37 protein-coding genes are annotated in these 50,938 nt (G+C 45.7%); 19 read left to right on the top strand and 18 right to left on the bottom strand.

What is annotated here, in order from left to right; all coding sequences use genetic code 11:
* Window positions 1-207: 207 nt before the first annotated feature.
* From R7E51_RS12665 to R7E51_RS12620, 10 genes are all read left to right on the top strand, one after another.
* Entirely contained in the window at window positions 208-1,890 is a 1,683-nt protein-coding gene (locus R7E51_RS12665) for an ABC transporter substrate-binding protein (RefSeq protein ID WP_005380037.1), read from the top strand.
* A gap of 169 nt (window positions 1,891-2,059) precedes the next feature.
* Window positions 2,060-3,046 carry an ABC transporter permease gene (locus tag R7E51_RS12660; protein WP_005380038.1) on the top strand — a complete coding sequence of 329 codons (987 nt, stop codon included), beginning with the start codon at window positions 2,060-2,062 and terminating at the stop codon, window positions 3,044-3,046.
* A gap of 2 nt (window positions 3,047-3,048) precedes the next feature.
* Window positions 3,049-4,074, top strand: coding sequence for an ABC transporter permease (locus tag R7E51_RS12655; protein WP_017820411.1), 1,026 nt, complete (start codon window positions 3,049-3,051; stop codon window positions 4,072-4,074).
* 2 nt (window positions 4,075-4,076) lie between these two features.
* Window positions 4,077-5,060, top strand: a complete 984-nt coding sequence (locus R7E51_RS12650; RefSeq protein ID WP_005380040.1) for an ABC transporter ATP-binding protein — start codon at window positions 4,077-4,079, stop codon at window positions 5,058-5,060.
* A 47-nt stretch (window positions 5,061-5,107) separates the two neighbouring features.
* Window positions 5,108-6,103, top strand: coding sequence for an ABC transporter ATP-binding protein (locus tag R7E51_RS12645; RefSeq protein ID WP_005380041.1), 996 nt, complete (start codon window positions 5,108-5,110; stop codon window positions 6,101-6,103).
* A 63-nt stretch (window positions 6,104-6,166) separates the two neighbouring features.
* On the top strand, window positions 6,167-7,906 hold the full coding sequence (locus R7E51_RS12640; protein ID WP_017820410.1) for a glycoside hydrolase family 9 protein: 1,740 nt from the start codon (window positions 6,167-6,169) through the stop codon (window positions 7,904-7,906).
* Window positions 7,907-7,908: 2 nt separating this feature from the next.
* Window positions 7,909-8,799, top strand: coding sequence for an N-acetylglucosamine kinase (locus R7E51_RS12635; protein ID WP_017820409.1), 891 nt, complete (start codon window positions 7,909-7,911; stop codon window positions 8,797-8,799).
* An 8-nt stretch (window positions 8,800-8,807) separates the two neighbouring features.
* On the top strand, window positions 8,808-10,727 hold the full coding sequence (locus R7E51_RS12630; protein WP_017820408.1) for a beta-N-acetylhexosaminidase: 1,920 nt from the start codon (window positions 8,808-8,810) through the stop codon (window positions 10,725-10,727).
* 84 nt (window positions 10,728-10,811) lie between these two features.
* Complete coding sequence (locus tag R7E51_RS12625; protein ID WP_017820407.1) at window positions 10,812-13,220, top strand: GH36-type glycosyl hydrolase domain-containing protein; 2,409 nt, start codon at window positions 10,812-10,814, stop codon at window positions 13,218-13,220.
* A 125-nt stretch (window positions 13,221-13,345) separates the two neighbouring features.
* Window positions 13,346-14,758, top strand: coding sequence for a phosphoglucomutase/phosphomannomutase family protein (locus R7E51_RS12620; protein ID WP_017820406.1), 1,413 nt, complete (start codon window positions 13,346-13,348; stop codon window positions 14,756-14,758).
* Between the two features lie 157 nt (window positions 14,759-14,915).
* Here the strand turns inward: R7E51_RS12620 and R7E51_RS12615 are convergent, their stop codons facing one another.
* The 10 genes from R7E51_RS12615 to hrpB all read right to left on the bottom strand — a co-directional run bounded on the left by R7E51_RS12615 (window position 14,916) and on the right by hrpB (window position 31,242).
* Window positions 14,916-15,947, bottom strand: coding sequence for an ABC transporter ATP-binding protein (locus R7E51_RS12615; RefSeq protein WP_206957700.1), 1,032 nt, complete (start codon window positions 15,945-15,947; stop codon window positions 14,916-14,918).
* Window positions 15,947-17,572, bottom strand: a complete 1,626-nt coding sequence (locus tag R7E51_RS12610) for an ABC transporter permease (RefSeq protein WP_017820404.1) — start codon at window positions 17,570-17,572, stop codon at window positions 15,947-15,949. The genes R7E51_RS12615 and R7E51_RS12610 overlap by 1 nt, the downstream gene beginning before the upstream one ends.
* A gap of 99 nt (window positions 17,573-17,671) precedes the next feature.
* Entirely contained in the window at window positions 17,672-18,685 is a 1,014-nt protein-coding gene (locus R7E51_RS12605) for a Fe(3+) ABC transporter substrate-binding protein (protein WP_005386566.1), read from the bottom strand.
* A gap of 152 nt (window positions 18,686-18,837) precedes the next feature.
* On the bottom strand, window positions 18,838-20,067 hold the full coding sequence (locus R7E51_RS12600) for an ammonium transporter (RefSeq protein ID WP_005386568.1): 1,230 nt from the start codon (window positions 20,065-20,067) through the stop codon (window positions 18,838-18,840).
* A 27-nt stretch (window positions 20,068-20,094) separates the two neighbouring features.
* Entirely contained in the window at window positions 20,095-20,433 is a 339-nt protein-coding gene (locus tag R7E51_RS12595) for a P-II family nitrogen regulator (protein WP_005386570.1), read from the bottom strand.
* 188 nt (window positions 20,434-20,621) lie between these two features.
* The gene (locus tag R7E51_RS12590; protein WP_017820403.1) at window positions 20,622-20,990 is read right to left on the bottom strand and encodes a YacL family protein; all 369 of its coding nucleotides are present in this window, start codon (window positions 20,988-20,990) and stop codon (window positions 20,622-20,624) included.
* A gap of 99 nt (window positions 20,991-21,089) precedes the next feature.
* Window positions 21,090-23,687 (bottom strand): bifunctional aconitate hydratase 2/2-methylisocitrate dehydratase, encoded by a 2,598-nt coding sequence (gene acnB / locus R7E51_RS12585; protein ID WP_005380009.1) that lies wholly within the window; start codon window positions 23,685-23,687, stop codon window positions 21,090-21,092.
* Between the two features lie 268 nt (window positions 23,688-23,955).
* A complete protein-coding gene (locus R7E51_RS12580) occupies window positions 23,956-26,286 on the bottom strand; it encodes a patatin-like phospholipase family protein (RefSeq protein ID WP_005380018.1) in 2,331 nt (776 codons plus the stop codon).
* A gap of 122 nt (window positions 26,287-26,408) precedes the next feature.
* Window positions 26,409-28,781: a penicillin-binding protein 1B gene (gene mrcB, locus R7E51_RS12575; RefSeq protein WP_005380020.1), complete on the bottom strand. Its 2,373-nt coding sequence runs from the start codon at window positions 28,779-28,781 to the stop codon at window positions 26,409-26,411.
* Complete coding sequence (gene hrpB, locus R7E51_RS12570; protein WP_206957701.1) at window positions 28,774-31,242, bottom strand: ATP-dependent helicase HrpB; 2,469 nt, start codon at window positions 31,240-31,242, stop codon at window positions 28,774-28,776. Before hrpB ends, mrcB begins: the two co-directional genes overlap by 8 nt.
* Before the next feature lie 66 nt (window positions 31,243-31,308).
* On the opposite strand from hrpB, the gene sfsA reads away from it, so the two are divergent.
* The 7 genes from sfsA (at window position 31,309) to panC (ending at window position 37,255) form a co-directional block, all read left to right on the top strand.
* Window positions 31,309-32,025 (top strand): DNA/RNA nuclease SfsA, encoded by a 717-nt coding sequence (sfsA, locus tag R7E51_RS12565; protein WP_017635909.1) that lies wholly within the window; start codon window positions 31,309-31,311, stop codon window positions 32,023-32,025.
* Window positions 32,026-32,161: 136 nt separating this feature from the next.
* Entirely contained in the window at window positions 32,162-32,608 is a 447-nt protein-coding gene (gene dksA, locus R7E51_RS12560; RefSeq protein ID WP_005386584.1) for an RNA polymerase-binding protein DksA, read from the top strand.
* A 95-nt stretch (window positions 32,609-32,703) separates the two neighbouring features.
* Window positions 32,704-33,567 carry a tRNA glutamyl-Q(34) synthetase GluQRS gene (gluQRS, locus tag R7E51_RS12555; protein WP_042521350.1) on the top strand — a complete coding sequence of 288 codons (864 nt, stop codon included), beginning with the start codon at window positions 32,704-32,706 and terminating at the stop codon, window positions 33,565-33,567.
* Window positions 33,568-33,669: 102 nt separating this feature from the next.
* Complete coding sequence (pcnB, locus tag R7E51_RS12550) at window positions 33,670-35,037, top strand: polynucleotide adenylyltransferase PcnB (RefSeq protein WP_042521348.1); 1,368 nt, start codon at window positions 33,670-33,672, stop codon at window positions 35,035-35,037.
* Window positions 35,034-35,519, top strand: a complete 486-nt coding sequence (folK, locus tag R7E51_RS12545; RefSeq protein WP_005380007.1) for a 2-amino-4-hydroxy-6-hydroxymethyldihydropteridine diphosphokinase — start codon at window positions 35,034-35,036, stop codon at window positions 35,517-35,519. Before pcnB ends, folK begins: the two co-directional genes overlap by 4 nt.
* A 24-nt stretch (window positions 35,520-35,543) precedes the next feature.
* A complete protein-coding gene (gene panB / locus R7E51_RS12540; RefSeq protein WP_005386592.1) occupies window positions 35,544-36,338 on the top strand; it encodes a 3-methyl-2-oxobutanoate hydroxymethyltransferase in 795 nt (264 codons plus the stop codon).
* An 11-nt stretch (window positions 36,339-36,349) separates the two neighbouring features.
* Entirely contained in the window at window positions 36,350-37,255 is a 906-nt protein-coding gene (gene panC / locus R7E51_RS12535) for a pantoate--beta-alanine ligase (protein WP_005380005.1), read from the top strand.
* Window positions 37,256-37,308: 53 nt separating this feature from the next.
* Here panC and R7E51_RS12530 read toward each other — a convergent pair whose 3' ends face one another.
* The 4 genes from R7E51_RS12530 to R7E51_RS12515 form a co-directional block, all read right to left on the bottom strand.
* A complete protein-coding gene (locus R7E51_RS12530) occupies window positions 37,309-38,238 on the bottom strand; it encodes a Kdo(2)-lipid IV(A) acyltransferase (RefSeq protein ID WP_137282350.1) in 930 nt (309 codons plus the stop codon).
* A 127-nt stretch (window positions 38,239-38,365) separates the two neighbouring features.
* Entirely contained in the window at window positions 38,366-39,136 is a 771-nt protein-coding gene (locus R7E51_RS12525; protein ID WP_005386598.1) for an ABC transporter permease, read from the bottom strand.
* Window positions 39,137-40,054 carry an ABC transporter ATP-binding protein gene (locus R7E51_RS12520; RefSeq protein WP_151515106.1) on the bottom strand — a complete coding sequence of 306 codons (918 nt, stop codon included), beginning with the start codon at window positions 40,052-40,054 and terminating at the stop codon, window positions 39,137-39,139. It abuts the gene before it with no gap.
* Between the two features lie 250 nt (window positions 40,055-40,304).
* Window positions 40,305-41,975: a SulP family inorganic anion transporter gene (locus R7E51_RS12515; RefSeq protein ID WP_206957703.1), complete on the bottom strand. Its 1,671-nt coding sequence runs from the start codon at window positions 41,973-41,975 to the stop codon at window positions 40,305-40,307.
* 281 nt (window positions 41,976-42,256) lie between these two features.
* Here R7E51_RS12515 and can point away from each other — a divergent pair, with 281 nt between their 5' ends.
* Complete coding sequence (gene can, locus R7E51_RS12510) at window positions 42,257-42,925, top strand: carbonate dehydratase (RefSeq protein WP_005379996.1); 669 nt, start codon at window positions 42,257-42,259, stop codon at window positions 42,923-42,925.
* Between the two features lie 77 nt (window positions 42,926-43,002).
* Here can and hpt read toward each other — a convergent pair whose 3' ends face one another.
* Window positions 43,003-43,533, bottom strand: coding sequence for a hypoxanthine phosphoribosyltransferase (gene hpt / locus R7E51_RS12505; protein ID WP_005379995.1), 531 nt, complete (start codon window positions 43,531-43,533; stop codon window positions 43,003-43,005).
* A gap of 319 nt (window positions 43,534-43,852) precedes the next feature.
* Between hpt and opaR the strand changes: the two genes are divergently transcribed.
* Window positions 43,853-44,467 carry a transcriptional regulator OpaR gene (gene opaR, locus R7E51_RS12500; RefSeq protein WP_005379994.1) on the top strand — a complete coding sequence of 205 codons (615 nt, stop codon included), beginning with the start codon at window positions 43,853-43,855 and terminating at the stop codon, window positions 44,465-44,467.
* A gap of 145 nt (window positions 44,468-44,612) precedes the next feature.
* Here the strand turns inward: opaR and lpdA are convergent, their stop codons facing one another.
* The 3 genes from lpdA to aceE all read right to left on the bottom strand — a co-directional run bounded on the left by lpdA (window position 44,613) and on the right by aceE (window position 50,894).
* The gene (lpdA, locus tag R7E51_RS12495) at window positions 44,613-46,040 is read right to left on the bottom strand and encodes a dihydrolipoyl dehydrogenase (protein WP_005379993.1); all 1,428 of its coding nucleotides are present in this window, start codon (window positions 46,038-46,040) and stop codon (window positions 44,613-44,615) included.
* Between the two features lie 266 nt (window positions 46,041-46,306).
* A complete protein-coding gene (aceF, locus tag R7E51_RS12490) occupies window positions 46,307-48,211 on the bottom strand; it encodes a pyruvate dehydrogenase complex dihydrolipoyllysine-residue acetyltransferase (protein ID WP_206957705.1) in 1,905 nt (634 codons plus the stop codon).
* Between the two features lie 19 nt (window positions 48,212-48,230).
* The gene (gene aceE, locus R7E51_RS12485; RefSeq protein WP_005386612.1) at window positions 48,231-50,894 is read right to left on the bottom strand and encodes a pyruvate dehydrogenase (acetyl-transferring), homodimeric type; all 2,664 of its coding nucleotides are present in this window, start codon (window positions 50,892-50,894) and stop codon (window positions 48,231-48,233) included.
* Window positions 50,895-50,938 lie beyond the last annotated feature (44 nt).

Below are 50,938 nucleotides of genomic sequence, written 5' to 3'. Positions count from 1 at the left end.
TTTTAACGTTTTTAACGGGAATCAAGTTTGATTATTTTATGGATAAGGTGTTTTCTTACTCCTGCCTAAGGCCTACAGGCCACTCTTGGCGAAACTCAATGTTGTAATGAGTAAGGCATGTACAAGAGGTAGGTCTTAGAGAGTGTTTATCAATTGATGACATTCAATTCCATTTAGTGAAATGAAAGCAAATAGTAAGGAACAGCTATGCTTGCCAATATTAAAAAAACAGCACTAGCAACAGCAATTATTGCAACGGCTACTACAGGTTTTGCATCGGTAGCTACTGCGGCTGAACGCAGTGAACTGACTATCCACCCTAAAGAGTTTACAACTTTCGTTCGTAACTTTAACCCTTTCTTGGGTGCAACTAACCTGCACACAACAACCGACTTTATTTACGAGCCGCTCGTTGTTTTTAACGAAATGCACGGTAACACGCCTGTATTTCGTCTAGCAGAAAACTTTACCATGGCTGATGACCTGATGAGCGTAACCTTCGATATCCGTAAGGGCGTAAAATGGTCTGATGGCAAAGCGTTTACCGCTGATGATGTTGTTTACTCTTTCAACCTAGTTAAAGAGAAGCCAGAGCTAGACCAATCTGGTATCAACTCTTGGGTGACTGGCGTAGAAAAAGTTAACGACTACCAAGTTAAATTCCGTCTAAGCGAAGCAAACTCAAACGTTCCTTACGAAATTGCGAAAGTACCCGTCGTACCTAAGCACGTATGGAGCAAAGTAAAAGATCCAGCAACATTCACAAACGAAAATCCAGTAGGCAGTGGTCCATTTACCGAAATCGACACTTTCACACCGCAGCTATATATCCAGTGTGAGAATCCGAATTATTGGGATGCAGACAACCTAGATGTAGACTGTCTGCGTGTGCCGCAAATCGCGAACAACGACCAATTCTTGGGCAAAATCGTTAACGGCGAAATGGACTGGACGTCTTCATTCGTACCAGACATCGACCGTACGTACGCTGCAGCAAGTCCGAATCACCACTACTGGTACCCACCAGCGGGTACTCAAGCATTTGTAGTGAACTTCAAAAACCCAGACGCTGCGAAAAACGAAGCGCTAACTAACGTTGACTTCCGTCGTGCGTTCTCTATGGCGCTAGACCGTCAAACTATTATTGATATCGCTTTCTACGGCGGCGGTACAGTGAACGACTTCGCATCTGGCCTTGGCTACGCATTCGAAGCTTGGTCTGATGAAGAGACGCACAACAAGTACAAAGGCTACAACACATACAACGCGGAAGGTGCGAAAAAGCTTCTAGCTAAAGCTGGCTTCAAAGATGTAAACAAAGATGGCTTTGTGGATACACCATCTGGCAAGTCTTTCGAGCTTCTAATTCAATCACCAAACGGTTGGACTGACTTCAACAACACAGTACAACTAGCCGTTGAGCAACTAGCAGAAGTGGGCATTAAAGCTCGTGCTCGTACACCGGACTTCTCGGTATACAACCAAGCAATGCTAGAAGGTACTTACGACGTTGCTTACACCAACTACTTCCACGGTGCAGATCCACACTTGTACTGGGATAGTGGCTACAACTCGAAGCTACAAGCTGGTGACGGCATGCCTCGCTTTGCAATGCACTTCTACAAGAACGATAAGCTAGACGGTCTTCTTAACAGCTTCTACAAGACAGCAGATAAGCAAGAACAGCTAGAGATCGCTCATGGCATTCAGAAGATCATTGCTCAGGACCAAGTAACTATTCCTGTGCTATCTGGCGCGTACATGTACCAATACAACACAACTCGCTTCACTGGTTGGTGGAACGAAGAAAACCCTAAGGGCCGTCCAAACATTTGGGCAGGTATCCCAGAGCGTCTACTTCACGTACTGGACCTAAAACCAGTTAAATAAGTAGAAGTTCATTTCAAGCGGCATACATCCCGTGTGCCGCCTATAAAAATCCCTTGTTAACGAAACCAATATGTGGCGCTCGTCGTCAGGGGATTTTTCGCTCTAAATTTCGCTAGGAGCGACCTGAAACCAGAAACAGGGAAAAATCTGGGTGAGTAAGGTGTGAGTTATGGGTTATTTTTTAAGACGTTTGTCGTTCTATCTTGTCGCGCTCTTAGTTGCAGCGACGTTAAACTTTATTATTCCGCGAGCAATGCCTGGTGACCCAGTTACCATGATGTTTGCTAATGCTTCAGTACAGGTGACTCCAGAACGAATCGCAGCAATGAAAGAACTGCTCGGTTTCGTTGATGGGCCAATTTACATTCAGTACTTCTCGTACATTAAAAACATTCTAAGTTGGGAATTGGGCACCTCAATCCAGTTCTACCCACTTTCAGTTAATTCTTTACTAGGTAGTGCATTTGGCTGGTCACTATTTCTAGCTGGTACTGCGGTTGTACTTTCTTTCTCCATCGCTTCTGTCCTTGGTATTTTTGCCGCCTGGAAGCGCGGTAGTAAGTACGATGCATTCGTAACGCCTGGCACATTGATCATTCAAGCTATTCCACAAATGGTTATCGCAATGTTAGCGCTGTTTACCTTTGCGATTGGCCTGAAATGGTTCCCATCTGGCTATGCTTACACGCCAGGTACTATTCCTGATTGGACAAGCTGGGAGTTCATCAAGAACGTGGGTTACCACGCTGTACTACCTCTATTCTGTGCAACCATCGTTCAAATTGGTGGCTTCCTAGTTAACATGCGTAACAACATGATCAACCTTCTCGCCGAAGACTATATCACGATGGCTAAAGGTAAAGGGCTGAGTGAAAACCGCGTCGTCTTTAATTACGCCGCACGTAACGCACTACTTCCAAGTGTTACCGCACTGTCTATGTCTTTAGGTATGGCCATTGGAGGTCAATTAATCATCGAGATGATTTTCAACTACCCAGGCCTAGGTACTGTTCTATTGAACGCAATTCACGCTCGTGACTACCAAGTACTTCAAGGTCAGTTAATTATCATGACGATGTTCATGCTGTGCTTCAACTTAATGGCTGACATGCTGTACATGATTCTAGACCCTCGCCTACGTACGGGAGGCAAATAATCATGAAAGAACTATTCAAACTTATTTTAGGTAACGCATTTGCTCGCATTGGTCTTGGCATTGTTACGCTGTTCGTGTTCGTTGCGATTGCCGCTCCTTTACTTACAAAGCATGCGCCAGACAAGCGAACCGGTAACCCACACGAATACCCAAGCTTTGTTGTAAAACAGGCACAAAACAACCCTGATGGTTGGGTCGCTAAAAACCTAGCAGACGATCGTCGTACACTGCTTATATCTAAAAAGGCCGACCACGTATTAGGTACTAGCCGAATGGGTCGCGATATCTGGTCGCAGGTGGCTTACGGTGCACGAGTATCACTGGGTGTAGGCTTTGGTGCTGGCATCATCGTGTGTTTCTTAGCAACAGTCATTGGTATATCGGCAGGTTACTTCGGCGGTAAAGTGGATGACATATTGAGTGCCGCAATGAACATCATGTTAGTAATTCCGCAGTATCCATTGCTATTCGTGCTGGCGGCCTTTATCGGTGAAGCAGGCCCACTCACCATTGCCTTGATTATCGCTGGTACTTCTTGGGCATGGGGTGCACGTGTTGTCCGCTCTCAAACTATGGCACTACGCGAGAAAGAGTTCGTTAAAGCTGCCGAAGTATTGGGAGAGTCTTCATTCCGTATCATCTTCGTTGAGATTTTACCAAACCTTATCCCGATTGTCGGTGCGAGCTTCATTGGCTCAGTAATGCTGGCGATCAACACTGAAGCGGTCATTTCGTTCCTAGGTTTGGGTGATGCCAACACGATCAGTTGGGGCATCATGCTTTACAACGTGCAAACCTCATCAGCCATGCTGATTGGCGCATGGTGGGAAGTCCTAGCACCGTGTATTGCCCTAACACTACTGGTTACTGGTCTTGCTCTGTTGAACTTTGCCGTTGACGAAATTGCGAACCCTCAACTTCGTTCTCACAAAGGCATGAAACGCTGGAAAAAACTAGCAGCAAAAGACAAGAAAGAACGTGAGCCTGAACTGGCACCACAAAATGCACTATGGAGCGGAGATAAATAATCATGACTGCACCACTAATTTCCATCCGTAACCTATGCGTAGACTACATCACAGACGCGGGCGATGTCCGCGCCTGTAACAATGTGAGCTTCGACATTGCACCAGGTGAAGTATTCGGTCTGGCTGGTGAATCTGGCTGTGGCAAATCCACTGTTGCCTTCTCACTAATGCGCCTTCATAAGCCGCCCGCGTTTATCACAGGTGGTGAGGTGATCTTCAACGGTGAAGATATCCTTCAGTACAGCGATGATCGCATGCAAGCGTTCCGCTGGAGTGAAATGTCGATGGTATTCCAGAGTGCGATGAACGCTTTGAACCCTGTTCTAACCATGGAAGAGCAGTTCTGTGACGTCATCATGCGTCATACCAATATGACTCGCGCTCAAGCAAAAACACGCGCTGAAGGTCTGCTGGAAATCGTTGATATCCACCCTAGCCGATTGAGTGATTACCCGCACCAGTTCTCTGGTGGTATGCGTCAACGTCTAGTAATCGCAATCGCTTTGGCTCTGAACCCAAAAATGATCATCATGGACGAACCGACTACCGCATTGGATGTAGTGGTTCAACGTGAAATTCTACAAAAAATTTACGCGCTTAAAGAAGAGTTTGGTTTCTCAATTCTGTTCATCACACATGACTTGTCATTGATGGTCGAGTTCTCGGATCGTATCGGCATCATGTACTCAGGTGAGTTGATTGAAGTCGCGCCTTCTAAGCAAATTCTGGAAAGTCCTTACCACCCTTACACCAAAGGTTTGGGTAGCTCTTTCCCTCCACTAACTGGACCAAAGACCAAATTGACTGGTATTCCAGGTAACCCGTTGAACTTGCTAGAAGTACCACGGGGCTGCCGCTTCCAAGCTCGTTGCGATCGCGTACATGAAGCATGTACACGTGTACCAACCCAATTACGTCAAATTGAACCAGGTCGCCTCTCAAATTGCCATTTGTACGGCGACACCATTGCTCAAGCTAAGGTTTAACAACAAAAAAACGCTAGCTAAGAACAAAAATTACACTGGAGAGAATTATGAGCAAACAATTCGGCGAACTGCTGATTGAGGGTAAAAATGTCGTTAAGGACTTCCCTTTAAACAGTAACTCAATCAAACAATCTAAGATGCGCGCAATCAACGACGTCTCTTTCAAAATGTACAAGAGCCGCGGCTTGTCAGTGGTAGGTGAATCTGGTTCAGGTAAGTCTACTACTGCAAAAATGATTGCAAAAATGTACGCACCAACCGATGGCATCATTGAATACAAAGGTCGTGATATCCAAGACATCACCTCTCGTCACGATTTAATGACCTACCGTGAAGGTGTACAAATGGTGTGGCAAGACCCGTTTGGCTCGCTAAACCCAACGCACAATATCTTCCACCATATTGCGCGCCCGCTGCTGATTCATAAGAAAGTAGCACCGGGCAACAAGAAAGAACTGGAAGAGCGTGTGTACGACCTACTTGAACAAGTTGGTCTTATTCCACCAAAAGAAACGGCGCAAAAGTTCCCGCACCAGCTATCTGGCGGTCAGCGTCAACGTGTAAACCTAGCTCGTAACATCGCAGTTGGTGCTGAAGTGGTATTGGCGGATGAGCCAACATCGATGCTCGATGTATCAATCCGTGCCGGTGTTCTGAACTTGATGGAAGAGATGAAGTTCGAGAAACAAATGTCTCTGCTCTACATCACTCACGACATCGCAACAGCGCGTTACATTGCTGAAGATCTTGCGGTCATGTACGTAGGTCACATGGTTGAATGGGGCGATACTGAAGAAATCATTCACGACCCTCAACACCCATATACGCAACTGTTGGTATCTGCGGTTCCAGATCCATCGAAGTCTATTCACGAGAAACTGAAAGGCAACAAAGGGGAAATCCCACTTTGGACACCAGAATCTGTCGGCTGTCCATTTGCTGGACGTTGTGTACACGCTACCGACAAATGTCGCGAACGACTACCGGGCGTCACTCAACTGTCCGACAACCACTTTGTCCGCTGTTACTTATTTGAAGATTAATCATAACGAGGGTCAGGTTCAGCCTGGCCCATTCCTGTTTTTATCGTTTCCCGGAGACATTGAATGCTGCTACTGACTAACCACATTGGTTATGAACGTCTGGGCCCAAAGAAAGCCATTATCCAGACCGAACAACCACACTTGTCTTCTTACACTGCTCAATTGATTTGTGCCACTAGCGAGCAAACCGTGGCAACTTTTGCGGTTGAAGAACAAGGTAAAGTGGCGAACTGGCATCAGGGCTATTTCTACCTCATCGACTTTTCCTCTTTCACAGCGTCAGGCGACTATTTCTTGCAAGTAGAAGATACGCGATCTTCCTCTTTCATCGTTGGCGAACACATTCTGTTGGATCAAACTTTGTCAGATGTGATCCACTACTTCAAATCGCAACGTTGCGGTGGGATCTTCGATCAACAAGATCGACAACTTCCAGTGCTAAACTCCAATAAAAAGGTTGATGTACACGGCGGCTGGTACGACGCATCAGGAGATGTTAGCAAGTATTTAAGTCACCTTTCATACGCGAATTATTTGAACCCTCAACAAACCCCAATGGTGGTTTGGAACATCCTAAAAGGGGTTTCATTGCTTGAAGGAAGCGAAGACATTGCAGCTTTCACACGTACACGTCTGATTGAAGAAGCCCTGTTCGGTGCAGACTTTCTTGTGCGTATGCAAAACGAAAAAGGCTTTTTCTACATGACAGTCTTTGACAAGTGGAGCAAAGATACTGCGCAACGCGAGATTTGCGCGTACGAAACTCAACTTGGTCACAAATTTGACGACTATCAAGCAGGCTTTCGACAAGGTGGCGGTGTCGCCATTGCAGCGCTAGCGGCAGCGTCGCGTTTAAGTGTTCACGGTGAATACGATCAACAAAAATACCGCAACGCTGCCGAAAATGGTTACTGGCACTTAAAAGAGCACAATACGCAGTACCTCAATGATGGGGAAGAAAACATTATCGACGAATACTGTGCGCTACTGGCTTGTGTAGAACTGTTTAAAGCAACCAAAGAAACTCGCTACTTGGAAGAGAGCCGTTTGTGGGCGCAACGTTTAGTTGCACGCCAAATGAGCGACGAGCAGATTCAACACTTTTGGTCAGCAAACCAAGACGGCAGCCGTCCATATTTTCACGCAGCCGAAGCAGGTCTACCAGTTATTGCCCTATGCGAATATCTATCAATTGAAGACGACTCAGCACGAGCGGAATCGGTAAAACGTATCGTAAACCTAGCGTGTGAGTTTGAGATCACAATATCGAATAAAGTGATCAACCCATTCGGTTACCCTCGCCAATATGTTAAAGGCGTAAATGAGTCAAAACGCGAGGCATTTTTTGTCGCACACAACAATGAATCCGGCTATTGGTGGCAAGGCGAGAATGCTCGACTTGGCTCTCTCGCGACCATGGCGTACCTTGCTCAACCGCATATAGCGTCGCAAGAAGTACAGCAACAACTTTCTGTGTTTGCTCAAGATGCATTGAACTGGGTTGTAGGCTTAAACCCATACGACATGTGCATGCTAGATGGCCATGGTCGTAACAACCCTGATTACCTCCCTCAATATGGTTTCTTCAACGCAAAAGGTGGCGTGTGTAACGGAATCACTGGCGGCTTTGAAGACGAGGAAGACATTGCATTTAACCCACCTGCACAAAAAGAAGACGTGTTACAAAACTGGCGCTGGGGCGAACAATGGATCCCGCATGGCGCTTGGTACTTACTCGCGATAATGAGTCAAGCTCAGCATGTTTCTCAGTTGGCGACCTCTAAAAATATGAAGGAAGAATAATCATGGGAATGTATTTTGTTGGTATCGATGGTGGCGGCACTTCATGTCGAGCCAGGATTAAAGATTCACAAGGTAATTTTCTTGGCGAGGCCAAAAGCGGCAGTGCCAACATCATGCTAGGTGCTGAAATAGCAATGGCTTCGATTCTTGAATCCATCACTTCGGCTACCGAGCAAGGCGGTCTAACACAACAAGATTTCGCGTCGATGCACGTCGGCTTAGCCCTTGCTGGCGCAGAGCACAAAGCATCTTGGCAAGCCTTCATGTCTCTTCCTCATCCATTTGCCAGTATAACTCTGAATACCGATGCTTACGGTGCGTGCGTTGGTGCACACAATGGCGAAGATGGCGCAATCATGATTGCGGGAACCGGTTCTTGTGGCATCTACCTTAAAGGATTGGAGCAACACGTTGTCGGTGGTCGTGAGTTCCCAATTTCGGATCAAGGTGGCGGCGCAGTGATGGGGCTACGCCTAGTTCAGCAAGTTTTGTTAGCTGAAGATGGCATCAGAGAAAAAACGCCCCTAGCACAACACGTTATGACGCATTTCGAAAATGAGGTCGACAACGTGGTGGCGTGGTCAAAACAGGCGCTTCCTCGTGATTATGGGCAGTTTTCTCCGGCTATTTTCCAACATGCGGAACAAGGCGATGCACTGGCCATTGAAATGCTGAAGCAAACCGCAGCGGATATAGAAATGTTTCTCGTGGCATTAAACAAGCGCGGCGCAACACGTATTTGTTTAATGGGCAGCATAGCTGAACGCATTGTACGTTGGCTTTCACCACCAGTTCAGCAATGGATTGTTGAGCCACAGTTTGACGCGATTGAAGGCGCAATTATGTTTGCTGGCAAACCAGAACATAACCTTTACTCGCTCAGTGCGGCGTAGGAGTAGATATGGAATATCGTGTTGATCTCGTAGTCCTTTCTGAGCAGAAACAAAACTGCCGCTTTGGCCTCACCTTTCATAACTTGAGCGACCAAGACCTAAACAGCTGGAGCTTAACTTTCGCTTTCGATCGTTACATTCTTCCAGACAGCGTTTCAAATGGTCAACTGACTCAAATTGGTAGTTTTTGCACACTTAAACCAGAAGGGGTGGTACTGGCTGCCAACCATCACTATTACTGTGAATTCAGTATTGGTTCGAACCCATTCCGTTATTACTCGGATGGCTTTAACGAAGCGATGATCAACTTTGTCGTTGATGGAAACCCACAGCGCGCACAAGTGGATGTCACGCCTATCGTATTAGCTTCACCATACCGTGAACGCAGTGAGATTCCGGCAAGTTTAACCCATGCACAGCCCTTGCTGCCAAAACCAAACCATATTGAGGTCAGCGATCACTATTTTAGCTTTGATCATCATGCTGGCGTCGCGGTCTATTCAAGCCTGGCCAATTCAGCTAAAGAATGGCTACTTGAAGAGCTTAAGCGCATTCACCAATTTGAGTTCGCATCAGACAATGGCAGTCAGATCATCTTCAAAGGCAACCCAACCTTGGATGAAGGCGCTTACAAACTGAAAGTAGCCGAAGAGTCAATCCAAATTGAAGCAGGATCTTCGTCTGGTTTTACCCATGCTTGTGCAACGTTATTACAACTAATCAAAGTTGGCGATCAACCTAACTCAATGGAAGTAGTTTGTTGTTCAATCAAGGACAGGCCACGTTTTCGTTACCGCGGTATGATGCTGGATTGTGCTCGTCATTTTCACTCCGTTGAGCAAGTCAAACGCTTGATCAACCAACTGGCTCATTACAAGTTCAATACGTTCCATTGGCATCTTACCGACGATGAGGGTTGGCGAATTGAAATCAAATCACTGCCTCAACTGACCGATATTGGTGCTTGGCGCGGATTGGATGAGATCAATGAACCACAGTACACGCACTTTGATGAACGTTACGGCGGCTTCTACACGCAAGAAGACATCAAAGACGTTATCGAATTTGCATCGCAACGCGGCATCACCATCATTCCTGAAATTGATGTACCTGGTCATTGCCGAGCCGCCATCAAGTCGTTACCACACCTATTGGTAGAAGCGGAAGATACCACCGAATACCGCAGTATTCAGCATTACAACGACAACGTCATTAACCCTGCTCTGCCGGGGAGTTATGAATTTATCGACAAAGTGCTAGAAGAGGTCTCTGCGCTTTTTCCTGCGCCTTACGTTCATATTGGTGCCGACGAAGTACCTAACGGCGTATGGTCAAAAAGCCCAGCATGCCAAGCACTAATGGAACAACTGGGTTACAGCGACTACAAAGATTTGCAAGGACACTTCTTGCGTTATGCCGAAGACAAACTTCGTAAATTGGGCAAACGCATGCTGGGCTGGGAAGAAGCTCAACACGGCGACAAAGTCAGTAAAGATACGGTGATCTACTCATGGCTAAGCGAAGAAGCGGCATTGAACTGTGCTCGCCAAGGCTTTGATGTGGTGCTGCAACCAGCACAAACCACTTACCTAGATATGACCCAAGACTACGCACCTGAAGAACCGGGCGTGGACTGGGCAAACCCACTGCCACTAGAAAAAGCTTACAACTACGAGCCGCTCGCTGAAGTGCCTGCTGACGACCCAATACGTAAGCGCATTTGGGGCATTCAAACAGCATTATGGTGCGAAATTATCAATAACCAACCTCGCATGGACTACATGATCTTCCCTCGTTTAACTGCAATGGCAGAAGCATGTTGGACAGACAAACAACACCGAGATTGGACCGACTATTTATCACGCTTGAAAGGCCATCTACCTCTGCTTGATTTGCAGGGAGTGAATTACCGTAAACCGTGGAAGTAATACAAAACTGATGTCGAAACATCACGCTTGAAGAGTTTTTAAATTTTGGCTGCTGATGCAGCTTCGTAAAAAGGAAAGACACAAATGAAATACGGCTATTTCGATAACGAGAATCGCGAATACGTCATCACTCGCCCTGACGTACCAGCACCATGGACCAACTACCTAGGTACTGAGAAGTTCTGTACGGTTATCTCGCACAACGCGGGTGGCTACTCGTTCTACAACTCTCCAGAATACAACCGTGTTACTAAATTCCGTCCAAATGCGACATTCGATCGCCCAGGACACTACGTTTACTTGCGTGATGATGAGACAGGTGATTACTGGTCAATCTCTTGGCAACCAGTTGCGAAGAGCCTAGACGAAGCAAACTACGAAGTTCGTCACGGCTTGTCTTACTCTAAGTTCAAATGTGAATACAGCGGTATTACCGCAACAAAAACTCTGTTCGTGCCAAAAGGCGAAGACGCTGAAATCTGGGATGTAGTGATTAAAAACACCTCTGACAAACCACGTACGATCAGTGCATTCTCATTTGTTGAGTTCTCATTCAGCCACATTCAGTCTGATAACCAAAACCATCAGATGTCTCTGTACTCGGCAGGTACGGCTTACAACGAAGGCGTGATAGAGTACGACCTGTACTACAACACCAACGATTTCGAAGGCTTCTACTACCTAGCTTCAACATTTGACCCAGATTCATACGACGGCCAACGTGACAGCTTCCTAGGCCTATACCGTGACGAAGCAAACCCGTTAGCGGTAGAACAAGGTAAGTGTTTCAATACAGCGCAAACTTGTTACAACCATTGTGGCTCTCTGCACAAGCAATTCACTATCCAGCCGGGTGAAGAAGTTCGCTTTGCTTACATTCTAGGTATCGGTAAAGGCAATGGTGACCGTCTACGTGCTAAGTACCAAGACCTTGCAGAAGTCGACAATGCATTTGCGGGTATCAAAGCACACTGGGATGAGCGTTGTGGCAAGTTCCAAGTGAAATCACCAAACGAAGGTCTAGATACCATGATCAACGCTTGGACCCTATACCAAGCAGAAACGTGTGTGGTGTGGTCTCGTTTTGCTTCATTCATCGAAGTGGGTGGTCGTACAGGTCTTGGTTACCGCGATACAGCGCAAGATGCAATCTCAGTTCCTCACGCTAACCCAGCAATGACGCGCAAACGTATCGTTGACTTACTGCGCGGCCAAGTAAAAGCGGGCTACGGTCTACACCTATTCGATCCAGATTGGTTTGATCCAGAAAAAGCGGATGTTAAACCATCTAAATCTCCAACCGTAGTTCCAACACCTTCTGATGAAGACAAAATTCACGGCATCGAAGACACTTGTTCCGATGACCATCTATGGCTAGTTCCAACCATCTGTAAGTACGTGATGGAAACCGGTGAGCACAGCTTCTTCGACGAAGTGATCCCTTACGCCGACGGTGGCGATGCAACGGTTTATGACCACATGAAAGCCGCGCTAGACTTCTCGGCTGAATACGTAGGTCAAACCGGTATCTGTAAAGGTCTGCGTGCAGACTGGAACGACTGTCTGAACCTAGGTGGCGGCGAATCTTCAATGGTGTCGTTCCTACATTTCTGGGCACTGCAGGAGTTCATCGACCTAGCGAAATACCTAGGTAAGGAAGCCGACGTTGAAAAATACACCGAGATGGCAGCAAACGTTCGTGAAGCGTGTGAAACCCACCTTTGGGATGACGAAGGTGGTTGGTACATCCGTGGTCTGACGAAGAATGGCGACAAGATCGGTACTGCGCAACAAGCGGAAGGCCGAGTACACCTAGAGTCAAACACACTTGCGGTACTTTCTGGTGCGGTATCTCAAGAGCGTGGCGAAAAAGCGATGGACGCTGTCGATGAGAACCTGTTCTCTGAATACGGCCTTCACCTAAACTCACCATCTTTTGCAACACCGAATGATGATATCGGCTTCGTAACTCGTGTTTACCAAGGCGTAAAAGAGAACGGTGCGATATTCTCGCATCCAAACCCATGGGCTTGGGTAGCTGAAGCTAAACTGGGTCGTGGTGATCGTGCAATGAAGTTCTACGATGCGCTAAACCCATACAACCAGAACGACATCATCGAAAAACGTATTGCAGAACCATACTCATACGTACAGTTCATCATGGGTCGTGACCACCAAGACCACGGTCGTGCAAACCACCCATGGTTAACAGGTACGTCAGGCTGGGCTTACTTCGCTGTTACCAACTTTATCCTTGGTGTGCGTACAGGCTTCGATGGCCTAACTATCGATCCATGTATCCCAACGAACTGGCCTGGTTTCGAAGTGACTCGTCAATGGCTAGGTGCAACGTACAACATCAAAGTCGTTAACCCAGACTCAGTAAGCAAAGGCGTTAAGTCGATTACTGTGAACGGTGAAGCAGTGAATGGTGCCTCTGTCCCAGTTCAAGCGGAAGGTTCAGTAAACGAAGTTATCGTTACTCTAGGTTAATCATCTTTTAGGGGAGTCCTTCTCCCCTTTTGATTTATCCGGTGCATTTATGTTTTACAAGTGCATCGGTTCGCTAGCAAAGATTTAAGACGCGGTGGGATGCCGCTCTTATCGAGGATCGAATCATGATCAAATTTGGTACAGGCGGTTGGCGTGCATTTATCGGTGAGGAGTTCACTAAAGATAACGTACGCTTGGTTGCCCAAGCAGTTGCAAACATCACGAATAACGAATCGGTTGCTGATCGCGGTTTTGTGATTGGCTATGACCGTCGTTTTCTTTCCGATAAAGCAGGTCGTTGGTTCGCTGAAGTTCTAGCAGCAAACGGCATTGTGGTCAGCTTTATCGACAAATTTGTCCCAACACCTATCGTAATGTTTAAAGCGAAAGAAATGGGCTGCGCATACTCGGCATGTATTACCGCATCACACAACCCTGCCGATTACAACGGCATTAAAGTCTTCATTGAAGGCGGTCGTGACGCAGATGAAATCATCACCCAAAAAATCGAATCACAAATAGACGCGCTCACTGCGCAAGATGTAAAAAGCGTCGACTTTGAACAAGCGGTTGAAGATAAGCTGATTGAAATCATCAATCCGATGAACGAATTCGTTGACTCAATCATCGACTTTATCGACATCGGAGCGATCAAGAAGGCGAATTTACGTGTTTTGATCGACCCAATGTTTGGTGTCGCGAAAAACGCACTGCAAACCGTATTAATCAACGGCCGCTGTGACGTTGATGTGATTAACGATGGCAAAAACCCAGATTTCGGTGGGTTAATGCCTTCGCCAAGCGCTGCAACACTCTACCGTTTGATGCACCTAGTGAAAGAGCAAGGTTACGATATTGGCATCGGTACTGATGGCGATGCGGACCGTCTTGGTATTATCGACGAAAAAGGTAACTTCATTCATCCAAATGAAGTGCTACTGCTGCTTTACTACTACCTACTTGAATACAAAGGCTGGAAAGGCTCCGTGGTACGTAACATCGCAACCACCCACCTTCTCGATAAAGTCGCCGAAGATCATGGCGAGAAATGCTTTGAGGTTCCTGTAGGCTTTAAGCACATCAGCTCCCAAATGGAAGCGGATGACTCACTGATTGGCGGGGAAAGCTCAGGCGGCCTAACCATTCGCGGCCACATCAAAGGTAAAGACGGCGTATTCGCATCAAGCCTATTGGTAGAAATGATTTCAGCAACCGGCAAGAAGCTGTCTGAGTTGCTGGATGAAATCTACGGCAAGTACGGCTATGCCTACATGGCAGAAGGCGATTGTAAGTTCAAACCAGCGCAAAAAGACGTTCTGTTCAACAAGATTTATGTTGAAAAGCAGTTGCCTGAGTTTGAGTTTGAAATCGAAAAAGTCAGCTATGAAGATGGTGCGAAAGTCTACTTCAAAAACGGCGGTTGGATCATCGCCCGCTTCTCTGGCACTGAGCCACTGCTACGAATTTTTGCAGAGATGCAAGATAAGGACACTGCGGAACGTGTTCTTCAACAGTTTAAAGACTTCTTGTCTTTATAACTGAACCTTGTGCCCGCTTCGAGCACTATGATGAGAGTCGACGCTGTCTGAAAAGGCGCTCATCAACAGGAGAAGAGCACTTGCCCGGCTCCACTGCCGGGCTTTTTTATTGTATGTTGGAAAGTCGTAAACGAGATAGCAAAGATACTCAGGAGCGTTAAGCAAATGCCAGGACGCCTTGCGTTTCAATTTTCACCGCGACGGACTCACCTATATTTAATGCTTGCGAAGCTGTAGCTAACAAACGATCACCATTCGCGTTAATCACATAACGGCAGTGATCACCCATAAAATGCTGTTCCAATACGGTTACCGAACTATCTTCATCGGATTGAATTTGCACATGCTGCGGTCTTAGCAGTAAAGAGCACTCCGCCTGTACTGGAATATCTTGTTGAGCCGTGGCTTCAACCACGCCCAAGTGGGTTTCATATTCTGAATTCGAAACTCGTTTAGCAGCAAGGTAACTGCCACCACCTAAGAAATCAGCGACAAATTTACTTGAAGGTTGGTAGTAAAGCTCAGATGCTGTGCCATATTGCTCGATGACTCCATTGTTCATCACTGCCATTTTATCGGCGAAAGCAAAAGCCTCTTCACGGCTATGCGTAACAAAAATGGCAGTCACACCTTGGGCCTTAAAAATCTTACGGATCTCACTTATCAACTCATGGCGAACTTGCGTATCAATATTAGAAAACGGTTCATCCAGTAACAGTAAGTCTGGGCTGTAAGCTAATGAGCGAGCAATCGCAACACGTTGCTGCTGTCCACCAGACAATTGATGAGGATAACGATCGCCATAACCTTGAAGGTGCACGAGTTCTAACATTTCTTGAACTTTGGCATTTTTCTCTTTTGTCGAGCTCTGCTTTAAGCCAAAGGCAATGTTTTGCGCCACCGTCAAGTGAGGAAAAAGTGCGTAATCTTGGAAAATCATCCCTATGTTACGCTGTTCTGGCGGCAACCAGTTTTCCCCATCATCAATTGTGACGCAATTTAGACTCATTTCGCCTGACGTTAACGGCAATAATCCCGCAACGGCCTTTAATAGTGTTGTTTTCCCACAGCCACTAGCTCCTAGCAAACAGACAATCTGCCCTTGTTCTACCTCAAGAGACAATGATTCGAGTACAGTTTGATAATCATATTGGCACGTTAGGTTTTTAATTGATAATGCACAGCTCATCAGTGATTTTGCTCCAGTGAACGGTTAACAACAACAAGCGGGATCAACCCAACAAGAACCAACAGGACCGCTGGCAAAGCGGCCAATTCTAAATGCTCATCCGAGGCGAAGTTATAAACGTATGTGGCTAGTGTTTCAAAGTTAAACGGACGAAGTAACAAAGCCGCATTGAGCTCTTTCATTGACTCGATAAACACTAATAAAGCCGCAATCAGTGCACCGCGCTTAACCAGCGGAAAGTGCACGCGCCACAGCATGACATTGGGCTTACAACCCATAGTGCGCGATGCCATATCTAACGACGGAGAAATTTTATTTAAATTACTCTCGATACTACCAATCGCTACCGCGGAAAAGCGCACAACCATGGCAAATACTAGTGCGAACATGGAACCAGAAAAAATAAGTCCCGGTCTTCCCCACTCCATGGCTTTAGCAACGTCGTTGACACGATGATCCATAAACAGCACAGCGACCATCACACCGATGGCTAGTACCGTTCCTGGTACTGCATAACCCATAGAAGAAAGACGCATAAATGCCAAGCTTTCTCGTTTACCATTGACTCGATGGGTAAAGTTAACGATCAGTGCGACAGCGACACCAATAATCGCAGCAATAACAGACACAACTAAGCTATTCCATGCGTATTCACGAAACTCTGAGGTCCAACTCTGCGCAAAATAAGTGATCGCATAATCAATCAGCTGTAGTAGCGGCAAAATAAACGCGACCGAAACCAAGCCCCAGCACCAAACTAGTGCGGTCCACTTTTTCCAGCCCGTCAACTCGTAACGAAAATCTTCGTGACTGTTAAATTGGCTTTGAAAAAGCTTTTGTTTACGGCGGCTGTATCGTTCTGCACTAAGAAGCAGTACTACAATGACGAGCATCATGGCAGAAATCTTGGCTGCCGCATTAAGATTAGAGTACCCCAACCAAGTATCGTAGACCGCTGTGGTTAACGTACTCACCGCGAAGTAACTTACCGTACCAAAGTCGCCAATGGTCTCCATTGCGACCAATGATAAACCCACTGCGATAGAGGGTCTTACTAACGGCATCGAGATGCGCCAAAAGCTTTCCCATGGAGAGCACTTGAGCAAACGCGCGCTTTGCAATAAAGAGACATTTTGCTCCATAAACGCAGCCCGGCACAATAAATACACGTAAGGATACAACACCAAAGCCAACACAAAGGTCGCACCAGGCAACGTACGAATGTCAGGGAACCAATACTCGCCAGGTCCCCATCCGGTTACATCACGCAAAAAGATTTGAATTGGACCTGCAAAATCAAACCAATCAGTAAAAATATAACCAATGATATAACCTGGCATTGCAAGAGGTAGTACCAATGCCCACTGCAACCATTTTTCGGTCGGCAGTTTACACATGGCCATTATCCAAGCGCTTGGAATACCAAGAATTAAGGACAGCACCATTACGCCAACAGTTAGCGCAACCGTGTTAAAAATATAAGTCGGCATGACCGTTGCCATTAAATGAGCAAACAAATCATCCGTTTCACCAATCGCGGTGTAGAAGATCGCTAAGATCGGCAAAACCAGTAGCAGAGTTATTACCCCACTACTGGTTTTCCATAAAGATTGTTTATCTTTCATCGCCTAATTACTGCAAGGCTGTATGAAATACAAATGCTGTTGCAAATACATCTCATATCCTTTAATCAAATGGGGGTACTGTTATACCCCCACAAGGAATTAAAGGTCAAATTTCACTTCGTCTAATAGCTTAATTGCCGCTTCGTGGTTGGCTGCAATATCGTCTAGAGAAAGCTTGTCTGCTTTAAAGTCACCCCAAGATTCCACAAGCTCAGAACGCTTCACGCCTTCTTTAACTGGGTACTCATAGTTAACTTCTGCGTACATTTGCTGCGCTTTGTCACCCGTTAGGAATTCCATTAGCTTCACAGCATTGTCTTTGTTTGGAGAGTACTTCGCCATCGCCATACCAGAGATATTCACGTGAGTGCCTGTAGTCTCTTGATTAGGGAAGTTGATGTAAACTGCATCAGCCCAAGCTTTTTGCTCTTTGTCGTTAACCATTTTACCTAGGTAGTAGCTGTTACCTAGAGAAACATCACATAGGCCTTCTTTGATCGCTTTAACTTGTGCACGATCGTTGCCTTGTGGTTTGCGAGCAAGGTTTGCTTTCACACCTTCCAACCACTCTTTGGTTTCTGCTTCGCCATTGTGAGCAATCATTGCTGAAACTAGAGAAACGTTGTACGGGTGCTTACCGCTACGAGTACAAATTTTACCTTTGAACTCTGGCTTAGCTAAGTCTGCGTAGTTGAAATCTGCGCCTAGTTTACCTACGCGATCACGTGATGAATAAACGCTACGAGAACGTAGAGTTAGAGCAAACCACTCATTCTCTTTATCTTGGTATTGAGCAGGTACGTTTTCTTCAATGATTTTGCTATCGACTTTCTGAACTAAACCTTTGTTTGTCAGTTCAGCTAGACGGCTGATGTCTGTCGTAAGAATAACGTCAGCAGGGCTGTACTCACCTTCTTGAGCTAGCTTTTCTGCTAAGCCTTTTTTAGCAAATTTTACGTTTACTTTGATACCAGTTTCTTTAGTGAACTCATTGAACATAGGTTCAACTAGGAAAGGTTGACGGTAAGAGTAGACGTTCACTTCTTCAGCAGCCATTGCTGTTGGAGCTAGAGTAGCGCAAGTTAGTGCTGAAAGAGTTAGCAGTTTTTTCATTGTTTAATCCTTTACCATGCTAATGATAACGTTTATCAGTTGCGTTATTATATGTATGTTCAATAAGAAGACAATGACGAATATTAAAAAACCTGCTCATCGGAGCAGGTTTTATTGTGTTAAGTGTGTAACCATTTATTACAAGCTAATGATTATTTCACTGTAACAAACTCTGGGTAAGCACCAACACCACAATCATGCATGTCCATACCTTCCATTTCTTCATCTTCTGTAACGCGAATCCCAACGGTTGCTTTCAAGATTGCCCACACAACTAGGCTGGCACCAAATACCCAAGCAAAGATAACTACGGCACCTAAAAGCTGTGCACCAAACGTTGCATCACCGTTGCTCAGTGGCACTACCATTAGGCCGAAGAAACCACACACACCGTGAACTGAGATAGCACCTACTGGATCGTCAATTTTAAGTTTATCTAGAGCAATGATACTGAATACAACTAGTGCACCCGACACCGCACCAATCGCAACCGCGTACAGTGGTGATGGCGATAGAGGGTCTGCAGTGATGGCAACCAAGCCAGCTAGCGCGCCATTGAGAATCATCGTTAAATCGGCTTTACCCCAAGTAGTTTTACAAACGAATAGCGCCGCAATTGCACCGGCAGCCGCTGCTGCGTTAGTGTTTAGAAAGATCTGACCTACCGCTGTAGCATTCTCAAAATCTGAAACCATCAACTGAGAACCACCGTTAAATCCAAACCAGCCAAACCAAAGGATAAAAGTACCCAACGTTGCCAAAGGCATGTTAGAACCTGGAATCGGATAGATTTCACCATTTTTACCGTACTTACCCTTACGCGCGCCAAGCAGTAACACACCAGCAAGAGCAGCAGAAGCACCTGCCATATGTACGATACCAGAACCCGCAAAGTCACTAAATCCAGCTTCTGCTAGGAAGCCTCCACCCCATGTCCAGTAACCTTCCATTGGATAGATAAACGCAGTTAAAATCGCAGAGAAAATCAAGAAAGACCAAAGCTTCATGCGCTCAGCTACCGCACCAGAAACGACGGACATGGCAGTTGCAACGAAGACAACTTGGAAGAAGAAGTCAGACTCTAAAGAGTGGTCGGCCCCTTCACCTTGAGTACCAATTAAAGTACCAAATGAAGGTAACCAGCCTCCTTCTCCATTATCGACATACATGATGTTATAACCGACAATCAGAAACATCGTACATGCGATGGCGTACAAACAGATGTTCTTCGTAAGAATTTCTGTTGTGTTTTTAGAGCGCACAAGGCCAGCCTCTAGCATCGCAAAGCCTGCTGCCATCCACATTACCAACGCACCGGAAATGAGGAAGAAAAAGGTGTCAAGTGCGTAACGTAACTCGGTTACTGTTGTTGTTAATTCCATAATAAGTATCTCCAATCCTTTGAATTCTTAAAGTGCTTCTGCGTCCATTTCGCCAGTTCGGATACGCACCGCTTGGTTCAGATCGTAAACAAAAATTTTACCGTCGCCGATTTTTCCGGTTTGCGCAGCTTTTGTAATTGCTTCAACAACGCGATCTACATTGTCTGCGTGAGTCGCGATTTCAATTTTCACCTTTGGTAGAAAATCGACTTGATACTCTGCACCGCGGTACAATTCCGTGTGACCTTTTTGACGACCGAACCCTTTAACTTCTGATACTGTCATCCCTTCGATACCGACATCAGCCAATGCTTCTCGTACATCGTCTAATTTAAACGGCTTAATAATGGCATTGATTATTTTCATTGAGTTATCTCCGAAGCTTTCATCCTGAAACACTTCTTATAATCCAATCTACGTGCCAAGTTTTTAAGTTATTGAATAATAAAAACTAACCTCAATTTACATATCTATAAACAAAAAGGGCGCACCATATCGGTGCGCCCTTTTCACAAATTTAAAGCAACGGCAGAGAAGTTACCCAAAACTGTGCATTAAATGTTCAAAAAGTCTTTCCACTGTTCGATAAGTGCCATGAAATCCTCTATCCCACAACTTGCTGTACTTTCTGCATTGTAGAAGTCGAACTCACTTTCCATCTCGACATCATATTCATGGGCTAATGCGTTTTCTTGTACAAGAACTTCATCGCCCTGAATCATCAAGCTAATTTCCGTGCCTGTTAGGTTATGCTCCTGAGAAGGCGCTAAAAATGACTGCTCAATTAGCTTTTCAACTTGTGCAATCTTCATCGGATCTTTGCCAATTTCTTCTTGCAACCAGCGCCCTACAATCTCATGTCCCATGCTACATTTTACGTAGTACTCGCCCATCAACGTGTTACGAATGAATTCAAATTCCACCGAGATTGCCTATTTCGTATCAATTTGGTGCGAGTATAGCGAATTGCTCCCATAAAAAAAGCACCTCATGTGAGGTGCTTTTGAATTGTGCATTTCTGATTATGCCGGCTCTTGGAAGATCACTTCGTCCGCTTTCTTGGTGTATTGATCCATTTTATGGAAGTTCAAGTAGCGGTACGTATCCGTTGCCGTAGCGTCGATTTGCTTCGCGTATTCTAGGTATTCTTCTTTGGTTGGAATCTTACCTAGGATTGCACCTACTGCAGCTAGCTCAGCTGACGATAGGTAAACATTCGCACCAGTACCCAGACGGTTCGGGAAGTTACGCGTTGAAGTCGACATTACTGTTGATTTATCTGCAACACGCGCTTGGTTACCCATACAAAGTGAACACCCTGGCGTTTCAATACGCACCCCTGCACGTCCGAAGATACCGTAGTAGCCTTCTTCAATCAGTTGGTCTTTATCCATCTTTGTTGGTGGCGCTACCCAAAGGCGCGTCGCTAACTGGCCATTGAACTTATCAAGCAATTTACCTGCTGCGCGGAAGTGACCGATGTTCGTCATACAAGAACCGATGAACACTTCATCAATCGCTGTGCCTTGTACTTCAGACAACAAACGAGCGTCATCTGGGTCATTCGGTGCACATAGTACTGGCTCATTGATTTCAGCCATATCGATTTCAATCACATGTGCGTATTCAGCGTCTTTATCTGCTTGCATCAGCTCAGGGTTTGCTAGCCACTCTTGCATTGCAGTAATACGGCGCTCGATAGTACGGCGATCACCGTAGCCTTCAGAGATCATCCACTTCAGCATCACGATGTTAGAGTTTAAGTACTCTTCGATCGACTCTTGAGACAATTTCACAGTACAACCTGCCGCCGAACGCTCTGCAGATGCATCAGAAAGCTCAAATGCTTGCTCAACCGTTAGCGTTTCTAAGCCTTCAATCTCAAGGATACGGCCAGAAAATTCGTTGATCTTACCCGCTTTTTCTACCGTTAGTAGACCTTGCTGAATCGCGTAGTAAGGGATGGCATGAACAAGATCACGCAGTGTAATACCCGGTTGCATCTCACCTTTAAAACGAACCAAGATTGACTCTGGCATGTCTAGCGGCATAACGCCTGTCGCAGCTGCAAAGGCAACCAAGCCCGAGCCGGCTGGGAATGAAATACCCAGAGGGAAACGAGTATGTGAGTCACCACCCGTACCGACAGTATCCGGTAGTAGCATACGGTTTAGCCATGAGTGGATAATACCGTCACCAGGACGAAGAGATACACCACCGCGGTTCATAATAAAGTCCGGAAGTGTATGGTGAGTGTTAACGTCTACTGGTTTTGGATAAGCCGATGTGTGACAGAAAGACTGCATGACAAGATCAGCAGAGAAGCCGAGACACGCCAAGTCTTTAAGTTCATCACGAGTCATAGGGCCAGTAGTATCTTGCGAACCTACTGTCGTCATTTTCGGCTCACAGTAGGTTCCAGGACGGATGCCTTCTACGCCACATGCTTTACCAACCATTTTCTGTGCAAGCGTGTAACCCTTGCCAGAATCTGCGATTTCACCTGGTTTGCGGAATACGTCCGAAGGCTCAAGACCTAGCGATTGACGCGCTTTGTCTGTCAAACCACGACCGATGATCAATGGGATACGACCACCAGCACGAACTTCATCAATCAGTACTTCTGTTTTTAGCGAAAACTCAGCTAGAACCTCACCAGTTTCGTGGTTGCAAACTTTACCTTCATATGGGTAAACATCGATAACATCGCCCATGTTGAGCTTAGTTACGTCAACTTCGATTGGTAGTGCGCCAGCATCTTCCATTGTGTTAAAGAAGATAGGGGCAATTTTGCCACCAAGCACATACCCACCAGCTCGTTTGTTTGGAACGTAAGGGATATCATCACCCATAAACCAAAGCACTGAGTTGGTTGCAGATTTACGTGAAGAGCCAGTACCAACAACATCACCAACGTAAACCAATTGATGGCCTTTGTCTTTTAACTCTTCAATTTGCTTGATCGGGCCAATAGTACCCGGTTGATCAGGGTTTATTCCTTCACGCTCGTTTTTAAGCATCGCCAGTGCGTGTACTGGGATATCAGGGCGAGACCAAGCGTCAGGTGCAGGTGAAAGGTCATCCGTGTTCGTTTCACCTGTTACTTTAAATACGGTTAGAGTGACTTTTTCTTCAAGCTTAGGCTTAGAAAGGAACCACTCAGCATCAGCCCATGATTGAAGTACTTTCTGTGCATGCGCATTGCCTGCTTTCGCTTTCTCTTCTACGTCATAGAAAGCATCAAACATCAGCAGCGTATGAGACAGCGCTTTTACTGCGATCTCTGCCAGTGCTTCATCATCCAATAGCTCAACTAGCGGTTCGATGTTGTAACCACCTTGCATAGTGCCTAGCAGTTCAGCCGCTTTTTCACGACTCACTAATGGTGATTTAACTTCACCTTTTGCTACTGCTGTTAGGAAACCCGCTTTTACATAAGCAGCTTCATCAACACCTGGAGGGATACGGTTTTCAAGTAGGTCAAGAATGACTTCTTCTTCACCTTGCGGGGGATTTTTCAGAAGTTCTACAAGTCCAGCAACTTGTTCTGCGTCTAGCGGTTTAGGAACAACTCCTTCAGCAGCACGCTCTTCGACGTGTTTACGGTAGGCTTCAAGCACGACTTTTTCCTCTCATTGCGGTTCCTCCTCTATTATTACTATTGTTAAAGTAAAGGAGTGAACATCCTTGGAAACTTGGCTCTCCATTGCCCTTGTTTTCATTCAATTATGATTGAGAAACAGCGCCGTAGAGGCCAAACTGTGGGCAAAATAATAGCAAATTTAACCTTAAATTAAAATCTTATCATTTTGACCAACATAGCAACTTACGACTAAAGTTCTGCTAATTTTGACCAAATATGCCAAGTTTTTGCTTTCTCATACCCGATTAATTAAACGATGTTCCTACGATCAAATACACAGCATCCAAATCTTGCTCGGTACGACCGTATGCCAACATTATTGGTCCTATTGGTGAGTCAACACCAAAGAAGATGGAGCCAGCATTGTAAAGCGGCGCTTCGTTTAGTTTCAGATCATTATCAGACCAAACACCGCCATATTCGACCGATGCGCCCAGGTAGACTGGAGCTTCAAACAATCCGAAATCATTATCAAACCACTTATATCGGTACACCAAACTGCTGAAAAATAAGTTCTGTCCGATCAGGCTATTTCTTGGGATTCCCGATAGGCTTAAGAAGCCGCCCAACTCTCTGGGATCAAGCGGTAAAGATGAGTTTTTACTCTCTACAAAACTATATTCAGCATGTCCGACTAAAGTATGACGCTGATGACTCACTGCACCTTTAAATCGTGCAGAGATTTCATAAACGGTATCTTCAATAATTTTGTCAGTTTCTAAAAGGCTAACGCCTTGAGGACTTTGATCATGAGACACTAAATATTCGAGATCGACTAAAAGCCCACGAGTCGGAAATGCGAAATCATCAAGTGTATCTAGGCGATAATTGGCAAACAGGCCACGACGTTCAAAATCCAATTTACCAGCAGAAGCCAAAGTAGAAAGCTCAATATCTCCGGTTGAGTAGCGAGCGCCAAATCGAAGTTCTTGCCACAATGTGGGTTGGATACCTATCGCTAACTCTGTTGTAAAATCATCGTAAGTGACCGGAAAAAAGTCATTTACTGACTCTAAATCTGGTGCTTGAGGCTCTGTTAAAGGTAAGTTTCGGCTCTCACTACCATAGGAAATTCGCCCCGATACAAAAAGTTCTTGGCTAGATAAAACAGGGGAATACAACTCAGCTTCAATCAGCTTATCCGTGCCCATTTCTACGTTGAACGCCAACTCCGCGCCATGAGAGTTTAAATTGGTAAAGTTGGTCGATATTCCTATGCCGTACTGGCTATCTGTATCGAAGTCATCTTCAAGAAAAAATCGGAAGTTGAGATAATTAGGCCCCCACGACTTCTCGTTAACATCAAAAACCAACAATGTCTCACCATCAACCTCTTCAAAGTGATAAGTGATGAGCTCGAACCGATCTAACGCGTAGAGGTTTTCAACGGCTTTCTCAATTTCGGCCGTTGAAATACGACGTCCGGTTTCTAATTCAATACGATTCGTCAACAACACATCGCTGTAGTGCGTGTTATTAACAATCACTATGTCATCAACCACACGCTGATCGCCATAAATCAAAGTTTTACGAACTTCTTGTTTGCGATCGATGTATTTTTGATAGTCCGCATTGGACAAGCGCAACCCTTTCAGCTTGTCTTTTAACTGCTTGGTAATATCGTACCCAGCTTGAAAAGCCCAAGGCATTTTGTCGAACTCGACAGTTTCCATGGTGCCCACATTGGGACGAATATAGATATCTTGAGGTTCAAGCTCGTCCACTTGCTGTTGTGTACTACGACGAACGAGATAGTTAGAGAGTTGGTCCGCGACAGTAAACAGCCCCGTAAATTCATCTTCGGTTTTGTAGTCGGTGCTAATATCGACGGCAATAACGACATCAGCCCCCATGGCGCGAGCCACATCGACAGGCATGTTATTGACGACACCGCCATCGACAAGCATATGGCCATTGAGCTTATAGGGAGGAAGCGCTCCTGGTACAGACATGCTAGCCATCATGGCGTCCACAAGGTAACCATTGCCCAGTACGACTTCTTCTAGGGCAAGAATATCTGTCGCAACAGAACGATAGGGAATGGCAAGATCATCAAAAGAATCGAATCGCCCTAAGTTCCCTGTAGTCTCACGCAATACTCGCAACATGTTCTGGCCTTGCACCACACCCGTTGGTGCTCGTACCTCACCGAATCTTAAGCCGAGGTCGGTATTAATTTGATAGCGGTCTTCATACTCTTTGTCACGAACTCTACGTTGGCTACGGTCAACACGATCTCGATAACCGCTGCCCCAATCGACGGTGTAGATAAAACTCTCGATTTCATCAGCACTCATCCCCGTGGCATAAAGCCCACCCACATAGGCGCCCATACTGGTACCGGTCACAATATCCACAGGAATCTGCATTTCTTCCAATGCTTTTAAAACTCCAATGTGTGCCGCCCCTTTCGCTCCGCCACCAGCGAGCACAACCGCCACCTTTGGTCGAGGTTCCAAGTCATCCGTTTTTGTTAGAGAGTTTGCGAGGGAAACAGAAGGAGTGATCATCAAAAAGGTACTAACCCAAAGCGCAAAGTTGCGAACCGATGGGCTTGATAACAGCTTTTTGAACATTCACTTCTTCCTTTATTGAATATCTGATCAAGTAGGGCGTGCTAGCAGTACTGTACTAACACGCCCTAATATGTACTAAGAATTAATCAGATAAACAAGCTAATGTTGTTGATTTGGCGATGCTACCAATCAAATATGCTATTTAACCAGTTTGATTTCTTCTCACACTGTTGCTTTATCTGACCGGTTTTATCCCAAACCGGCAGTTTGTAATCACTACGGCAGTTCATTTCTAAACCTCCATCAGATGTAGGCTTGAACCCTAATGTGGTGATTTCTCTTGGCCATGGGAGCTCTAAGCGCTCAGGAATACGCTGCTTCAAGTACTCTGCGTACACTCGTAATGCACCACTCGACCCCGTTAGATTCACGGGTTTATTATCGTCACGGCCTAGCCAAATTGTCGTCACCTCACGACCATCAACACCGACAAACCAACTATCGCGGTTGTCATTACTGGTACCCGTTTTTCCTGCCAATGCAGCCCAACCAAACTGGCTTTGTAAGAAGCGGCCAGTGCCTTGAGCAACCCCTTGTTTCATCGCGTAGGTCGTTAGCCATGCAGCTTGTTCATCCACGGCTCTTGATGAACGAGGCAAGGATTGATACAGCACATTACCTTCCATATCCATGACTGAGCGCAGAGCGGTCAGTTTTGCACGCTTACCTGAATTCGTCAGAGTCTGATACATCTGTGCAACTTCGAATGGCGTCAAAGAAAACGAACCCAAAAACATCGAAGGCACTGGGCGAATTTCGTCTTTGTTCACGCCCAAACGCTCTAAAGTATTGGACACTTCAGGAATGCCAAGTGCCATACCTAAGCGCACGGTCGGTACGTTAAGTGATTTCGCTAAAGCAATGTAAAGTGGCACATCACCACGATATTTTCTATCGTAGTTGCGCGGCGTCCACACGTTACCTTTACTGCTCTTCAGACTTAACGGCGTGTCGTGTAGCGTCGTGCCTAGGTTGTATTTATCCGGTTGTTCTAGAGCCGTTAAGTAAATCGCTGGTTTCACTAAAGAACCAATCGGACGACTGGCATTGAGCGCGCGGTTAAAGCCTTCATAACCGACACGTTTACCACCTACCATCGCACGGATTTCACCACTATGGCGATCAACGGCCACAGCTGCGGCTTCTAACTCTTTACCACCCCGTTTAGCTAGTTCTGGGATCTTTTTCGCGATAGCTTGTTCCATTTTGCTTTGCGATACTGGGTCCAGAGACGTAAATACGCGCAGTCCGGTCTCTGCCTTAAATCGCTCCCCAACTTTTTCTTTTAATTCAATACTCAATTGTTGGAAATAAGCTGGCTGACGGCTCGCAATACGTGGCTTGCTTTGCGTATCGAGTGGACGACTTACAGCTTGTTCATACTGCTCTGAAGTCAACATGTTTTGCTGCATTAACAGGCGCAGAACGAGATCACGACGCTCTTTCGTTCTCTCAGGGTAACGAATTGGGTTGTAGTAAGACGGTCCTTTTACCATCCCAACTAACATCGCCAATTGATCGATTCGCAACTCCTGAATTGGCTGCCCAAAATAGTAACGCGACGCCAAGCCAAACCCGTGGATCGCTTCACCTCCACTTTGACCTAGGTACACTTCGTTTAGGTAGGCTTCTAAGATACGATCTTTGCTGTAACGGTAATCCAAAATTAGCGCGATATACGCTTCTCGAACTTTACGCCACAGTGTTTTATCACGAGTCAAAAACAGGTTTTTTGCCAATTGCTGAGTCAGCGTACTACCACCTTGAACAGTACGACCCGCCTTAATGTTCGCAACCAATGCACGTGCAATCGCGAGCGGTGACACCCCGTCATGTTGATAAAAATCCCGGTCTTCGGTCGCAAGCAGTGCATCCACCAAAATTTCAGGGAACTGATCACGACGTAAGAAAAGGCGCTGTTCATCACGGTCTTTCTCCAGCATGCCCAACATCTTCGGTTCTAGGCGCAAGTAACCAAGGTCTCCTCGAGATTCTAAAGACTGAATACGTTGCAAGCCGGAATCAGAGAAATGCAGCATAATGTGACGATCCGGCTCGGGACCATCGGCAAACTCGAATGGACGACGAATCAATTCAATCCGAGTGGAAGAAGAGGAATATTCACCTGGGTAACGAGGTTGACTCACTTTACGGTAATTCAACACATCTAGCTCGTTGCGCAGTTCTTGGATGGTGATATTCTCACCAGGGCTTAGATTCAAGATACGGGCATAAACCACCGTTGGCAGCTCAAACAGCTGGCCTTCAAAGCGTTCTTTCACCACACTATCTAAGTAAATCCCAACAAACAGCAAAACAGCGGCAAGTGCAACGCCAGCTTTCCAGCTAAACGACCACAGAACTTTCAACCACGAACGTTTCTCGTTAGTCGGCTTTTTACTCGGCGTACGTCGAGTCTGTTTTGCGGTTCCTTTATTGGTTGTACTTTTCTTCGCTGGCGCTTTTTTCGCGCTAGGCTTCTTGCTGTCAGTCATTATTCAATTGTCTTTTTGTTTTCGTTGTTGCTACATGATTGGCAGGATCATCTGGCCAAACGTGTTTTGGGTAGCGCCCTTTCATCTCTTTTTGAACGTCTTTGTAGCTTCCGTTCCAGAAAGCCGCCAAGTCCGACGTTACTTGCAATGGACGTTGTGCCGGTGAAAGCAGTTCAAGCACCAAACGCTTGCGGCCAAGAGCCACCGTTGGGGAACCACTCTCCCCAAATACTTCTTGCATACGCACCGATAATATCGGCTCGTGGCCATATTGGTAACGGATACGCTTCTTTGAACCTGTGGGTAGTTGGTAATGCTCAGGTAACCATTCATCCAGTTGTTGATTGAGTGGCCAACCTAATAGAGCATTAAGCGCTTCGACCAAGTTTATCTTGCTCAGGTCTTTAACCGAGCTGACAGACGTCATGTATGGTTCTAACCACTCCTCTAATGAATCCAGCAAACTGGCTTCATCAAACACTGGCCATGACTGCTCAGGTAACCATTCCACCGCACAACGAATCCGAGCCAACAAGCTCTCCGCTGCCGGTGTCCAGTTTAGACTCTGTAAGCCCTGGCGGCGGACATACGTGAGTAAAGCTTGTGTCATTTTTTCTTTGCCCAGGCTTGGCAACGGCTCGCGTTCAACGACCAGCAGACCGAGTTTTGTTTGTCGCTCAGCTATTAGACGGCCTCTTTTTTCATCCCAGTCCACTACTTCTTCAGACGAAAATAGCGTATCAAAGGTCGTTCGCAATATATTGACATCCAATTCACATGCCGAATGAATTTGACTTGAGTTAGAATGAGAACGCATTAAGTCAACGGCAACCAAATACTCACAGCCACCTAGCATGTCTTCCTGACGACATTCTGCACCATGACCATTAGCCAAAGTAAATCGCCCAAATTGATTTGTGCGCTGCTGCGCAATGCGATCTGGAAATGCCAAACTTAACACCAGCGGTAATGCATCTTCATCCACGCCTTTCAGGTCAAATACCGTATCCAATTTGTACGCTAGAGATTGAGCACGCTTGAACAACATCGACTTTTTTGGATGAGTACCAACAAGCCAACGATGCAAGCTATGAGCGATATTGGTAACACTCCTCTCTGGCTCTTCAATCAGTGCGACCGCCGCCAAAGCAGCATTTAACATCTTATCACTGTAAGATTGCGCTTTAATTAGCATCGCAGCCGCACGAGGCTCAACGCCTAGTTCATGCGCCTGTTTTCCTTCGGACGTTAATTGCCCTTTTTCCGTCAGTAGTCCCAATGACACCAATAGCTGCTTCGCTTGTTCCAATGACGCATTAGCTGGAACATCAAGCCACTTTAGATCGTGGATATCACTCGCTCCCCAAAAGGCAAGCTCCATAACTAAACTAGCCAAATCGGAATGCAAAATTTCGGGTTGGGGAACCAGCGGTTGCTGCTTGAACTGGCTTTCAGAATAAAGACGAACACAAATGCCCTCTTCTATTCGTCCCGCTCGTCCTGCACGCTGAATCGCTGAAGACTGTGCAATGCGTGTTTGCTCTAAGCGTGTTAAACCGTTTTTCAAATCAAAGCGGGCAACACGCTCTAACCCAGAATCAACGACGAGGCGAATGCCTTCAATCGTTAGTGAAGTTTCTGCAATGTTGGTCGCTAGAACGACTTTACGCTTACCTTGTTCTGCTGGCGTAATCGCTTTTTGTTGATCTGCAAAACTCAGTTGACCATAAAGTGGGCATACGTCGATATCATCCGCTAAATGAGACAACCGCTCTTCAACTTGTTTTATGGCACCAACACCCGGTAGGAAAGCTAACAAAGATCCAGACTCTTTGTTCATAAGACTTTCTATTGTTTTTGCCATACTCGTAGGTAAATGCTCGTTCACACCTAACGGCTGGTAGCGCATTGCCACATCAAAGCTCCGCCCTTCAGATTCAATGTAACTGGCTTCCGGCAACAACGATTGTAATGCTTGTTGGTCAAGCGTTGCCGACATTACCACCAGCTTGAGATCGTCTCGCAATGCCTCTTGAACTTCTAAACTGAATGCCAAAGCGGTATCGGCATGAATGCTGCGTTCATGAAACTCATCAAAGATCAGTAGATCAACCCCATCCAGTTCAGGGTCAGTTTGAATCATCCGAGTCATGATCCCTTCGGTTACGATCTCCAGCTGCGTTGCTGAGCTTACCTTTGCCTCACCACGGACTCGATAACCCACGCGTTGACCTACATGCTCTCCCAATTGCTCAGCAAGATAACGGGCAATGTTACGCGCCGCGAGTCGTCTTGGCTCAAGCATGACGATTTTTCTAGCCACCGAATGATTTAAGAGTAACTGCAAAGGGAAGTAAGTCGACTTACCGGCACCAGGCGCCGCTTTTAAGATCACTTGATGTTGATTTTTGACCGCCGTCAGCAACTCAGGCATCACGGCTTCAATCGGCAATTGTGACAAAGAAAATACCTTATGGTGTAATGGTGGCAACATTGTACATAAAAAATTTTTTGTCTAAATAAGCAAATGCATTTCACACCCGCTTTAGAGTCCGCCACTCTACTCAAACGTTATAAACGCTTTCTTGCCGATATCGAGCTCGATACTGGTGAAATCCGTACAATCCACTGCGCAAATACAGGTGCAATGACGGGTTGTGCAACGCCCGGAAACAAGGTTTGGTTTTCTACTTCCGACAACCCGAAACGAAAATACCCCAATAGTTGGGAGTTGAGTGAAACCGAACAAGGCCACCGTATTTGTATCAATACCGCGCGCGCCAATCAATTAGCCGTAGAGGCTATTGAAAATAATGTCATTTCAGAGCTTTGTGGTTATGACACACTTCAAACTGAGGTGAAATACGGCAATGAAAATAGCCGAATTGATATCTTGCTCAGCGCAGACGACAAGCCAAAGTGCTATATAGAAGTGAAAAGCGTCACTCTTCTTGATGAGACCGACTCTACTGGACAAGGATACTTCCCAGATGCGGTCACGACTCGGGGACAAAAACACCTGAGAGAGCTCACAGAAATGGCACAAAATGGAAGTAGAGCCATACTTTTATTCACTGTTTTACATTCAGGTATTGAAAAAGTATCCGCGGCGCACCATATAGACGCGAAATATTCACTATTACTCAAACAAGCACAAGACGCTGGAGTGGAAGTTCTCTGCTACAAAGCTGAACTGAGCGATACTGGAATGAAGCTGATTTCCGCTATTGATTTTATCAATTAAGAGAAAAAATGATGTCGTCTTCACATTGACGATAACTTTGCGATTCAGTATTTGCTTGCACCGCCTCTTTTTGCTATAGATACCCGCCTTAAATTGACTGCGTAGCAGTTGACTAGGTGTAAGTAGGAGATGCTGTATGCCAGAATCAAAGAAGAAAACGATAGGCATCCTAGCCATTGCCGGCGTGGAGCCATATCAGGAAAAACCTGGTGAAGAGTACATGTCACCAGAGCAGGTTGAACACTTTACGAAAATCTTAACAGCTTGGCGCGACCAGCTAAGAGCTGAAGTGGATCGTACTGTTCACCACATGCAGGACGAAGCAGCAAACTTCCCAGATCCAGTTGACCGCGCCTCTCAAGAGGAAGAGTTCAGCCTAGAACTGCGTAACCGTGACCGCGAACGCCGTTTGATCAAGAAGATTGAAAAGACTTTGGATAAAATCAAAGAAGACGATTTTGGCTTCTGTGAGTCTTGTGGCGTAGAGATTGGCGTTCGCCGTCTTGAAGCACGTCCAACCGCTGACCTTTGTATTGACTGTAAAACACTTGCAGAAATCAAAGAGAAGCAAATGCAAGGTTAATCACCAAGCATTATGATTGTTGAAGGGAGCTCAGGCTCCCTTTTTGTTTTGGCTATCTTCGCACCCTATTTGTTTACTAAATTCGAGATACACGCATGACACGCTATGTAGGTCGATTCGCCCCATCTCCTTCTGGTCCACTGCATTTTGGTTCACTGATTGCCGCTCTTGGCAGTTATTTTCAAGCGAAAGCACAAAACGGAGCTTGGTTAGTACGTATTGAGGACTTAGACCCACCAAGAGAAATGCCAGGTGCAGCGCAACTTATCCTAGAGGCACTCAAGGCCTATCAGCTGCATTGGGATGGAGAAGTGGTATACCAGAGCGAACGTCACGACCTTTACCAAGCTCAAATAAACAAATGGCTCGAAAATGGGGAAGCCTATTATTGCCAATGTACTCGTAAGCAAATTAAAGAGCATGGCGGTTTTTATCCTGGCACTTGCCGCGATAAAAACTTGAAAGACGGCGCGATTCGCCTAAAAATGACCAAGCCTGTCGCTCATTTCCTCGACCAAAAGCGGGGAACCATTACTATTCCAGAGCAACTCGTTAATGAAGATTTCATTATTAAACGTCGAGATGGATTATTTGCTTATAATCTTGCGGTAGTATTGGACGACATCGACCAAGGCGTCACAGAAGTCGTGCGAGGTGCAGACTTAATCGAGCCGACAGGGCGTCAAATTAGCCTGTACCAAATACTTGGTCAGCCAGAAGTTAGCTACTTGCATTTACCATTGGCGATGGACAACAACGGCAATAAATTGTCGAAACAAAATCACGCGACGGCTATTGATATAGATACACCAAAACCTACTCTATTGCGCGCCATGACATTTTTAGGTTTCGAGATACCTGAAACCGTAAGGGCGGCCAACATAGAAGATATTCTTAGTTGGGGCTGCGAAAACTGGCGGTTGGAACAGCTTCCAGCAGAGATCGAGATCACACCGTGATTCTCAAATGGCATTGTGTAGGCTATCATTAGCCGAAAATTAGGCCCTAGAGGCGTATAAAACTAACCAAAGCAAGATTGGATTAAACCCAGTTATTGCCAGATGCACATGAATACAAACGACTATACACCAAGCGAACCTGCCACAATTCCAGAGCTCGCTCTCAATGTAATAACTCGTGAAGAGCACAACATTTCGCGTAAGCAGATCAGTGATAATGCGCTGAAGGTACTGTACCGCCTAAATGGTGCTGGTTTCGATGCTTTTCTTGTGGGTGGCGGGGTTCGAGACTTACTGCTTGGACAAAAACCAAAAGATTTTGACATTGCGACCAACGCAACGCCGGAACAGATCAAACAGCTATTTCGTAACTGCCGTTTGATTGGTCGCCGCTTCCGCTTGGCTCATATTATGTTTGGCCGAGACATCATTGAGGTTGCGACATTCCGTGGTCACCACCAAGAGCAAAAGAATAAGAGCATTTCTCAGCAATCAAAAGAGGGTATGCTGCTGCGTGACAACGTCTACGGCACCATCGATGAAGATGCTGAGCGCCGTGATTTCACGATTAACTCGATGTACTACAACATCGCAGATTACTCGATTCACGACTACGCACGTGGTATTGAAGATTTAGAAGATCGCCTAATTCGACTTATTGGTGAGCCAGAAACACGCTACCGTGAAGACCCTGTGCGCATGCTGCGTGCGGTTCGTTTCGCGGTAAAACTAGACTTTGATATTGAAGAAGACACCGCAGCGCCAATCGAACACATGGCACCGTTGCTCGGTGACATTCCGTCAGCGCGTCTTTTTGAAGAGTCACTCAAATTATTGCAATCCGGTCATGGCTTAGAAACCTACCACCTACTGCGTGAGTACAACCTATTCCAGCAACTATTCCCGACGATTGCAGCGCACTTTACAGAAGATTACTCCTCTCACACTGAGCAGATGTTGGATCTTGTCCTAGATTCTACCGACATGCGCATCGAAGATGGGAAACGCATCAATCCAGCATTTATGTTTGCTGCAATGCTGTGGTACCCACTGTGTGCGAAAGCCGATGAACTGATGGAAGAGCGCAACTTAGGCCATTACGACGCCATTATGGAAGCGAGCAACATCATTCTTGACGAGCAAGTTCGCACAATTGCCATTCCAAGACGCCACACCGCAACCATTCGCGAGATTTGGCAGTTACAGCTTCGTCTTCCACGACGTAACGGTAAACGCGCATTCCGTCTTATGGAGCTCAATAAATTTAGAGCTGGCTTTGATTTTCTTGAAATGCGCGGTGAAATTGAAGGTGGTGACACTCAGAAGCTTGCCAAGTGGTGGGAAACTTTTCAAAATGCAGGCCGAGAAATGCGTCAAGCAATGGCTGCCGACTTAGACGGTCAATCACCGAAAACAGGCCAGCGCCGCCGTAAAACTTATCGCAAGAAAAAGAGTAAGCCCAAATCATGATTACAGCGTACATTGCGGTAGGCAGTAACTTGGCTGATCCTGTCAGCCAAGCGAAGCAAGCGATTGAAGCATTAAAAACGCTGCCTAAATCAGAGTTTGTTCAAGCTTCTTCGCTATACAGCAGCACGCCAATGGGGCCACAAAACCAACCGGATTACATCAATGCGGTTGTGTCTATTAACACCAGTTTGACGCCTATTGAATTGCTCAATTGCACACAAGCTATAGAGCAAGAACAAGGGCGTGTCCGTAAAGACGAACGCTGGGGACCAAGAACCTTGGACCTCGACATTGTGCTTTATGGCAATGAGGTGATTAATTCCGAGAGGCTGATCGTTCCTCATTATGGAATGAAAGAGCGTGAATTCGTACTCTACCCTCTTGCGGAAATTGCACCAAGTTTACAACTCCCTGATGGGACCGAGGTCTCTAAACTACTGGAACAAGTAGATAGAAACGGCCTCAGTATCTGGCAGTCATAGCCAACTCCTAGTAAGGATAAAACCATGAAAAAAATGACCATCAACGACCTAATCAAGTGGAAGCAAGAAGGTCGTAAATTTGCTACTTCAACCGCTTATGATGCGAGCTTTGCCCAACTGTTTGAAAGCCAAGAAATGCCAGTACTTCTTGTCGGTGATTCTCTAGGTATGGTTTTGCAAGGTCACAACGATACTCTACCAGTAACGGTCGATGATATCGCTTACCATACTCGTTGCGTACGCGCTGGTAGCCCAAATTGTTTGTTGATGGCAGACATGCCATTCATGAGCTACACCACCCCAGAGCAAGCTTGCGAAAATGCGGCTAAACTGATGCGTGCTGGTGCCAATATGGTAAAAATTGAAGGTGGTGACTGGCTTGTCGACACGGTGAAAATGCTCACTGAACGATCAGTTCCAGTTTGTGCTCATCTTGGTTTAACTCCTCAAGCTGTTAATATTTTTGGTGGTTACAAAATCCAAGGTCGCGATCAAGAAAAAGCAGACCGCATGGTAAAAGACGCATTAGCGCTGCAAGAAGCAGGCGCTCAAATCGTCTTACTAGAATGCGTACCAGCTGAGCTTGCTGAACGTATTACGCAAGTGCTTGACGTTCCTGTTATCGGTATTGGTGCAGGTAACGTAACAGATGGTCAAATTCTCGTAATGCATGATATGTTTGGTATTTCTGCCAACTACATGCCGAAATTCTCCAAAAACTTTCTTGCTGAAACAGGTGATATGCGCAAAGCCGTTACTAAATACATTGAAGATGTAGCCAACGGTGTATTCCCAGACGACGCTCATACCATTGCCTAGAGGATAAATGCATGCAAACTTTTGCGGAAATCTCAGCAGTTCGTGAACACCTTAAAACCTTTAAACGTGAAGGTCGTAAAGTGGCGTTTGTCCCTACCATGGGCAACCTTCACGAAGGCCACTTAACTTTAGTGCGTAAAGCACGCGAATACGCTGATATCGTTGTCGTAAGCATCTTTGTTAATCCGATGCAGTTTGATCGTGCTGACGATTTAAATAATTACCCACGCACGCTAGAGGAAGACTTAAGCAAGTTAACCTCTGAAGGGGTCGATGTGGTATTTACGCCAACACCAGAAGTTATCTACCCTGAAGGTCTGGATAAGCAAACCTTCGTCGATGTCCCTGGCCTATCAACAATTCTCGAAGGCGCGTCTCGACCAGGTCATTTCCGTGGCGTGACGACGATTGTGAATAAGCTGTTTAACATCGTACAACCGGATGTCGCGTGCTTCGGCGAGAAGGACTTCCAACAACTTGCTGTTATCCGCAAGATGGTTGATGACCTAGCAATGGACATTGAAATCATCGGTGTACCAACCGTACGTGAAATGGACGGTTTAGCAATGAGTTCACGCAATGGCTTGCTTACGCTGGACGAGCGTCAACGTGCTCCTGTACTTGCTCGTACAATGCGTTGGATCAGCAGTGCCATTCGCGGTGGCCGCGATGACTACGCATCGATCATCGAAGATGCAAGCGACCAACTTCGAGCTGCAGGTCTGCACCCTGATGAGATCTTCATTCGTGATGCTCGTACATTACAAGTGATCACACCAGAAACGACACAAGCTGTCATTCTGATGTCTGCGTTCCTAGGCAAAGCTCGTCTTATCGATAACCAAACGGTAGATATGGTTGTCGAAGCGAAGGAAGAAGCTGAATCTAACAATACAAACTCAGAGAGCGCAGAGTAAGCTCTGAGTCATAAAAGTAAAAAGGTCGACTCTTAGTCGACCTTTTTTATACTCTACGTATAGACGCAATCTAACCCTTCAGGGCGAGTTTTAAACCGCTTGTGCAGCCACATCCACGCTGGAATATCACGTTTTATCATTTTCTCAAGCTCTTGGTTCAAGATGCTTGCCGCTTTAACCGCATTACGTCTCTCGAAACGCTCGCTAATGTCTTTTCCAATGTACAGCGTGTAATGGTGATTTTTACTCACTGTAACGCCAGATATAACCGCGCACTTTGTTGCATCAATGAGAACACTAGACCCGACGGTACTCGCCGCTTGTTCAACAGCAAAAAACGGCGCAAAAACAGAATGGCTAACGCCATAATCATGGTCGGGCAAATACCAAAGTCGATGACCACTCTTCAGAACTTTGAGCATTGATTTCACGTCTTTTCGATCAATCATTTGATGTCCAAAACGAGTTCGACCTCGATGTTGAATAAACTCATAAGCAGGATTCGAATTTGGGCGATAAACGCCATAGCCTTGGGCAAACTGGCTAAAAATACGAGCGGTTATCTCCAAGTTTAAATGGTGACTGCACACCACCAACACACCACGTCCATTCTTTTCCTCAGCGAGTAAACGATCTTTTCCAACAATAGAGGTTATCCGACGTATCCGCCAATCTGGCCAAAACCAGGCGATACCGGTTTCGATGATCGCCATTCCAGTGTATTGAAAGTTTTTTCGTACTACGTCCTTACATTGCCAATCCGTAAAATCAGGGAAACATAGCTGGAGATTACGCAGAGCGATCTTGTGTCGGCGCTTCATTACATGCATCGCAATACAGCCGATGCTTCTACCTAAGATTCGTAATACTACGTATGGCAGTACATTAACAAGAATCGCTAAAGATCCAAATGCCAACCATACAGACCAATATTTGGGCTTAAGTAACTGATAGGAGAAAGGGGGCGGCGGGACAATATTCATAGGATCACTCATTTATTACAAATGATTGAAACCTACCATGATAAAAACCGAAAAATTGTATGGGTATGTATTGTTATGCACGCGAAAGAGCAGCATGAATCGCCGCTCTTTGCTTTATGAGAATGGCTTAGCTTCTTAGCCCAATCCCTTTGGTTACTAGATAATGCGCAATGGCATACAGTGCAACAACAAACACTGCAAGTACACTAAATGACGTGACAATGCCCACATCCGAGACACCTAAAAAGCCGTAGCGGAACGCATTCACCATGTAGACAATTGGGTTGATCTTAGAAACGCCTTGCCAAAATTCAGGCAGCAGACTGATCGAATAAAAGACTCCTCCCAAGTAAGTTAAAGGAGTCAATACAAACGTAGGGATGATCGAAATATCGTCAAACGTTTTTGCGTAAACCGCATTGATCAAGCCACCGAGAGCAAATACCACCGACGTCATGAAGACAGTCGCGACAATAATGCCCCAGTGCTCCACTTGCAAATCAACGAACAAAAGTGACACACAAGTAACAATTGCACCGACCAACAAACCTCGAGTCACGCCGCCCATCACATAGCCAGCAATAATCACATAGTTTGGTACCGGTGCCACCAGCAGTTCTTCAATGTTCTTCTGTAGCTTTGCACTAAAGAATGACGACGCCACGTTCGAGTATGAGTTGGTGATCACCGACATCATGATCAAACCTGGAACAATGTACTCCATGTAACTAAAGCCGCTCATCTCACCAATTCGAGAGCCAATAAGATTGCCGAAAATGATGAAGTACAACGTCATCGTAATGGCTGGCGGCACTAAGGTTTGCACCCAAATACGTGTAAAACGAGTGACTTCTTTGCTCAGCAAGCTGCGAAATGCCGTCCAATATAAACCGTACATTTAATTACTCCCCTCTCTTACAATGCTGACAAACAACTCTTCAAGTCGGTTGGCTTTGTTACGCATTGAGAGAACTTTAATGCCATGCTCTGTTAACTGACTGAATACCGAATTCAATCCTTGGCTTTTATCTAGTTCTATCTCTAAAGAGCCATTAACAATACTTTGTCGATTAACACCTTCAAGCTCAGGCACCTCGACTTCTGACTCAACATCCAAGATAAATGTTTCGACGCTTAGCTTACCTAGTAACGCCTTCATGGTGGTATTTTCAATCAGCTCACCACGATTAATAATGCCGATATTTCGACACAGCATCTCCGCTTCTTCTAGGTAGTGTGTCGTTAAAATAATCGTAATTCCTTGCTCTTGGTTGATCTCTTTCAGAAACCCCCACATTGAGCGGCGTAGTTCAATATCCACTCCAGCCGTTGGTTCATCTAAAATGAGTAACTGCGGCTCGTGCATCAAAGCTCTTGCGATCATTAAACGACGCTTCATCCCACCGGATAGGTTACGAGCACGCTCTTGGCGTTTTTCCCATAAATCCAATTTTTTCAGGTATTTTTCTGCTCTTTCTTTGGCTAATACTTTAGACACACCGTAATAGCCAGCTTGCTGCATCACAATTTGCTCAACGGTTTCAAACTGGTTGAAGTTGAACTCTTGTGGCACCAAGCCTAAATTCTGCTTGGCCAATTCGAGGTCGGTATCAATGTCATAACCGAAAACTTTCGTCGTTCCGGAGGTTTTATTCACTAAGGAGGAAATGATGCCAATCGTGGTCGATTTTCCTGCACCATTGGGACCCAGAAGCGCGTAGAAGTCACCCTTTTTCACTTGGAGACTTATACCTTTTAACGCCTCAAAGCCACCTGCATACGTCTTGCGCAGTTGTTCAATTTCTAATGCGTACATAAGGTCTTGATTGCCGTTTGTTTGTGATTACTAATACCGACTCATATTTAGCAGCGGTTTACTACAAAATCGCCTTGGGTATCGTATTGGAGGTCCATCAGTTTATCGTTGAATAACGATGATTACAAATAAACCTTTCGATAATATTGGAAATATAACCCTTACCTCGTAAAGGTTATCTCTGAGTAAGACAAAATAGAGCATAAAAAAACGCAACAGGACACTGTTGCGTTTTTAACTGTCAGAATGATTACGCCGTTATGCGCTGATACTGGTCTGCCTCAACATGTGCCACCGCCGCATTCAATGCTTCGTAACGGAATTGGTACATATTTTCATCAGGCACAAGGTCAATCACATGGAATTTCTCTAGCTGTTCTCGTGTTCGCTCATTCGGGCATAATAAATACACGGCACAATTGGCATCGAGAGCATCCTTAATCGCATTCTCTAACGCCAAACCGACGGTCACATCAATCATTGGTACATCCGTAAGATCGAGAATCATCACGTCATAGTCCGAAATACTAGAGTGCTGACGTGAAATGGCTTTAGAAACACTAAAGATCATCGGACCGGAAAGATAAAAGAACAGCACTTTACCATTAGCACGATCCAACAAACCACGCTCGCTGTCAGTCAGCGGCACATCATCTTCATCCGCGTCGCTGATCGCTTTTACTTGTCGCGCCTGCTCTCGGCTCAAACGCTCGATGATGATAATGTTCGAGATAAAGACGCCTAAACCCACCGCAACGATAAGATCAACGAATACTGTAAGCAGCATAACGCCATACATCACCGCCATTCCGGAAAAGCTTACCTTATGTGCCCTCTGAATAAAGCTCCAGTCTAGGATGTTAAAGCCAACATACACAGCAATGCCTGCTAACACAGCCATCGGGATTGGCTCTGTTAACCCGCCAGCAACCAGTACAACCAACGCCAACATTAGTGCGCGAATCACACCAGATAATGGCGAACGAGCCCCAACTTGGATATTCGTTACCGTCCCCATGGTAGCCCCCGCCCCCGGCAGCGCACCAAACAAGCCTGAGATCATGTTAGCTAACCCTTGACCTCGCAGCTCTTTATCTGAGTCGTGTTCTTTACGAGTTAATGAGTCACCGATAACCGCCGTTAACAAAGTATCAATACAACCTAACGTGCCGAGCACTAATGCATCAATGACCATCTCGACAAACATATCTGTGTCAATATAAGGGGCGACGAGAGAAGGTAACCCAGCAGGAATTTCACCGATACGACGAATATCTTCTGTATCAAAGAGAATCACAGACAATAAAGTTACCGCGACCAATGCCACGAGCTGTGCAGGAACGTATTTACGATATTGCTTAGGGAAGAAAAAAAGAATCCCCAAAGTCAGTAGTCCCAAAAACAACTCACTGAACTTAAGGTTAGAAATGGTCTCCGGCAAAGCAGATAACGTTCCGAGTACTCCCCCTGAAGGCGCAGCATACCCCATCAAAGGCGATAACTGCAGAATGATAAGAATCACACCAATGCCAGACATAAACCCGGAAATAACGCTATAAGGCATTAAGGTAACGTATTTACCCAGTTTTAACGTCCCCAATAGGATTTGGAACGCGCCAGCCATCATGACAACCGTGAAAGTCATAGCCATGCCCGTTTCTGGGTATTTCGCCATCATACTGGTTAATACTGCGGTCATGATTACCGTCATTGGCCCTGTCGGTTCTGATATTAACGTATTAGAACCACCAAATAACGAGGCAAACAAACCGACCATTATTGCTCCCCAAAGGCCGGCCTCAGCACCGGCTCCGGATGCAACACCAAACGCTAACGCCAGAGGGAGAGAGATAATCGCCGTGGTTACCCCGCCAAATACATCCCCTTTGAAATTGATATCTTCAAAACGACTACCGAACACTGCTGATTTTCCCTGCATTCAATTTTAAAAAGTAAAATATCACTACTTTAACGAGCTAGGCGAAAATTTAAACCATAAATAGATTAAGGCTAAATTCACACCACAAATAGTTTCACCAGATTTTACTTTTTTCTTAATGAAAACTAGTCAGATGAGTCCTATCTGACGAATATTTAACGAGATCGAAATTGTAACATTGTGTATAGTTACAACACTGATCGCTTGCATGTGCACACAAACAGCGGCAGCGATTTTGTCTTTTAAGGGAAGTAGTTTGCAAAATGCCGGAAATAAAACAGTTATTTGAAAACAATTCGAAATGGTCTCAAGAGATCAAATCTGATCGACCTGAATACTTCGCAAAACTCGCTGAGGGGCAAAAGCCTGATTTTCTTTGGATTGGCTGCTCTGATAGCCGCGTCCCTGCCGAGCGACTAACCGGACTATACTCAGGTGAACTCTTTGTTCATCGGAATGTTGCAAACCAAGTTATCCATACTGATCTCAACTGTCTATCTGTCGTCCAGTACGCCGTAGATGTGCTTAAGGTTAAACACATCATTGTCTGTGGACACTATGGATGTGGTGGCGTAAACGCAGCCATTGATAACCCTAAGCTAGGTCTTATTAATAATTGGCTGTTACATATCAGAGATATCTATTTCAAACACCGCACTTACCTAGATCAAATGCCGCAACAAGATCGAGCGGATAAACTAGGCGAGCTTAATGTTGCAGAGCAAGTGTACAACTTGGGTAACTCAACCATCCTGCAAAACGCTTGGGAGCGTGGGCAAGATGTTGAAATTCATGGTGTGGTATACGGAATTGAAGATGGTCGCTTAGAGTACTTAGGCATTCGTTCTAACTCTAAGGAAACCGTAGAAGCGTCTTACCAGAAAGCTCTTTCGACGATTCTAAATACAGACAACAAGCTCCTTTGTCGCTAAGTCATATCTAAAAGTTGAACGAAAAACGCCCATCTTAGATGGGCGTTTTTTTATATTTTTAATGCTGAACTCAATGATTATTCTTGAGGTACAACTTTACCGATGTATGGTAAGTGGCGGTATTTCTGCGCGTAATCAATACCCACCCCAACGACAAATTCATCTGGAATTTCGAAACCAATCCAATCCACAGGAACATTCACTTCACGACGAGATGGCTTATCTAGGAGCGTACAAATCGCGATAGACTTCGGCTCACGTAGCGAAAGAATCTCACGGATTTTATTTAGTGTGTTACCAGTGTCAATGATGTCTTCAACAAGCAGAATGTCTTTACCTTTGATGTCATCATCCAAATCTTTCAAGATACGAACGTCACGTGAGCTTTCCATCGTATTGCCGTAGCTTGACGCTGTCATAAAATCAACTTGGTGAGTCAGTTCGATAGCACGTGCCAAGTCTGCCATAAATACAAATGAGCCACGCAATAAGCCTACCAACACAAGATCTTCACTACCTTGATAACGCTCTGTAATTTGTTTGCCTAATTCACGAACTCGCTCCTGAACTTCTTGCTCAGAAATCATGACTTCTATTGTATGTTTCATACTGTGCTCAATCTAAATTTGTGGGTTGAGGTAAGTCGCACGCAAACGATCACCTAATCTTACGGCGTGTAGTGTATCACCACGTTCATTGGGTTGAAAGTCGCATCCTGTTGCCAAAAAATCTTGGAAGAAGGTCTTAGTTTTATAAAGTTCATAGCTAAATTTATCAATAATAATGACATTACTGTATATAAATTGTTCTACAGATGTTGACCTTGTGCATATGCACCATTACACTCATCACTGCTTTAAGCAACTATTAAAATAATCAATTAGGGGGTTACCCCCAATATCAACTCAAATGGCAAGGAAAATGGATATGGACTCAATTGCAAAGAGACCTAGAACTAGGCTTTCTCCAATTAAGCGTAAGCAACAGTTAATGGAAATCGCATTGGAAGTATTTGCGCGCCGCGGCATCGGTCGTGGTGGTCACGCAGATATCGCAGAAATTGCTCAAGTTTCTGTGGCGACTGTTTTTAACTACTTCCCTACACGCGAAGACTTGGTGGATGAAGTTCTCAATCACGTCGTACGTCAGTTCTCAAACTTCCTATCGGATAACATAGACCTAGACTTACATGCACGTGAAAACATCGCCAATATTACTAATGCGATGATCGAGCTTGTCAGCCAAGACTGTCACTGGCTAAAAGTATGGTTCGAGTGGAGTGCTTCAACACGTGATGAAGTATGGCCATTGTTTGTTTCAACTAACCGTACTAACCAGTTGCTGGTACAAAACATGTTCATTAAAGCAATTGAACGCGGTGAGGTGTGTGACCAGCACGATTCAGAACACTTGGCAAACCTGTTCCACGGTATTTGTTACTCACTGTTTGTCCAAGCGAACCGCGCTAAAGGTGAAGCGGAACTGAAACATCTAGTGAATTCATACTTAGATATGCTTTGCATTTACAACCGTGAACACTAAAGCTTAACTAGTAATATATGTCAGCCCACCGTTTGGTGGGCTTTTTATTGTCTGCTGTCAGCTAAGCACACATTTATATTCCTATGTAACAAGCATAAAAAAACCGCTGCAATGCAGCGGCTTCTATCATTCAGTCAGAAAAAGCTTACTTCTTCTTAACTGCTTTTTTGTTTGGAAGGTCAGTGATTGAACCTTCAAATACTTCAGCAGCTAGACCTACAGACTCGTGTAGAGTTGGGTGAGCGTGGATAGTCAGAGCGATATCTTCTGCATCACAGCCCATCTCAATTGCAAGGCCGATTTCACCAAGTAGTTCACCACCGTTAGTACCAACAATAGCACCACCGATTACGCGGTGAGTTTCTTTGTCGAAGATTAGCTTAGTCATACCGTCTGCACAGTCAGATGCGATTGCACGACCTGATGCTGCCCATGGGAATGTTGCTACTTCGTACTTGATGCCTTCTTCTTTCGCTTCTTTTTCAGTCTTACCAACCCAAGCCACTTCTGGCTCAGTGTACGCAATTGAAGGGATAACTTTAGGGTCGAAGTAGTGCTTCTTACCAGAGATAACTTCAGCAGCTACGTGACCTTCATGCACACCTTTGTGAGCAAGCATTGGTTGACCAACGATATCACCGATCGCGAAGATGTGAGGAACGTTAGTACGCATTTGCTTATCAACGTTGATGAAGCCGCGCTCGTCAATTTCTAGACCCGCTTTTTCACCGTCGATTAGCTTACCATTTGGTACACGACCGATAGCAACTAGAACCGCATCGTAACGCTCAGCTTCAGCTGGCGCTTTCTTGCCTTCCATTGAAACGTAGATACCGTCTTCTTTTGCTTCAACTGCTGTTACTTTCGTTTCTAGCATTAGCTTGAACTTGTCTTTGATACGCTTAGTAAATACTTTCACGATATCTTTGTCTGCTGCAGGAATTACCTGGTCAAACATTTCAACAACTTCAACTTTAGAACCTAGAGAGTGGTAAACCGTACCCATTTCTAGACCGATGATACCACCGCCCATGATAAGCAGTTTTTCTGGCACTTCTTTTAGTTCAAGAGCGTCAGTAGAGTCCCAAATACGTGGGTCTTCATGCGGGATAAATGGCAGTTTGATTGGACGAGAACCAGCCGCAACGATTGCGTTGTCAAAGTTAACAACTGTAGGCTCACCTTCGCCTTCTACAAGGATAGAGTTAGGGCCAGTGAACTTACCGTAACCGTTAACCACTGTTACGTTACGCATCTTAGCCATACCGCTTAGGCCGCCAGTTAGTTGGTTAACAACTTTTTCTTTCCAGATGCGGATTTTGCTGATGTCTGTTTGAGGCTCACCGAACACAACGCCGTGGTCAGCCATCGCTTTCGCTTCTTCAATTACTTTAGAAACGTGAAGCAGTGCTTTAGATGGGATACAACCCACGTTCAGACATACACCGCCAAGCGTGCTGTAACGTTCAACTAGTACAGTTTCAAGACCTAAATCCGCACAACGGAATGCAGCGGAGTAACCAGCAGGACCAGAACCAAGTACAACAACTTGGGCTTTAATTTCTTTGCTCATTTTGACCTCTTGTAGTCATTATCCCTAACAGGCTGAGTGGGTATCGATTTTTATGTTTAAGAGAGATTTGTTTTAAACAGTTATTTTCAGACCGCTAACAGTTTACAGAGATGTTAATGGTGTGAAAAGTAAATCAATTTAGCCTGTGAGCTAGACAACAATTCGATTGTGAAAACCCTGAACGAAGCAAGGCTGATAACCAAATTGTCGGTAATTATGATTAGCAGAGGCGGCTAAGTTGCCGCCTCTCATTCATCTAATTTCTATTACAGAACTAGACGACGAATGTCAGATAGACATGAGTTTAGGTAAGTGATGAAGCGCGCACCTTCAGCACCATCGATCACACGGTGGTCGTATGATAGAGACAGTGGAAGTTGTAGACGCGGTTCGAACTCTTTACCGTTCCATACCGGTTTCATTTCTGACTTAGACACACCTAGGATACCAACTTCTGGTGCGTTTACGATTGGAGTAAACGCCGTACCGCCGATACCGCCTAGGCTAGAGATAGTGAAACAGCCACCTTGCATGTCAGCCGCAGTTAGCTTACCAGCACGTGCTTTCTTAGAAACCGCCATTAGCTCTTCAGATAGCTCGTAGATGCCTTTCTTGTTCACGTCTTTAAATACAGGAACAACTAGACCGTTTGGTGTATCTACCGCGATACCAACATTCACGTATTTCTTCAGGATTAGGCTCTCACCGTCTTCTGATAGAGAAGAGTTGAACGCTGGGAACGCTTCAAGCGCTTTAGCTACCGCTTTCATGATGAACACAAGTGGTGTGATCTTCATGCCAGTGTCTTTCTTTGCTTCAATCGCGTTTTGCTCTTTACGGAATGCTTCAAGAGCCGTGATGTCTGCGTTATCCCACTGTGTAACGTGCGGGATCATTACCCAGTTACGGTGTAGGTTTGCGCCAGAGATCTTCTTAATGCGAGATAGCGGTTGAACTTCTGTCTCACCAAACTTGCTGAAGTCCACTTTTGGCCATGGTAGTAGACCAAGAGCCGCGCCGTCGCCTTTGCCAGATGCTGCTGCACCTGCGCCAGACTCAAGACGCTTAAGTGCATCTTTCACGTAAGCTTGAACGTCTTCTTTTAGGATACGGCTCTTACGACCAGAACCTTTAACCTTAGAAAGATTAACGCCAAATTCACGCGCTAGACGACGAACAACTGGAGACGCGTGAGCGTACTCATCGTTTTCTTTGAAATCACCAGTCGCTGCTGGAACTGCTGCCGCCGGAGCTTCTGCTTTAGGAGCCGGAGCTGCAGGTGCTGCCGCTTGAGCTGGAGCTGGAGCTGCTGCAGGAGCAGGTGCTGCACCCGCCACTTCGAATACCATGATTAGTGAGCCAGTAGACACTTTGTCGCCAGCTGCAATCTTGATTTCTTTAACTGTGCCAGCGAATGGTGCAGGAACTTCCATAGAAGCTTTGTCACCTTCAACAGTGATTAGAGATTGCTCTTCTTCCACTGTGTCGCCAACCGCAACCATGATCTCAGTAACTTCAACTTCGTCGCCGCCGATATCTGGAACGTTCACTTCTTTTGCCGCAGAAGCTGCTGGAGCTGCTGCCGCAGGAGCTTCAGCTGCCGCTGGTGCTGGTGCTGCTGAAGCGCCTGAACCTGCTGTTTCGAATACCATGATAAGTGAGCCAGTCGATACTTTATCGCCTGCTGCAACTTTGATCTCTTTTAGAGTACCTGCGAATGGCGCTGGAACTTCCATAGAAGCTTTGTCGCCTTCAACAGTTAGAAGAGATTGCTCTTCTTCGATGCTGTCGCCAACGGCAACCATGATTTCGGTAACTTCTACTTCATCACCACCGATGTCTGGTACGTGAACTTCTTTTAGTTCTGCCGCTGCTGCTGGAGCTGGAGCTGCTGCTGGAGCTGCTTCTGCCGCAGGAGCAGGTGCAGCGTCAGCTGCACCCTCGGCTTCGAAAATCATGATTAGAGAACCAGTAGAAACCTTGTCGCCTTCTGCAACTTTGATTTCTTTAACGATACCCGCTTGAGAAGCAGGAACTTCCATAGAAGCTTTATCGCCTTCAACTGTGATCAGAGACTGCTCTTCTTCAACCTTGTCGCCAACGCTTACAAGAATCTCAGTAACTTCAACCTCATCCGCACCGATGTCTGGTACATTAATTTCGATTGCCATTTCTTATCTACCTTCTTAATTAAGCGTATAGCGGGTTTGTTTTCTCTGTGTCGATGTCGAATTTCTTAATTGCTTCTGCAACTACAGATTTCTCAACTTCGCCACGTTTCGCTAGTTCAGTTAGCGCTGCTACTACTACGTAACCTGCGTTCACTTCGAAGTGACGACGTAGGTTTTCACGGCTGTCTGAACGACCGAAGCCATCAGTACCAAGAACTTTGAAAGACTCAGCAGGAATGTATGCACGAACCTGCTCTGCGTAGTTCTTCATGTAGTCAGTTGCTGCGATAGCAGGTTCAGTACCCATTACTGTTTGGATGTAAGGTACTTTCGCTTCCGCTTCTGGGTGAAGCATGTTGAAACGCTCTGCATCTTGGCCATCGCGAGTTAGTTCGTTGAATGACGTTACAGAGTAAACATCAGAAGCAACACCGTAATCTTCGCTTAGGATTTGAGCTGCTTTACGTACTTCATTCATGATAGTACCAGAGCTCATTAGCTGAACTTTCGCTTTGTCGCCCGTGTAAGTTTCTAGCTTGTAGATACCTTTACGGATGCCTTCTTCAGCGCCTTCTGGCATTGCTGGCATTGCGTAGTTTTCGTTCATTAGCGTTAGGTAGTAGAACACGTTTTCTTGTTCTGGACCGTACATGCGACGGATACCGTCTTGCATGATTACTGCTACTTCGTACGCGAATGTTGGGTCGTAAGAAATACAGTTAGGAACCGTACCCGCCAAAATGTGCGAGTGGCCGTCTTCGTGCTGTAGACCTTCACCGTTCAACGTTGTACGACCCGCAGTTGCACCTAGTAGGAAACCACGTGCTTGTTGGTCACCAGCCATCCACGCCATGTCGCCAACACGTTGGAAGCCGAACATTGAGTAGTAGATGTAGAACGGGATCATTGGTAGGTCGTTTGTCGAGTATGAAGTCGCAGCAGCAACCCATGAAGACATAGCACCTAGCTCGTTGATACCTTCTTGTAGAACCTGACCTGAAGTCGCTTCTTTGTAGTAAGAAACAACGCCACGGTCTTCTGGTGTGTAAGTTTGGCCGTGCGGGTTGTAGATACCGATTTGACGGAACAGACCTTCCATACCGAATGTACGTGCTTCGTCAGCAATGATAGGAACGATGTTCTTACCAATGTTCTTGTTCTTAAGTAGAACGTTTAGCGCACGTACGAATGCCATAGTAGAAGAGATATCACGCTTCTGTTCTTCTAGTAGTGGCTTGAATTCTTCTAGCTCAGGAACGATGAATTCTTGAGTGAATTTTGGTAGACGCTGTGGCGTGTAGCCGTGTAGCGCTTTACGACGAGCGTGTAGGTATTCGTACTCTTTTGAACCTTCTTCAAGTTTCAGGTACGGAAGTTCTTTCACTGCTTCGTCAGTTAGGATGTCTTGAAGACCTAGACGGTCACGTAGGTGTAGTACGTGAGTCATGTCCATCTTCTTAACTTGGTGCGCGATGTTCTTACCTTCAGCCGCTTCACCCATGCCGTAACCTTTAACAGTCTTAGCTAGGATTACTGTTGGACGACCTTTAGTTTCTGCCGCGTTTTTGTATGCCGCGTATAGCTTAGAAGACTCGTGACCACCACGCTTAAGTGCGAAGATTTCGTCATCAGTCATGTCAGCAACAAGTGCAGCTGTCTCTGGGTACTTACCAAAGAAGTGCTCACGTACGTACGCGCCATCTTTTGATTTGAATGTTTGGTAGTCGCCGTCGATCGTTTCATTCATAAGCTGTAGAAGCTTACCAGTCGTATCTTTAGCTAGTAGTGAATCCCAGTTGTTACCCCAGATTACCTTCACTACGTTCCAACCAGCACCTTTGAACAGACCTTCAAGTTCTTGAATGATCTTACCGTTACCCATTACAGGGCCATCTAGACGCTGTAGGTTACAGTTGATTAGGAAACATAGGTTGTCTAGTTTCTCACGCGCAGCGAAAGAGATAGCACCACGTGATTCTGGCTCATCCATCTCACCGTCACCTAGGAACGCGTAAACGCGCTGTTCTGAAGTATCTTTAAGACCACGGCCTTCTAGGTACTTAAGGAAACGAGCTTGGTAGATAGAAGCGATTGGACCTAGGCCCATCGATACTGTCGGGAACTGCCAGAATTCAGGCATCAGTTTAGGGTGCGGGTATGAAGGAATACCTTTGCCGTCTACTTCTTGACGGAAGTTGTCTAGCTGCTCTTCAGTTAGACGACCTTCAACGAATGCACGTGAGTAGATACCTGGTGAAATGTGACCTTGGTAGTAAACTAGGTCGCCACCATCCTTCTCGTTTGGTGCACGGAAGAAGTGGTTGAAACATGTCTCGTAGAACGCAGCAGAAGACTGGAAAGACGCCATGTGGCCGCCTAGCTCTAGGTCTTTCTTAGATGCACGTAGAACGATCATGATAGCGTTCCAACGAATAATTGAGCGAATACGACGCTCAAGTGTTGTGTCACCTGGGTATGCTGGTTCTTGGTCTGCAGGAATCGTGTTGATGTAGTTAGTTGTGATACCTGTTGGCATATCAACACCGTCTAGACGTGCTTTATCTAGAACTTGCTCTAATAGGAATTGAGCACGCTCTAGACCTTCTTCACGTACAACTGACTCAAGCGCTTGTAGCCATTCTTGAGTTTCCAGTGCATCTACGTCATGCTTCATATCAGACATGGCGATCTATCCTTCTGTTGGTTGGATCTACTTATTTAAGTAAC

The sequence above is a fragment of the Vibrio sp. Vb1166 genome, assembly GCF_033338695.1.
Taxonomy (GTDB): Bacteria; Pseudomonadota; Gammaproteobacteria; order Enterobacterales; family Vibrionaceae; genus Vibrio; species Vibrio alginolyticus.
This window is presented reverse-complemented; position numbering and strand designations above follow the sequence as displayed.

What these genes read in the sequence shown, in the direction of transcription:
- R7E51_RS12665 (WP_005380037.1), top strand. Translation starts at nt 208, where the DNA reads ATGCTTGCCAATATTAAAAAAACAGCACTAGCAACAGCAATTATTGCA.
- R7E51_RS12660 (WP_005380038.1), top strand. Translation starts at nt 2,060, where the DNA reads ATGGGTTATTTTTTAAGACGTTTGTCGTTCTATCTTGTCGCGCTCTTA.
- R7E51_RS12655 (WP_017820411.1), top strand. Translation starts at nt 3,049, where the DNA reads ATGAAAGAACTATTCAAACTTATTTTAGGTAACGCATTTGCTCGCATT.
- R7E51_RS12650 (WP_005380040.1), top strand. Translation starts at nt 4,077, where the DNA reads ATGACTGCACCACTAATTTCCATCCGTAACCTATGCGTAGACTACATC.
- R7E51_RS12645 (WP_005380041.1), top strand. Translation starts at nt 5,108, where the DNA reads ATGAGCAAACAATTCGGCGAACTGCTGATTGAGGGTAAAAATGTCGTT.
- R7E51_RS12640 (WP_017820410.1), top strand. Translation starts at nt 6,167, where the DNA reads ATGCTGCTACTGACTAACCACATTGGTTATGAACGTCTGGGCCCAAAG.
- R7E51_RS12635 (WP_017820409.1), top strand. Translation starts at nt 7,909, where the DNA reads ATGGGAATGTATTTTGTTGGTATCGATGGTGGCGGCACTTCATGTCGA.
- R7E51_RS12630 (WP_017820408.1), top strand. Translation starts at nt 8,808, where the DNA reads ATGGAATATCGTGTTGATCTCGTAGTCCTTTCTGAGCAGAAACAAAAC.
- R7E51_RS12625 (WP_017820407.1), top strand. Translation starts at nt 10,812, where the DNA reads ATGAAATACGGCTATTTCGATAACGAGAATCGCGAATACGTCATCACT.
- R7E51_RS12620 (WP_017820406.1), top strand. Translation starts at nt 13,346, where the DNA reads ATGATCAAATTTGGTACAGGCGGTTGGCGTGCATTTATCGGTGAGGAG.
- R7E51_RS12615 (WP_206957700.1), bottom strand. Translation starts at nt 15,947, where the DNA reads ATGAGCTGTGCATTATCAATTAAAAACCTAACGTGCCAATATGATTAT.
- R7E51_RS12610 (WP_017820404.1), bottom strand. Translation starts at nt 17,572, where the DNA reads ATGAAAGATAAACAATCTTTATGGAAAACCAGTAGTGGGGTAATAACT.
- R7E51_RS12605 (WP_005386566.1), bottom strand. Translation starts at nt 18,685, where the DNA reads ATGAAAAAACTGCTAACTCTTTCAGCACTAACTTGCGCTACTCTAGCT.
- R7E51_RS12600 (WP_005386568.1), bottom strand. Translation starts at nt 20,067, where the DNA reads ATGGAATTAACAACAACAGTAACCGAGTTACGTTACGCACTTGACACC.
- R7E51_RS12595 (WP_005386570.1), bottom strand. Translation starts at nt 20,433, where the DNA reads ATGAAAATAATCAATGCCATTATTAAGCCGTTTAAATTAGACGATGTA.
- R7E51_RS12580 (WP_005380018.1), bottom strand. Translation starts at nt 26,286, where the DNA reads ATGTTCAAAAAGCTGTTATCAAGCCCATCGGTTCGCAACTTTGCGCTT.
- mrcB (WP_005380020.1), bottom strand. Translation starts at nt 28,781, where the DNA reads ATGACTGACAGCAAGAAGCCTAGCGCGAAAAAAGCGCCAGCGAAGAAA.
- sfsA (WP_017635909.1), top strand. Translation starts at nt 31,309, where the DNA reads ATGCATTTCACACCCGCTTTAGAGTCCGCCACTCTACTCAAACGTTAT.
- dksA (WP_005386584.1), top strand. Translation starts at nt 32,162, where the DNA reads ATGCCAGAATCAAAGAAGAAAACGATAGGCATCCTAGCCATTGCCGGC.
- gluQRS (WP_042521350.1), top strand. Translation starts at nt 32,704, where the DNA reads ATGACACGCTATGTAGGTCGATTCGCCCCATCTCCTTCTGGTCCACTG.
- pcnB (WP_042521348.1), top strand. Translation starts at nt 33,670, where the DNA reads ATGCACATGAATACAAACGACTATACACCAAGCGAACCTGCCACAATT.
- folK (WP_005380007.1), top strand. Translation starts at nt 35,034, where the DNA reads ATGATTACAGCGTACATTGCGGTAGGCAGTAACTTGGCTGATCCTGTC.
- panB (WP_005386592.1), top strand. Translation starts at nt 35,544, where the DNA reads ATGAAAAAAATGACCATCAACGACCTAATCAAGTGGAAGCAAGAAGGT.
- panC (WP_005380005.1), top strand. Translation starts at nt 36,350, where the DNA reads ATGCAAACTTTTGCGGAAATCTCAGCAGTTCGTGAACACCTTAAAACC.
- R7E51_RS12530 (WP_137282350.1), bottom strand. Translation starts at nt 38,238, where the DNA reads ATGAATATTGTCCCGCCGCCCCCTTTCTCCTATCAGTTACTTAAGCCC.
- R7E51_RS12525 (WP_005386598.1), bottom strand. Translation starts at nt 39,136, where the DNA reads ATGTACGGTTTATATTGGACGGCATTTCGCAGCTTGCTGAGCAAAGAA.
- R7E51_RS12520 (WP_151515106.1), bottom strand. Translation starts at nt 40,054, where the DNA reads ATGTACGCATTAGAAATTGAACAACTGCGCAAGACGTATGCAGGTGGC.
- can (WP_005379996.1), top strand. Translation starts at nt 42,257, where the DNA reads ATGCCGGAAATAAAACAGTTATTTGAAAACAATTCGAAATGGTCTCAA.
- hpt (WP_005379995.1), bottom strand. Translation starts at nt 43,533, where the DNA reads ATGAAACATACAATAGAAGTCATGATTTCTGAGCAAGAAGTTCAGGAG.
- opaR (WP_005379994.1), top strand. Translation starts at nt 43,853, where the DNA reads ATGGACTCAATTGCAAAGAGACCTAGAACTAGGCTTTCTCCAATTAAG.
- lpdA (WP_005379993.1), bottom strand. Translation starts at nt 46,040, where the DNA reads ATGAGCAAAGAAATTAAAGCCCAAGTTGTTGTACTTGGTTCTGGTCCT.
- aceF (WP_206957705.1), bottom strand. Translation starts at nt 48,211, where the DNA reads ATGGCAATCGAAATTAATGTACCAGACATCGGTGCGGATGAGGTTGAA.
- aceE (WP_005386612.1), bottom strand. Translation starts at nt 50,894, where the DNA reads ATGTCTGATATGAAGCATGACGTAGATGCACTGGAAACTCAAGAATGG.